Here is a 57,671-nt window from a genome sequence, read left to right as displayed (position 1 = left end):
CCTTGACGCTCTTGCATATTTACGGATATTTCATTAATGCGTAATTTTTTCTTTTTTAAATGAATAAGGACTTCTGGTTCTGGATAATCTTTTGGATAATTATGTGCAAAAATCTTAATTACTTCTCTATTGATAGCACGATACCCAGAAGTTGGATCCATAAAGGTTTGTTTTGTTAGTACTTTCAGTAGAGCAGTAAAATAAAAAATACCAATTCTTCTAGAAATACTACCTTTATAGGCTGTTTTCTCTGTAAAACGTGAACCTAGCACCATATCGCATTGGTCTTCAGCAATAGGTTTTATAATTTTGTACAAATCATCAGGATTATGTTGCCCATCAGCATCGAACTGAATCGCAATATCATATCCATTCTCATAAGCGTATTTATAACCAGTTTGTACAGCTGAGCCAATACCTAGGTTATATGGTAAGTTCACAAGGTGAACAGGAAAATCATTTACGATTTGAGCTGTTTTATCATGTGATCCATCATTAATAACGCAAATGCTTAATTCTGTAAAATGCTGTTTTAGTTTTAATAATCTTGTTAATGTATCTGCAATTGCTTCTTCCTCGTTATACGCAGGAATAATAATTAACGTTTTTGGTATTGAAATTGGTACCTCAATAGACATTATCGCACCATCCCTTATATACTTAATTATATTATAGTTATTTTTAAACGAACCTTATCTAATATACCATTAATAGTATAGCAAAATAAAGGAAAAACTGGTGGATTATTTTAGGAGACAAACAGTAAATAAAAGATAAGAGGTGGAATTTTTTACAATAAAAAATACATGCAAGGATGAAATAAACCTGTGCATGTATGAAGTGAGAGTATCGTATTATATATTCCATGGCTTACTTAAAGTTAAAACTTCAGCCATCTCTTTACTTTTTAAACGTCCCTTTTTTCGGTTTTCCGCGCGTTCTAAACCGGTTGTGTGTAACCAATGTTCTTCTTCAGTTTCAGGAAGTACTTGTGGTACGGATGAAGGTTTTCCATCTTTTATTGCCACAAATGTAATGAAGCAAGTAGCAGCAATTCTACGCTCGCCTGCTAATAAGTTTTCTGCGATTACTTTTACGAAAACTTCCATTGAAGATTTCCCTGTATAACATACAAATGCTTCATAACAAACAGAATCAGCTTGGTGAATTGGAGTTAAAAAATCAACTGAATCAATAGATGCTGTTACGCAATGTTTACGACTATGTCTTGCAGCCGCAATTGAAGCAATACTATCAATTTCTGCTAATAATTTCCCTCCAAAAAGTGTTTGGTGATTATTTAAATCGTTAGGAAAAACACGTGTTGTCTTAATTGCTTTAGATTCTCGCATGAATTTCTTTTCCATATATTCAGCCCCTATAGTCTGTTTTCAATCAGAATAATATGTGTAAGCAGATTACTCATATTAGATATTTAATGAAGTAAAGTGTATTCCAAAAGAGGATTATTTAAACTTCTGTATTTGTATTCATGTAACTGAAAGAAAATTTATTTTATCTAAAATGTAGTGTAAAAGAGGATTCGCTTACATTGCAAGTAAAAAGTAATGACTATGTATTTGTCATAGAAATTCCCTATCAGCCGTGTCCCCATTCATGATAGAATCGTTTTGTTATGAATGGAAATAGAGGTGCAATGGACATATGAATCATATACAAACAAATTTTTCATCTTTCTTCAATAAAATTACAATCGGTGCGATGCTCGCATTTTTTGTTTATAGTTGTTGGGCAGCATTTGAGACAAGTAAGCAATTTTTTGGAGGAAGTACAACAAGTGTAACAATCATATTAGCAATTTTCGTCATACTTATTTTGTTAGTGGCATCAATTCTACAATATCGTTTTACAGATAAACAATTTCTTATTTTTCTTATAAGTATATCTATAGTTGTGAGGGTTAGTATGCTGTTATTTGTAGATGCTCCAATAATTGGTGATATGAAAGTGATGTATGAGTCTGCAAAGCAGATTGCAATTGGTAATAATATAGGGACTGTAACTCATTTGCCTTTTATTATATATGAGTCGGTAATTATTCGTATATTTGGTGATTCATTATTCGCTTTACAACTATTTAATGTGCTATTTTGCACAGGAACAGCATTATTTATTTATCGTATTGCGGGAATGGTTTTTGGAGAAGAATGCGGTCGTATTGCTTCTATCTTTTATGCTCTGTATATTCCAAATATATTCATGAGTTCCGTATTAACTCCTGAATCACTTGCAATATTTTTATTTTATTTTGCTTGTTACATACTTTTATATAAAGGATTAGATCATCCTTATATGTGGGTGTTTTCAGCGATTTTATTTGCATTTAGTAATATGGTTTTCCCAATGGGATTATTTCTTCCTATTTTTATTACGGTATATGTATTATTAATCGAAGTATTTCAATCAGCAACGAAACAAAAGGTGTTACTAAAAATGATAGGGATACTTATTCTATTTTATAGTGCCCATTTTAGTGTGAATTATGGAATTAAGGCAATGGGATTGTCACAATATACGATTTCAAATGAGACGTATGTTCAATCTGTTTTAATTGGAAAGACGCAACATGAAGAAAAAATATCGAAAAATCAAAGTGTAACAGAGCATATTGATCAAAAGTTAAAAGAGATTGAGGGAGAAAGATTTAAACTTTTAGAGCCGATGATAAATCAGTTTTCAGATGAAGGGGTAAATTCTATTCTTTTCAAATGTGAAAAACTGATATATATAGCCGTAACATTGTTTATGACTATAGCTCTATTACACTTCCTTATTAAGAAACAACAAAATGAGGGATATATGTTGTTCTTATTTTTAATTAGTGGCTACGTATTGTTAAAGCTCTTTCAAGTAGATATGGCATATTACAATGTAATTATGCCGGCATTGTTCATTTTGCAGAGCTTTGGTGTTTATATGAGTTATGTGTATTGTCAAAAAATATTTTTCAGAAAATAAAAAGAATCCATTCTGGATTCTTTTTTTGATGGAAGATGAAATTTAGTAGTCAGTGCAGATGAAAAGTATGCCTGACTTGAATTTGATCCCGCTATTTTCCAGGCAGTAAGACCCCCACCTCAAAATCAGCGAAAGCAAAGAAGTTAGGTGGGGGGCGGGCTGCCCGTAAAAGCCCGATTGGTGAGGGCTGATAATCAACGGGGGATGAACAAAACCCCCGTTGATTAAAGTTTCACTTTATCTTATCGATTTAGTTCTAGTTGTAAATTATCGGCTGTTAGAGCCATTTGTGAGGAATCATCTTGAATTCCTTTCATTACTTGTGAAATAGCTTGTAGCTCGTGTTCAATTTTCTTATTCTGTTCTTTTGAGTTAGACATATCTTTTACAATTTCTTGGAAGTATCGATCTGTTGCTGACATACTATCCGTTCCTTCCGATACGAGAGAGCTAATTTGTTTCACGGAAGACGAGACACGGGTAATTTGTTCATTTGTTTTTTCAACGAGCTTTGTAACGTTAAATATAGATTCTTTCGTTTGCTCTGATAATTTTCGAATTTCACCAGCAACAACAGAAAACCCCTTCCCAAATTCTCCAGCACGTGCAGACTCGATAGCTGCATTTAGTGCGAGTAAATTGGTTTGCTCCGCAATCGATTTAACAATATCTATGATTTCATTAATTTTGTTAGAAATATTAAGGAGTTCATGAGTATCTGTAATAATCGTTTCCATATTCATTTGAATAGATCCCATTCGTTTGTTTTGCTGGTTTAATTGTTCTTTCCCTTTATTGGCTTTTTCTTCAGATGTTGTAGCTAATGATGTACCTGTTTTAGCAATCTCTACAATAGTTTCAGATTTGGCGGTTAGTTTTTGAATAGAAGAGCTTGTTTTTTCAGATACAGCAGCTAGTTCTGTTGCGATATGCGTAATTGTCATAGCAGTTAGTTCTTTTTCTTTCTCATGCTCTTTTTGCATTCTTTCATATTCAGATTCATAAGCTGCAAGAACAAGTTCTTGTTCAAGAGTAAATAATTTATTTATAACATTTATAGAATAGGAAAAATCATCGATTGTTGTTATTTTTGTTTGCAAAATCTTCATGATAGAGCGGAACAATTCTTGATAAGCAGCAGTATACCATTTTCGATGTAAACCAATTTGTACATGCCTTTTGGCAATCCTAACACGCTGTTCAATAAAATCTTCATGCATATTGCCGCTGAATAATTCTTTAATATGTGTTTTTAAAGTTTGTTTTAGTTTTGGAATAGAGCTGTAACGTTCAATAATAGTAATTAAATTAGGTTGTTTTGTAATGTTGGCATAGAATTTTTCAGTAATCCAATCAATTTCTGCATAAATAAAAGGCTGTAGTACTTTTACAACTTGTAAATCTTCTTTTGAAATATGTAGCATATCCATTTGAATTTTTAATTCAGAATTAGTAGGGACATTAAAAGTTATTTGTTGGTCCTTACTTAATTCGATTATACTGGCATTTGTTTTATTAATATTTTTTTTGAAAACCCCAAGCATCATTCTTCCCCCTGTATATAAAACGTTTTCAATTTTAAAACTAATATAGAGTAATTATATATGCTTATATATAATTACTCTATATTAGTTCGTTGAATAGTATATAAATTAAGAGAATTCTATCTAGAATTCTCTTAATGGCCTTTATTAATTTTAGCATGTGTTTTAAAGAAAACAGGGAAATGAACATTATATATTACAGTGACGACACGAATAATGAATGTTACTAATAAACAAACATAGAAAGCTAACACGTGCGCCCCCATAGCGTGTGTGATTAGGAAGCTAATTGCTCCTAAGATAGAAGCGATTGCGTAAATCTCTTTTCGGAATACGTAAGGGATATCTTGAGCACAAATGTCACGCAAAATACCGCCTCCAATACCTGTAATGACTCCCATTGAAACAACTAGAAATGAGGCGTCAACATGATGTGACATTGCCGCATTTGCACCAATAGCTGTAAAAACACCTAAGCCAACAGCATCAGAAAGCATAATAACGACTTGAAGTTTATTGATGCGCTCAAAAAACATACAAGTAAATAATGCTGATAATACACTTACGAAAAAGTAAATGGGTTTTACAAATGCGACAGGGGGCAGGTTACCAATCATGATATCACGAATAATACCGCCGCCGAGCGCAGTAGCTACAGCTAAACAAAGGACACCAAATAAATCTAAATCTTTTTTTAAACCAACTAATGTACCAGAAATGGCAGCGGCGATAATGCCAAGAAACGTAAATATATCGATTAATAACATGGCCTTAATCCCTTCCTCTTAAAGATGTTCCAGAGAAAAAATATACACTAAAGTATTGGAAATAACAATTACTTTTCGCTACATGTAGAAAAACGGATAAAATTCATAAAGAAAGCGTTTGAAAATGTTTGGAAAATAGCCATAAAGTAATTTGAAAAAGATATGAAAAGATTAATTTTACATTTTTTGATGTTGTTTATTTGGCAAAAAATTACAATTATAGGTAGGTTATTTATATTTGTATAAAATGATAAAAAAATATTTATATACTGACAAAAATAAGGGGGTGGTTGTTAGATAGATTTTATAAAAATAGGGGAGTATAGCTAAAGGACGATAATTTCTATTACTGATTAATACTTGTCCTGGCTAGTTTTAGCTGGAAAAATAGTTCTCGATTTGAATATGAGTTATGTTATAATTGCTAGGTGTGTTTGAATGATAAAAAATTATGATTAAAAGATAATGTTAAGATTTTGTATGGAGGTCTTGGAATGTTAGCAAATCAAGCTAGGGTTAGATTTGAGCATTTTTTGCTCTTTTTTATTATTTTACAGCCTGTTTTAGATTTATTAACGTCTCTTAGCATCACTTTATTAAAGTCAAATGCTACCGTTGGAATTTTAGTAAGATTCCTTATTATGGCTGTTGGTGGTATTTACATTTTAATTCAGGCAAAAGAGAAGGAAAATAGAAAGTTTTTAATTTATCTTATATTGTTAGCCGGAGTTTTAGGGATAGGATTTATTAATAACAAACTAGTTAAGGATCCTATTGTACTTAGTGAAGAGGTTAAATTCGTTGCGAAAGCATTATATATATATATCATGCTGGGATCATACATTTTAGCTTTAAAATCATTGAAAAAGACAGTTAATATTAGTGATAAGGTTCGAAATAGTATTGTATATTCTACATTAATCATTAACGCAATTATGGTTATTTCTATTTCAACATCTACTGACTTTGGTAGTTATGAATGGATGAAGGTTGGTTCTCGAGGTTGGTTCTATGCAGGGAATGAACTAGGTTCAATCTTAGCTATTATTTTCCCTATTGTAGTACTATATTCTATTCAAAAAACAAAAAGCTGGAAACACATTCTATATTGGATTCCATCACTTTTAATGATTTATTCGCTAATTCAAGTTGGTACAAAAGTAGGAATGGGCTCAATTGGTGCTACGCTAGCGGCAGCAATCGGGATTATTTTACTACAATTATTATTTGATAGAAAAAATCCGAACAAAAAATCCCTTGCACTTAATGCAGTAATTGCTATTGTCCTATTAGCTGGTGTAGTCGGAACGTTTAAACAAACGCCATTAGCACAAAATATGGGTATTCACAATAATTATTTATCAGAGCAAAATGTGGCACAGCAAGGTCAAAAAGAAAAAGAAATTAAAGAGAAGCTGAAAAAAGAGCAAGAACTTAAAGCAAAAGAAGAAAATCATCATAAAGTTGAAAAGCCAGAAGAAAAGGCGAAGATAGAAGAGGAAGTTAAGAAAGAGCTTGAGAAAGAGCAAAAGAAAGAAAATCAAGAAAATCTTATTTTCAGTGGACGTCAAGTATATGAAGAAAGACATAAGCAGTTCTTTAAAGAAGCGCCAATGTCACAAAAGTTATTAGGAATGGGTTATGCAGGTAACTTTAAATACAATGAACAAAAGCAGCCAGATCCAAAACTAATTGAAATGGACTTCCATGATTGGTTTTATGATTTTGGGATTATTGGCTTTGTATTACTAATGATTCCATTTATTTATTACGGGCTAAGAATTCTACTAGCATTTGCTACGAGATTTAAGGACATATTTAATATAAAATATGGAATGATTTCAGCAAGCTTATTGTTAGCGTTAGGTATTGCTTATATTGCAGGACATATTTTAACAGCACCAGGAGTTGGGATTTACTTTGTAGTGGTGTTAGCTTATCTAATAGTAGACCTAGAAATTGAATGATAAAAATAAAAGCTAACTTTTGTTAGCTTTTATTTTTTAGTACAGTAAAATAAAAATAGATGGAAACGTAGCGAGGATTTAAAGGAGGAAAAAATATGAAAATATTGCATATGAATGCAGGAGCAGAAGATGGGGGAGGGAAAACACATATTATTTCACTTCTCGATCAGTTTCCAACTGGTGAAGTAGAATTAGCAGTATTTGAAGATGGAATTGTTGCGAAGGAAGCAAGGGAGTTAGGGATAAAAGTCCATGTGTTTTCACAAAAATCGCGCTATGATTTATCCATTTTAAAGAATATAAGTGAATTTATTAATAAAGAAAAATTTGATGTAGTTCATACACATGGCCCTAGGGCTAATTTCTATGTTTCTTTAATGAAAAAGAGAATAAAGGCAAAATGGGTAACGACTATTCATAGTGATCCATTTCAAGACTTTACTAAACAGGGCTTAAAAGGTTGGATTTTTACGAAATTAAATTTGAAAGCCTTAAAAAATATAGACTTATTTTTCGTTGTAACAAATAGATTGAAAAAAAGCCTGGCAGCATTAGGTATTTCAAATGAAAAGATGCATGTTATTTATAATGGAATTGAATACGATAAGGAAAAAGCAGAAGGCTATAATAAAAAAGAAATGTTCAATATTGATGAAGATGTATTTACGGCAATCCAAGTAGCACGATTACATCCTGTCAAAGGACATGAAGTTTTATTCGATGCGTTACAACAAACAAAATTAGAGAAAATTAAAGTATTATTAGTTGGCGATGGCCCATTAGAAGAAAATCTAAAGTCATTAGCTACTGAAAAAGGGATTAACGATAAAGTAGAGTTTTTAGGACATCGTCAAGATGTAAAACAATTATTTGCGTCGTCACATGTAAATTTATTAACTTCCCATAGTGAAGGGTTCCCACTAGTTTTATTAGAAGCGGCAAATCAACGCGTACCATCAATTGTGACTAGGGCTGGAGAAATTGAACCATTAATCGTAGATGAAACTTACGGATGGATTGTGCCAACAGGTGATGGAAAGGCATTAGCATTAGCTTTAGAAGAAGCGTATGATAAGTGGAAAACTGGAGAGTTAGCAGCAATGGGTAAACATATTTATGAGCATGCTACTATGAACTTCTCACTTCAAAAACTATATGAAGATACAAAGGAAACATATAAGCAATTAATAGCGAAAAACTTGTAATGATAGAGAGGATAGTTAACTATGGCAGTACAAACAGTTGATATTCTAGGCGTTCCTTTTTCTACAATGACAATGGATGAAACGGTCCAATATTTAAAAGAACAACTAGAAGCGGAGCGAACTCATACGTTTCAGGTAGTAACAGCAAACCCTGAAATTGTTATGTGCGCAAAAAAGGATGAAAAGTTCTATCAAACATTATTGAATACAGATTTAATTACACCTGATGGTATTGGGGTTGTAAAGGCAAGCGGGATGCTTGGTACACCTTTAAAAGAACGTGTAGCAGGTTTTGATTTAATGTGTAATTTACTTGCGAAGTTATCAGAAGATAGTAAGCCGGTATCTGTTTTCTTATTAGGTGCAAAGCCGCACGTTGTACAAGCTGCAGCAGATCATTTAACAAAGACATATTCAGCTGTATCCATCGCCGGTATACAAGATGGTTATTTTAAACAAGAAGACGAAGAGAATATTATTTCTCGCATTCAAGAAGCAAAACCAGATTTATTACTTGTTGCACTTGGTTTCCCGAGACAAGAGAACTTTATACAAAACAATAAGCATCGTTTAGAAACGAAAATGGCTGTTGGAGTAGGTGGAAGTTTAGACGTATGGGCTGGAGAGGTAAAGCGTGCACCAAAATGGATTCAAACAATTCATTTAGAGTGGTTTTATAGATTATGCAGTAATCCAACACGCTGGCGTCGTCAGTTAGTATTAGCGGAATTTTTAAAAGAAGTAGTGCGTTCGAAAAAGTAGCGAAATATCGCTGCTTTTTTTATTTGTTCATTTTTAATAAATTGAAACTTTAATCAGTGAGGCATCCCCACAGATTATTAGCTCTCACCAATCGGGATAGACGTTTTACTTTTTGGGAATGATGAAGGAGAATTTTTTACACAAAAGTATTTTACTTATACAATTCACACATGTAAAATGATGTGTAAAGACACCTGTGTGAGGAGGACTTCTAGTGGGCAAGGTTAAAGAAATTTCGAAGCGCAAACTACTAGGTATAGCTGGGCTTGGATGGCTATTTGATGCAATGGATGTTGGAATGCTTTCATTTGTAATGGTAGCCTTGCAAAAGGATTGGGGATTAAGTACGCAAGAAATGGGCTGGATAGGCAGTATTAACTCAATCGGTATGGCAGTAGGAGCGCTTATTTTTGGGATACTATCAGATAAAATAGGGCGAAAATCAGTCTTTATTATTACATTATTATTATTTTCTATCGGTAGTGGTTTAACTGCATTAACAACAACACTTGCGATGTTTCTCGTTTTACGCTTTTTAATTGGTATGGGGCTTGGCGGAGAGCTTCCGGTTGCCTCTACACTAGTATCAGAGAGTGTTGAAGCGCATGAACGTGGGAAAATTGTTGTGTTATTAGAAAGTTTTTGGGCAGGTGGATGGCTAATTGCAGCTCTTATCTCGTATTTTGTTATTCCTAAATATGGTTGGGAAGTTGCGATGGTATTGAGTGCAGTTCCAGCATTATATGCTTTATATTTAAGATGGAATTTACCGGATTCCCCAAGGTTCCAAAAAGTTGAAAAAAGGCCATCTGTTATTGAAAATATAAAATCAGTTTGGTCTGGGGAATATCGTAAAGCAACAATTATGCTATGGATTCTATGGTTTTGTGTTGTTTTTTCCTATTATGGAATGTTCCTTTGGTTACCGAGTGTAATGGTGCTAAAAGGATTTAGTTTAATAAAAAGTTTCCAATACGTACTTATTATGACATTAGCTCAACTTCCAGGATATTTCACAGCTGCTTGGTTTATTGAACGTCTCGGTCGTAAATTTGTTTTGGTTACGTATTTAATCGGGACAGCTTGCAGTGCTTATTTGTTTGGGGTTGCGGATTCATTAACAGTATTAATCGTGGCAGGTATGTTACTATCCTTCTTTAACTTAGGTGCTTGGGGAGCATTATACGCCTATACACCTGAGCAGTATCCAACGGTTATTCGTGGTACAGGTGCAGGAATGGCAGCGGCATTTGGTCGTATTGGTGGTATTCTTGGGCCACTATTAGTGGGATATTTAGTTGCCTCAGAAGCTTCACTATCATTAATATTTACGATTTTTTGTGGATCAATTTTAATTGGTGTATTCGCTGTAATAATACTTGGACAGGAAACGAAGCAACGAGAATTAGTATAAAGTGAAAATTTGAACGTATCCCTGACCGTTTATTATCCTACACTACTCGGATCTTTATAGGCAGTTAGTGCGGGATAAAAGGGGAGAGGAAACCGAAGTGGTTTCCTTTTTTCTGTTTTTTTAGATAAATAATGGTATAGTAAGAAAAAGGGATTATTTCTTATAAAAGCGAATGTATACAACAGGACATATGGACAAAGAATTAGGTGGTTGAAGAAATGAAAATTTTACTGATTATGGAAGAGGCAGAAGAGAGAAGAGAGTTAGCTGAAAATTTCACTGAAAATATGAGAAATGTAGAATGTTTTGAAGCAAAGACAGGAACAGAATCTTTATTTATGATGAAAAAACATATACCAGACTTTGTTTTTTTAAGTTCCAAATTACTAGATGGTACTGGTTTTGAATATGCAAGTTTATTACGAGAAATAAATTGCTATACAAAATTTATTTTTGTAGGTGAAAACATAGAAGAATCTATTACAGCTTTTCGTTTCCAAGCATTTTATTATTTATTGCGACCATTTCGTGAAGAAGATTTACAATTTCTTTTATATAAAATAGGTAAAGAACAAGGTGAGAAAGCAAAGAGTTATTTGCGGAAACTACCGATAGAAAGTCAAGAGGGTATACGATATATTCTCCCAGAAGATATTGTATATGTAAGTAAAAATAAAGAAAATAAAACTGTTTCAATTTACACAACGAATAATCAGTATATTTCAACATATACACTTCAGGAATTAGAAAATAAGCTAAATGCATATGATTTTTTACGTGTACATAAAAGCTATTTAATTAATATGTCATATGTAAAAGAACTGAAACCTTATTATAATGGCACGTATAATTTGTATTTAGATAGGTATGATGAGCAACCGATTCCAGTCAGTCGTAATTATGTAAAACGCCTTCGAAATAACATTGAATTATAGTAGGTAATGAGAGTATTTTAACATGATAAACTGAAAATCCTTCATGATAGGGAGGATTCAAGTTAAATATTCAGAAAATTTAGTACAATCTCCACTAAGAAATAGTATTGGGGGAATTGTATGTGAAGACATTGAAATCGATCTTACTTTGGGGCATTATTACAGCAGTAGGAGCAGGTGCTTTTGGGGTAGTAGCTTTATCACAAGGTGAAACCATTAATGCTGTATGGCTCTTAGTAGCTGCCGTATGTGTATATGCAGTTGCTTATCGCTTTTATAGTAGATTTATAGCGAGAAAGGTTTTTAATTTAGATGATAATCGGCAAACACCAGCCCATACATTAAACGATGGGAAAGACTATGTTCCAACAAATAAGTGGGTATTGTTTGGACATCACTTTGCAGCGATTGCTGGGGCGGGACCTTTAGTAGGACCGATTTTAGCAGCACAAATGGGATATTTACCAGGAACCATTTGGATTATTGTTGGGGTAGTTGTTGCGGGGGCTGTCCAAGATTTTGTCATTTTATTTGCTTCGATGAGACGTAATGGTAAATCGTTAGGAGAAATGATTAAGGATGAGATTGGACCTGTTACAGGACTAATTGCAATGATAGGTATTTTAGGAATTATGATTATTTTATTAGCAGTATTAGCGTTAGTCGTAGTAAAGGCACTAATCGGAAGTCCTTGGGGAATGTTTACGATAGCAGCAACGATTCCTATCGCTATTTTAATGGGAGTTTATATGCGCTATATTAGGCCTGGTCGTGTTGGAGAAGGATCAGTAATTGGTATTATCCTACTTATTTTATCTCTTGTTGGAGGACAGTATGTAGCAGAAAATCCAACACTTGCAAGTATGTTCACATTTAGTGGTGAAACAATTGCTATTATGCTTATTGTATATGGATTTATCGCATCGGCATTACCAGTTTGGATGCTTTTAGCACCACGTGATTATTTAAGTACATTTTTAAAAGTCGGAACAATTGTAGGGTTAGCAATCGGTATCTTAATTGTAGCACCAGATTTACAAATGCCAGCAGTTTCGAAATTTATTGATGGAACTGGTCCTGTGTTTTCTGGAAACTTATTCCCGTTCTTATTTATTACTATTGCTTGTGGTGCAGTGTCTGGATTCCATGCTCTCGTTTCATCAGGTACGACGCCGAAGATGATCGAGCAAGAGGGACACGCACAGCCAATCGGTTATGGAGCAATGTTAATGGAGTCGTTTGTAGCAGCGATGGCGATGATTGCGGCTTGTGTATTAACACCGGGAACGTATTTTGCAATTAATAGTCCCGCAGCACTTATCGGTACAGATGTTTCGCAGGCAGCTCAAGTTATTTCCTCATGGGGATTTGCTATTACACCAAATGAACTAAAAGATCTCGCTGTAAATGTTGGAGAGCAAACAATTTTATCACGTACAGGTGGTGCGCCAACATTAGCGATAGGTATGGCATATATTTTCTCACAAGTAATAGGTGGAACGGCCATGATGGCATTTTGGTATCATTTTGCGATTCTCTTTGAAGCTCTATTCATTTTAACAACAATTGATGCCGGAACGCGTGTCGGCCGATTTATGATTCAAGATATTTTAGGGCATGTATATAAGCCATTTGGGAAAACGGATTCTACATTAGCGAATGTAATCGCTACAACATTATGTGTATTAGGGTGGGGATATTTCTTATACCAAGGGGTAATAGATCCGCTCGGTGGAATTAATACATTATGGCCACTTTTCGGTATTGCAAATCAAATGCTAGCAGGTATTGCATTATTACTTGGAACGACAATTTTGTTCAAAATGGGAAAAAAGGCGTACGTTTGGGTAACACTTATTCCAACTGTCGGGTTGCTGATTGTAACGATGACGGCGGGATATCAAAAGCTATTTCATGAAAATCCTAAAATTGGATTTCTATCGCATGCAAAGGTATTTCAGGGAGCATTAGATGAGGGAAAAGTGTTAGCGCCAGCAAAAAATGTTGCTCAAATGAAGCAAATTATTTTCAATGATTATATCGATGCAGCGCTTTGCGGAATTTTTATGATAGTTGTAATCGCTGTGTTAATTTCAGCACTTCGAATTTGGATCCAAGTATTAAGAAATAAGCCAATGCCGTTAAAAGAGGCACCATATATTCCTAGAGATGAAAGTGAGTCGAGGAACTATGCTTAAAAAGTTGTGGCAAGTATGGGGTGAAAGAAAACGCTTTATTAGTTTGCTCGTTGGGGTACCAAGTTATGAAGTATATGTGGAGCATATGAAAAAGCATCATCCTGAAGAAGAGGTTGTATGTCAAAAGCAATTTTTTGCTGAGGCACAAGAAGCAAGATTTAATGCAAAGGGTGGAAAAATATCACGCTGTTGTTAATGAAAAAGGGCGAGTTTTCGCCCTTTTTATTTTTTTGCTGTTTCACGTGGAACAGCAAAAATAAACAAAACATTTGGGAATTAAAGGTATTTCGTATACAATAAGGTGAGGAAGGGGATAGATGGAAAAGTAGGGAGATTATTTTATGTTAAGGGACTTATTTGTAAATACAACAATTATTCTTTCCTTTATTTTTATTGGAGGTCAGCTTTTAAGGGATAAGCCGTTAAAAGAAGGATTCTCTTTTGGGCAGAAATGTGTAGTAGGCATTTTTACTGGGATACTAGGTATAGTATTAATGTATTTCAGTGTTCGTGTTGGTACCATTCTATTGGATTTACGCTACTTAGCTGTTATTCTAGCTGTTATTATTGGAGGACCGATAGCGAGTACCATAACAATTGGTATGATTTTAGTAACTAGGCTGTTGTTTATGGATTATTCATTAGCTTCTCAAGTGGCTTTTTATACAATCATTGCGATAGGAATAGGGAGTATCTTTATTTCGCGCATGAAGCTTTCTTTAGGGGGAAAGTGGGTATGGTTACACACATATATTTTATCTATTCTAATCCCAGCGTTATATATATGGTTAATTAAAGAGATCCACATAGTGGGATTATATTTAATTTCTAGTATTATTACAGGTTACATAACATTCATAAGTGCAAATTATGTTTTACAATCCAATGAGTTATTTCAAAAGATGAAACAATACGCAACGATAGATGCATTGACAGGTTTAGGAAACGTAAGACAGTTTGATTTAGAGATGAATCGTCATATTAGTAATAAGAACATGAAAAATGATTCGTTTTGTTTACTACTTATAGATATTGACCACTTTAAGTATGTAAATGATACGTACGGGCATCCTGCAGGGGACGAAGTGCTAAAACAAGTAGGATGTATTTTACGAGAAACTTCACAATTTCCAGATTTGGCTTTTCGAAAGGGTGGAGAGGAGTTTGCGCTTTTGATACCGAATAAGGGATTAGCTTACGGAATTCTTACGGGCGAGCAAATTCGTACAGCTGTTGAAAGTCACTCATTTCAATTGTTAGATGAAACGAAAATAAAAATTACAGTTTCGGTGGGGGTTTCAGAATATGAAGGATCACCGGAGCAATTTATTCAAGCGGCAGATGATGCGTTATACTACTCGAAACGAAATGGTAGAAATAAGGTCAGCTCTGTATCTTAAAGATAAGATGACCAGAAGACATAAAGCTTATAAAAAACACTCACAGAGGCAATGTATGAACTTTGTGAGTGTTTTTTATTTATATATTAGACAAGTTCTTTTGATACAACAAATTTACGATATGCACCATGGTGAGTTGGACCTACGTATTCGTTAATTTTGAATGAGTAACGAATAGCAGCTGTGATGAATTCTTTAGCAGTTTTTACTGCTTCTTTCACAGGTTTTCCTTTTGCAAGTTCTGCTGTAATTGCAGCAGAATATGTGCAACCTGCGCCGTGTGTATTTGTCGTATCAATTTTTTCTGATTCTAGAAGGTCGAATGTTTCTCCATCATATAGGACGTCGATTGCAGTTTCCGTACCAAGTTTGCTACCGCCTTTAATTAGGACGTATTTCGCACCTAAAGCATGGATCTTTTTCGCTGCTTCTTTCATGTCTTCAAGAGAATTAATCTTTACGCCACTTAATTGGTAAGCTTCAAATAAGTTTGGTGTTACAACTAATGCCTTTGGAACAAGAACGTCACGTAAGCAATCATTCGTTTCAGGATGTAATGCTTCATCAGCACCTTTACATACCATAACAGGGTCAACTACTATATTTTTGAAATTGTGCTTTTCGATTGTTTCTGCAACCATTTCAATAATTTCTACTGATCCAAGCATACCTGTTTTTAAAGCGTCTACGCCAACACCTTCAATTGTTGTTTCTAATTGTGGTTTTAATGTAGAAGCTGGGATTGGAAATACGTTATGTGCCCAACCGTTATGTGGATCCATCGTTACGATTGTTGTAAGAGATGTCATTCCGTATACGCCCAGTTCTTGGAATGTTTTTAAATCTGCTTGTATACCAGCACCGCCACTTGTGTCAGAACCAGCGATAGTAAGTGCTTTATTTAATGTCATTATGAAAGCCCCCTCGAGTGATATAATGAAAACTATGTTCTCACCATTATATCAATGTTACGAATAAGTACAAAGTGAAAAGTAGATGATTTATTTTAAGAGCTATTTAAAATCTTGTATGCAGGAGACTGAGTATGTTTCGAGATAATCGTACAAATGAATTAGTTATATTAAAGGAAATTGCAGAAACATTAAATACATCAAATGATACATATCATGTATTGCAAGCTGTCCTAGAGAAATTACTAAGTGTAACAGGCTTAACGACAGGATGGATTTTTCTTGCGGATGAAAATGGGAAGTATACGAAGTTAATTGATTATCAATTACCAGAGGCACTTACATATGAAAATAAACGCCCGATGTGCGAAGGTGAATGTTGGTGTTTACGAGGTTTTGTAGATGGAAAATTAGAGAGAGCCGTTAATATTATTGAATGTAAAAGAATTAATAATGCAATTGAATATAATTGGGGGGATACGGAGGGCATTCTTCATCATGCTACGGTTCCTTTAAAAGCTGGGGGAGAAAAATTTGGGGTGTTAAATGTTGCAAGTCCGGGTAAAACACATTTTTCAGAAGAAGAATTAGTATTACTCCAATCGGTTGCCTTCCAAATTGGTACGGCTTTAAAGCGAACAAATTTATATGAAAATGAAAAGAGAAGAGCACATTATTATGTGAAATTAGAGCGTTTCATTCAAGATTTAAAAACGATTCATAAGTTTAATGTACTACCTGAAAAGGTGGTAAATCACGTAGGTGAAGTATTTCAATGGAATCAAGTAGCGCTTTTTATTAGGGAGGAAAAAGAATTATCTCTGCGAGCGTCTTACGTTCAGGAAGAGTTAAAAGAGGATATAAAAGAGGCGGCCAAGAAGGCGTTAGAACAAGATGAACCAGTTCTAATAAAACATCAAATAGGACATAATGTACATCTAAATCGAGCTGTTATTGCTACACCAATACATATTCAAAACCATATATTTGGTGTTTTATGTGTTAGCTTGAATAATGGAGAGTTGGATGCTAATACAATAGATGTAATTCAAGCATTATCGAACCATGTTTCGTTAATAATAGAGAATTTGAGGTTAAACGAGCAGCGCCGTGAATTTGTGCGAATGGAAGAAAGAAATCGGTTAGCAAGAGATTTACATGATTCTGTTTCGCAAAAATTATTTTCATTAACCTTCATGACAAAAGGCGCCGAGGCAGTTTTAAAAGGTAAAAATGAAAAGGTAGATCAATCTTTGCATGAGATGCGTGAACTTGCGCAAGGAGCTTTGAAAGAAATGAGGACATTAATTTGGCAGCTTCGTCCGGCGGGATTAGAAAAAGGATTATTGCCAGCTCTAAAGCAGTACGGTGAAAATTTGGGACTGAAAATTAGGGAGCAAGTTACGGGTGTTCGTGATTTACCTCGTGTAGTAGAAGAAGCTTTGTGGCGCATAGGCCAAGAAGCACTGAACAATGTAAGTAAGCATGCAGGTATAAAAGAAGCGACGATTTATTTTACAGTGAATGAGAAAAATGTATCATTAGAAATAGTTGATCAAGGAAAGGGATTTGTGGAAAAGAATATAAAAGAAAAGAAATCACTAGGTATGATTACGATGCGTGAAAGAGTAGAATTAGTTGGTGGAACAATTAAAATTGTAAGTAGTAATAAACGAACGAGCGTAAAAGTAAATGTACCATTATGATGTGAAAATGAGGGAAGTTTGTGAAAATAAAAGTATTGTTAGTTGATGATCATACAGTCGTTTTAAAAGGATTAGCATTTTTCTTAAGTACACAGGAAGATTTAGAGTTAGTTGGAGAAGCGAATAATGGGAAAGAAGCGTTAGTGAAAGTAGGAGAAACAACTCCCGATGTTATATTAATGGATTTATACATGCCTGAAATGGATGGTGTTGAGGCGACGGCATATATTAAAAAAGAGTATCCAAATGTGAAAGTAATTGTATTAACTAGCTTTTCTGATCAGGCGCATGTGTTACCTGCATTAAGGGCTGGAGCAAGTGGGTATATTTTAAAAGATGTAGAACCAGATCAGCTTGTTGAGGCTATTCGAAGCGCATATAAAGGTAATATTCAATTACATCCGGATATAGCAAATGCTCTTCTCTCTCAAACATTACCTGTAGAAGAAAAGGAAGAAGAACCTTCTATTCAAGTGGATGTGCTAACAGCGAGAGAAAATGAAGTATTGCAGCTATTAGCGAAAGGGATGAGCAATAAGGAAGTTGCATCTGTTTTAGTTATTACAGAAAAGACGGTTAAGGCGCATGTAAGTAGCATTTTGAGTAAGTTGAATTTATCTGATCGTACGCAAGCGGCATTATATGCAGTGAAAAATGGAATTGTATAAGACGAAAGTCGTAAGACCAAGTTCGCCTTTGGAAGGTGGACTTTTTTTATGGAAAAATACGTCTATGTGAGGACGAAATTGTCATTATATAAAGATAAAATATGTTTGTAAGCAACAAAACAACAATTACAAGGGATACCTTTTTTGAAAGCATATAACAACATAAGAGTGAGTACTAGGAGGAATAAATAATGGCAACAGTTTTATTCGTTAAAGCAAATAACCGTCCAGCGGAACAAGCAGTTAGTGTAAAATTATATGAGGCATTTTTAGCAAACTATAAAGAAGCACACCCAAATGATACAGTAGTAGAACTTGATTTATATAAAGAAGAATTACCATATGTAGGCGTAGATATGATTAATGGTACATTCAAGGTAGGTAAAGGATTTGATTTAACAGAAGAAGAGGCAAAAGCAGTAGCAGTTGCTGATAAGTATTTAAATCAATTCCTAGAAGCTGATAAAGTTGTTTTCGGCTTCCCATTATGGAACTTAACGATTCCAGCAGTATTGCACACATATATTGATTATTTAAACCGTGCTGGTAAAACGTTCAAATATACGCCAGAGGGTCCAGTTGGCCTAATCGGAGATAAGAAGATTGCATTATTAAATGCAAGAGGCGGCGTATATTCAGAAGGTCCAGCAGCTGAGGTAGAAATGGCTGTTAAATATGTAGCAAGTATGATGGGCTTCTTCGGCGCAACAAACATGGAAACAGTAGTTATTGAAGGGCATAACCAATTCCCAGATAAAGCAGAAGAAATCATTGCTGCAGGTCTTGAAGAAGCAGCTAAAGTAGCAAGTAAATTTTAATTAAAAGTATAATCGTCACTCGAAAAAACAGCATTAACATGTAAACGTTAATGCTGTTTTTTTATATTTTTAGTTCATCAGCAAGTTTTTCTAATGTATTTCGATCTTGTATATAATATGTTCGGCCTTCTTTTCTTAAATAATTTTGTTGGCAAAACTGATTTAATACATATAAAAGATGACGGTAGCTGACATTTAAATATTCCGAGGCCTCGGTATGCTTTTCTATATAACAATTATTTTGCTCTGTTAATAAAATAAAAGCAGCTAATCGATTTTCAAAAGGATAACTATAGTTTTTTGCGTAATTTTCAGTGCGAGTAATTGTCTTTTCTCCAATAAATTTACATAAGTGCTGTAAAAACGTTGCATCTTGTAATAAAAGTTGCTGACAATCTTTAAGAGGAAGTGCCAAACACACACAATCTTCTAGTACTTCAACGGACTTAGTAATATTTTCTACTCCTATTAATCCTAATTCCCCGATAAAAGATGGTGCTTGAATAAAATTAATTAATGAAACCTTCCCGTTTTTATGACTCATATATATTTTTGCCTTCCCAGAAATTAAGTAATAGAGATAAGGGAGAGTATTTCCTTCGCTACATATCATCTCTTTCGTTTGAAAAGAATGTAGCTCTACATATGGCAAGACATGAAATGAAAATAGGGTATGGAATTGATGGATTTGCATGTATTGATAAATTTCTTCCTTATTTTTGCTGATTTTCATATTTTCACCCCTATGTATAGTATGAGATATCTCCTATTATCTTTACAAGAAGGAATGATACGATTTATGTAAATTTGTTTTTGTAGAAAAGAGAGTGTGATGAGTTTATGAAAAAATATAAAACATTGCTATTTGATGTAGATGATACATTATTAGATTTCCAAAAGGCTGAAAAAGTGGCTTTACGGGTGCTTTTTGAAGAGAAGGGAATCCCTTTAACAGACGAGATAGAGGCTCGTTATAAAAAAATAAATAAAGGTCTTTGGGATGCTTTTGAAAAAGGTGAACTATCACGCAATGAAGTTGTAAATACACGATTCTCTCTGTTGTTTAAAGAGTATGGAGAAGAAGTAGACGGAATATTATTCGAAAATAATTACCGTAACTACTTAGAAGAAGGAAATCAACTCATGCAAGGTGCGTTTAAATTTATAAATCAAATTCAAGGGGAGTATGAGTTGTATATAGTGACAAATGGTGTTTCTAAGACGCAAGATAAACGTTTGCGTAATGCAGGGTTACATTCATTGTTTAAAGATGTTTTTGTTTCGGAAGATACAGGTTTTCAAAAGCCGATGAAAGAGTATTTTGATTATGTTTTTGAACGGATTCCTAACTTTGCACCTGAAGAAGGGCTGATTATTGGAGATTCATTAAGCGCGGATATTAAAGGTGGATATGTAGCGGGAATTGATACTTGTTGGTTTAATCCAGAAAGGAAATTAAATGATAGTGGGATTATACCGACATATGAAGTGCATAATTTTGAGGAGTTAGAAGCGTTATTAAAGCAGCATGTGTAATAAAAAAATAGGCAGTGGAGCTTTCATCCCCACTGCCTATTTTTATTAATTTTTATTTTCGTTATGTTTTGGCAGCGGAAAGGCATTCCCGATAGCAGCTGCACCAAGCATGGGCAATAGTAAATTAAGCGGGAAAAACATAAGTAATAGTAATGTTATAGCTATTGGCTTTCGTAACGCATAGCTTGAAATTGCTGTCGTTACGATGGCAACAGATGCTACTGGATCTATAGGAAGAATAGATGCTACAGCGTATCCGATACTTGACCCGGAAAATATAATTGGGAAGATATGTCCACCTCGCCACCCTGTGTTCAAACAAACGGCAGTAATGCACAACTTTAAAATCCCTGAAAGAAGTAGTATCCAAAAAGATAAATGGCTCCATTCAACAACTAATTCTTTTAATTGATGTTCCCCTGAAAATAATGTGTACGGAAGAAAAGTTCCCGCAATTCCTAATAAAATACCACCGATAATTCCGAGTGTCAGTTTGTATTCCCTAAAAGGGTGAATTAACTTCTCTAATGTGAATTCTAACTTGAAATAAAAGAAACCAACTATAGCACCGATACTAGCAAGTGGAAGAAATGCGATCCATTCATTGAAAGAAAGTGCACCTTCCCCGAAATCAACAATAAAGGATCCACGATTATCGAGTTTACTCAGTAGTAAATAAACAGAAAAACCTGCGAAAGTAGTAGCTAAGTATACAATCGCCTTTTTTCCTTTAGAAAAAGCAGCAATTTGTTCCCCCTCATTTTCATTTGGTGCTAAATAACCGAATAATGGTGCGTTAAAAATGACACTTAAAGTAGCTCCAATTCCGATCTCGGTTAGCTCATTCATACCCTTTAAGGCAAATTTAAAGCGATCCCCTACCCATGTGCACAGTCCGCCTATAATTCCAACTAGTGCGGCTTCTGGACCAAGACTAGCACCGAAAATTAAAACAATAATCGCTGTTAAAGTAGCCTGATGGACAAAGCGATATTCGATTCGACCAGTTTTTTTATATTCAGCCATCACTTCAGGCATAAGGCGCGGGTATGTACCGAAATGTTTTTGTGATAGACCAACAAGGACCCCGCCAATTATTGTTACGCAAAGGGTGTAATAAGAGGGAAAAGAGAGAACTTCAGGCAAGTATCCCCAAATAAAGTGGATTCCAATATTTATTGTGACTAAAAATAACCAGACTGTAGCTCCTACTATAGATCCTAGAAGAATGCCATATAGAGCAAGTATGTACTGCATATCTTTTTTATTTGTCATGTTATACCTCCGTTATGTAAATCTTAGTAGGTAAAAAAGTGAAATATACTAGTGAAAAATGGATTGAATATATATAGTATCTTTTTGAGAAGATGGCCTATTCAACATATAGGCTAACTTTAGGGGAATTTGAATTTATAGGTTAAATTACTTATTTAATTTTATAGACTGATTTGAGGTTTTTAAAGGTCTTTTTTGAAATAGACTAGAATATATTTCTTTTGTTGCTTTATATGAAACTGTTAACATTTATTTTAGAACATTCAGAAAAACTGTTTGACATTAGGAAATTATTGCTATAAAATCAACGGTAATTGCATAGTCTTATCAAGAAAAGGTGGAGGGACAGGCCCGATGAAACCTTGGCAACAGCCGTATAACGGAATTGTGCCAAATCCTGCAGGTAGTAATCCTGAGAGATAAGAAAGAGCCTTTAGAGCGTGTTTTCAAACTGCTCCTTTCTTGTTTTCAGGAAAGGGGCAGTTTTTTATTTTGTATAAAAGAAAGGAGAATGAGAGATGGGAGAATCATGGGGAAAAGGAACAATTTGTGTGCAAGGTGGCTATACGCCAAAAAATGGTGAACCACGTGTTTTACCACTTTATCAAAGTACAACATATAAATACGATACTTCAGATGATTTAGCAGCCCTATTTAACTTAGAGGCAGAAGGATATATTTATACACGTATTGGAAACCCTACTCTAGCCGCATTTGAGCAGAAGTTATCAGATTTAGAAGGCGGTGTAGGAGCTGTTGCAACGGCTTCTGGGCAAGCAGCTATTATGCTCGCAGTTTTAAATATTTGTAGTAGTGGGGATCATTTACTTTGTTCTTCAACGGTTTACGGGGGAACGTTTAATTTATTTGGAGTGAGTTTGCGTAAACTGGGCATTGATGTTACGTTCTTTAATCCAAATTTAACGGCAGATGAAATTACGGCGCTTGCTAATGACAAGACGAAACTTATCTATGCAGAATCGTTAGGAAATCCAGCGATGAATGTTTTAAATTTTAAAGAATTTTCAGCTGCTGCTAAAGAATTAGAGGTACCTTTTATCGTTGATAATACATTAGCAACTCCTTATTTATGCCAGGCGTTTGAACATGGGGCAAATATTATTGTTCATTCTACGACGAAGTATATCGATGGGCATGCGAGCTCCTTAGGCGGTATTGTAATTGACGGTGGAAACTTTGATTGGACAAATGGAAAGTATCCTGAACTTGTTGAACCAGATCCAAGTTATCACGGTGTAAGTTACGTTCAAAACTTTGGTGCAGCAGCGTATATTGTGAAAGCACGTGTTCAGCTATTAAGAGATTATGGAAATTGTATGAGCCCATTCAATGCATATATTAGCAATATTGGCTTAGAAACATTGCATTTACGAATGGAACGTCATAGTGAAAATGCTCTTGCAGTTGCTAAGTGGCTTGCTAATCATGAACGTATTGAATGGGTGAATTATCCGGGCTTAGATAGTAATGAAAATTACTCATTGGCACAACAGTACTTGAAAAAAGGTGCTAGTGGTGTTTTAACTTTCGGTATTAAAGGCGGATTAGAAGCAGCAAAAGAATTTATCGCAAATGTAAAACTAGCAACTCTTGTAACACACGTAGCTGATGCACGAACTTGCGTTATACATCCTGCTAGTACGACGCATAGACAATTAAATGCTGAAGATCAGCGTTTAGCTGGTGTTACATCTGATTTAATTCGTTTATCAGTTGGTATAGAAGATGTTTCTGATATTATTGCAGATTTGGAAGCAGCTCTAGTTGGGGGCAAAACACATGCCGATCATAATTGATAAAGATTTACCGGCTCGCAAAGTGTTACAAAAAGAAAATATTTTTGTAATGACGAAGGAGCGAGCGGAAACACAAGATATACGCGCTTTGAAAATTGCTATATTAAATTTAATGCCAACGAAGCAAGACACAGAGGCACAATTACTTCGCTTAATTGGAAACACACCGTTACAATTAGATGTTCATTTGCTTCATATGGAATCACATCTATCTCGTAATGTAACGCAAGAACATTTAACAAGCTTTTATAAAACGTTTCGTGATATTGAAAATGAAAAGTTTGATGGGCTCATTATTACAGGAGCGCCAGTGGAGACCCTTGCTTTTGAAGAGGTAGATTATTGGGAAGAGCTTAAACATATTATGGAGTATTCAAAAACGAATGTAACATCTACGCTCCATATTTGCTGGGGAGCACAGGCTGGCTTGTACTATCATTATGGTGTTCCAAAGTATCCCCTTAAGGAAAAAATGTTCGGTGTATTTGAACATGAAGTTTGCGAGCAACATGTGAAATTGTTACAAGGATTTGATGAATTGTTTTTTGCTCCGCATTCTCGTCATACAGAAGTACGAGAGAATGATATTAGAGGAGTGAAAGACTTAACATTGTTAGCAAACTCTGAAGAAGCAGGTGTTCACCTTGTTATTGGGCCAGAAGGAAGGCAAGTGTTTGCCCTTGGACATAGCGAATATAGTTGTGAGACGTTAAAACAAGAATACGAACGAGATCGTGACAAGGGATTAAATATTGATGTGCCAAAAAACTATTTTAAACATAATAATCCAGATGAAAAGCCGCTTGTTAGGTGGAGGAGTCATGGTAATTTATTGTTTTCTAATTGGTTGAATTATTACGTGTATCAAGAAACCCCTTATATATTGTAAAGAAAGATTGTGTAACACGTGGCAACGTTTTCCTTGTAAAGATTAACCTGTATTTTTCCGAATGTTCAAAATACATTGTTTTTCAGATTTTTTACTCATATAATTTCATCTAAACACAATTTTTGAGGGGTGGACAGTACTATGAAAGAAATTCAAGTTGGGTTATTAGGTCTTGGGACAGTTGGCAGTGGTGTGGTTCGTATTATTACGGATCATCAAGAACGACTCATACACCAAGTAGGTTGTCCAGTGAAGGTAACGAAAGTATTAGTGCAAAACATTGAGAAAGAGAGAGAGGTAGAGGTACCTTCTACTCTATTAACACAAGATGCAAATGAAATTTTAGATAATCCAAATATTGATGTTGTCATTGAAGTGATGGGTGGCATTGATGATGCAAAATCATATATTTTACAAGCTTTAAAAAGCGGAAAGCATGTTGTAACTGCAAATAAAGATTTAATGGCATTACATGGAGCTGAATTATTAGCGACAGCAAAAGATAATAAGGCTGATTTATTCTATGAGGCGAGTGTGGCAGGGGGAATTCCAATTTTACGCAGTATCGTAGAAGGACTTTCCTCAGATCTTATTACGAAAGTAATGGGAATTGTAAATGGAACGACAAATTTTATTTTGACGAAAATGTCAGACGAAGGGAGAGCATATAACGACGTGTTAAAAGAAGCCCAACAACTTGGATTTGCAGAAGCAGATCCAACATCAGATGTAGAAGGTTTAGATGCAGCAAGAAAAATGACGATTTTAGCTACTCTCGGTTTCTCTACAAATGTAGAGCTTGGAGACGTGAAAGTAAAAGGGATTACCTCTATTACAGAGGAAGATATTGAATATAGTAAGAGCTTAGGTTATACAATTAAATTAATCGGTCTTGCAAAACGAGATGGTGAAAAATTGGAGGTTACAGTTGAACCAACTTTACTTCCAAATACACATCCTCTTGCGGCAGTACAAAATGAATATAACGCTGTGTATGTGTACGGTGAAGCAGTTGGGGAAACGATGTTTTATGGACCAGGCGCAGGAAGTTTACCAACAGCGACAGCTGTTGTTTCGGATTTAGTTGCTGTAATGCAAAATATTAGATTAGGGGTAACAGGAAATAGTGCTGTAGTCCCACAATATCAAAAAGTATTAAAAGAGCCAGACGAAATTGTCGTGAAAAAGTTTTTAAGACTGCATGTAAAAGACGAAATTGGTGTATTTGCAAAAATTACTTCATTGTTCTCTGAGCGCGGAGTTAGCTTTGAGAAAATTATTCAAATGCCGCTTGAAGAGAAAGGAAAGGCTGAAATTGTAATTGTAACGCATCGTGCGTCTCTTGCTGATTATGATTATATTCTACATACGTTGCAAGGGTATGAAGAAATAGATTGTTTGAAAGCGAACTATCGAATTGAAGGGGATGCTAAGTAGTATCCTTACCATAAAACAGAAAGAGCCTATTAAGCAGCTTGCTTAATAGGCTCTTTTCTATTTAAAATCTGCGTACCAACTTGAATAAATGCTTGGATAATCCAGCCTGTTGTAAAGGATAAGATGATTGTTCCAAAATAGATAGGTCCGTCTAATAAAAAGCTTAACGTTAAAAATAAAAAGGCTAATGAAATCTCTGTTCTTCTAAACGTCCATTTTTTCTTCTCAGCAACCGTTAAAACGAAAGCTTCTTGAGGCGCTGCGCAAAGGTTTGTAGAGACGTAAAGACCAATTCCAGCTCCAACGAATAGATTTCCGCAAATAAGTGTTATATATTTTGGAAGAGAGCGGATAGCGTCCATAATAGTTGTAATGGAACCAATCCAATCAACAAAAAGAGAAATAAGAACCATCGTTACAATTGTACCGATTGTAATTTGTTTTTTATTCCAAAAGAGTACGATAAGTGTAAAAGCAAAGTTAATCATGAAAATCCAAAAACCAATACTTATGCCAAAATTTTGATATAGTGCAATAAAGAAGGAATCATAAGGGCTAAGTCCAAAGGAAGTAATTGTCGTCATCATATTAATACCGATGGCAAGAATGAGTAAACCGCCAATGAAAAATATATATTCTAATTTGAATCGAAGCATAGTTGTATATCCTTTCTAAATGTATTTGCTAGGAAAGGATATATTGTGGAAAGCTTACCAGGTCAAGGGAGAATTTTTGTGAGAAGGGGAAAATGAGATGACAAATATAAGAAAGATTGCTGAACTTGCTGGAGTATCTGTTTCAACTGTTTCACGTGTACTAAATAATCATCCGTACGTAAATGAACAGAAACGAAAAGAAATTTTAGCGATTATAGAAGAATTAAATTACACGCAAAATGTGAATGCAATTCATTTAGTGAAAGGAAAAACGAATGTAATTGGCGTTTTATTGCCACACGTAAATGATCAATATTATAGCGCTATTATCGAGGGGATATCAAAAGAGACAGCAAAGAATAATTATAATATGATGCTTTGCCAGACGAATTATAGCGAAGAAAGAGAACTAGAAATTTTAAATATGTTAAAAATGAAAAAGCTTGATGGGGTTATTATTTGTTCTCGGGCAAATAGTAAGGAGAAGCTTGAAGAATATACAAAATTCGGCCCGATTGTTATGTGTGAAGAAATAGATTCAAAATACATTTCAAGTGTCCATATCGATTACTACAAAGTATTTTCACTTGGGATGAAAAGCTTAATAGATGCCGGTCATACACATATTGGATATTGTATTGGAAGAAGTAATAGTGTTAATAGCCAAAGACGAAAGAAGGCATATGAAGATTCGCTTCAACAGAGTATCGTAACACCGTTAGAGACCTGGAAATTTGAGGGTTGTTTTACAGTGGAAGATGGACGCAATGTAATTAGAGAATGGGCTCATATGTCAGTAAAACCGACGGCGTTCCTTGTATCTTGTAACCATATTGCAGCGGGGATGGTTACAGAAGCAAAAAAACAAGGAATTCGTATTCCAGAGGATATTACGATTATCGGGTGTGATGATCAAGAGGTGGCAGATATATTGGGTATAACGACGATTTCGCATTCTAGTAAAAACGTTGGAGTAAAAGCGTTTGAATTATTATATGAAAAGATTAATGAAGAGAAATTAGATGTGAAGCATATAGAGTTATTACCAGATTTAGTAAATAGAGAAACGACGTAATTGAGAAGGTGTGAAAATCGCTTTTCAAAATTTCGTTTGGTATAATTATGGACAATCTATGAGGGCTAAAAGGGGTTTTGATATGAGATCAAAAGTAGTAAAAGTAATTCTACTCATTACAATTGCATCTTTCTGTTTATTTGCATATGGCTTTGTTTCAGGTGTAAATGATGTATTAAATCCGAAAGCTTCAAATTTAATTAAAAAGACCGATGTAGTGACAAAAGAGAAAAAGAAAACGGGAACGTTACAAATCGTTAGTTTAGGTGATTCATTAACGCGTGGCGTTGGTGATAAAGAAGGAATTGGCTATGTTGGGCGAATGAAAGAGGATTTACAAAAAGATTATAAGCAAAAAATTGCATTAACAAATTTAGCAGTTAGTGGTGCAAAAATGCCCGATTTATTAAAACAAATTGAAAGTAATGGCGCTCAATATTCAATTAAGCAAGCAGATGTAATCGTGTTAACGATTGGTGGGAATGATTTGTTCCCAGGCTGGGAATCGCTTGGGAAAATAGATTTAGAGACGTATCGTCCTGACACAGAAACGTTTCAAAATGAAGCAAAGAAAATTATAGAAGAAATTCGTAAATTAAATACAGATAGTCCGATTTTTTGGCTTGGTTTATACAATCCTTTTGAAGATGTAGAAGATTTAAAAGGGTCTTCAAACATTGTTGTGGACTGGAATGCATCTTTAGAGAAGTTAGCGCTAAACGATAAAAATGTATATATTACACCGACATTTGATTTATTCCAAAACCGTGGGAAAGATTTATTATACTCTGATCATTTTCATCCGAACGAAGTAGGTTATACGTATATGGCAGAACGTTTAGTTCAAAATGTTGTAAGTAAATTAAAACTAGAACAAGGAGGGGTAAAATGACGACGATACTTTCCGTACGAGATTTGAAGAAGGTAATTGGAAAGAAGACTCTTGTAGAGAATATTTCCTTTGATGTAAAGCAAGGAGAAGTGTTCGGGTTCTTAGGACCAAATGGTGCTGGAAAGACGACTACCATTCGAATGTTAGTCGGATTGATTAAGGCGACAGAAGGTACGATTTCTATCGGTGGTTATTCGATTAAGGAAAATTTCAGAGAAGCGATGCGTCAAATTGGGAGTATCGTTGAAAACCCAGAGTTGTATACATATTTAACGGGATGGGAAAATTTAAAGCAATTTGCTCGTATGTTAGGTGATATATCAGATGAACGTATTATTGAAATTGCTGAAATGGTTCATTTAGATGAAAGAATTCATGACAAGGTAAAAACGTACTCACTTGGTATGAAACAACGCCTTGGAATTGCGCAGGCGCTCCTTGGGAATCCAAAATTGCTCATATTAGATGAGCCAACGAATGGTTTAGATCCAGCAGGGATTAGAGAACTTAGGGAATTTATACATAAGCTTGTAAAAGAAGAAAATATGAGCGTGTTTATTTCAAGTCACTTGCTAAGTGAAGTGCAAATGATATGCGATCGCGTTGCTATTATTCATAAAGGAAAAATGATAACAGTTGCCAAGGTTGAAGAATTAATTAAAACAGCAAGTGATCGTGTAGAATGGATTGTTACACCAATTTCTAAGGCGAAAGATATGCTAGAAGCGGCCGAAGAAGTAAGGGAAGTGAGTGTAGAAGGCGATCGATTACTATGCCGCATGGATATTGCATCTATAAGTAGTTGGAATAAACACTTTGTCGAAAATGAAATAGATGTACATAGCGTTAAGGAGCTTGTATTTACGCTAGAAGATTTATTTATTGAACTCACAAGGGGTGAGCAGCATGCGTGAATTTGCGAATCTAGTTTTAAATGAATCAGAAAAGATTTACCGCAAGAAACGTATTTTTGTTGTCATGCTTATTTTAGCAATCTTGATCCCGCTTTTTGTGTATGCGCAGTATCGTGAAATAGAAACGACACAAAAAAGACTCGGTACAACTGATTGGAAGGTTTCATTGCAACAGCAAATTGTTGATTCTCAGAACCGGTTGAACAATTCTAGGTTGCCAGAAGAATGGCGTGATTGGTTAAAGGTAAGAGTTGAGCAACAACAATATTATTTAGATCATGATATTAATCCGATGGCACCGGGTGCACCGACTTTTGTCAGAGCATTTATTGAACAAGGAATTACATTATTTATTCCGCTTCTTGTAATGATTGTAGCCATTGATATCGTTTCAGGAGAACGAAGTGATGGGACGATGAAGATGTTACTTACGCGGCCAATTCGGCGTTGGAAAATACTCCTTAGTAAATACGTGACGATGTTATTTTTCATTTCGCTCATACTGTTTCTTGTAGGTTTGTTTGCTTACATATTATCAGGGCTTGTATTTGGATACTCGGGATGGAATTTACCTGTTTTAACAGGATTTGTTATTGATAAGGAAACGCTAAATACGAACTTTGTGCATCTTATTCCGCAGTGGCAATACATCTTAATGGCGTATGGACTAGCATGGTTTGTTGCTATCGTTGTCGGAACTATATCATTTATGGTCTCTGTTTTAATTCGTAATACACCAGCTGGTATGGGCGTTATGCTAGCTGCATTAATTGCAGGCGGTATTTTAAGCTCGTTCGCAACATCTTGGGAAGGCGCCAAATATATTTTTAGTGTGAATTTATCATTAACGGATTATTTATCAGGAAAATTACCTGCATTACAAGGTTTATCGATGGGATTTTCTTTGATGAATTTAACTGTTTGGGCAGTTGTTTCTCTTGTTATTTCGTTCGTAGTATTTACAAGACAGGATATGGTGAATTAATTAGACAGGAAGTGACAGTATGGAAAATGTTTTAAAGAATGATTGGGAGCCACTATTGGCACCAGAATTCGAGAAAGAGTATTATCTTACTCTATCCAGTTTTTTGACAGAAGAATACAGCACGCATGTTGTTTATCCGAAGGTAGAAGATATTTTTAACGCTCTTCAGTATACAAGTTATGAAAATACAAAGGTTGTTATTTTAGGACAAGATCCATATCATGGACCGAATCAAGCGCATGGTTTAAGCTTTTCTGTGCAACCTGGTGTTAAAACACCACCGTCATTGTTAAATATGTATAAAGAACTTCGAGATGAATATGGTTATGAAATCCCGAATAACGGTTATTTAGTAAAATGGGCGGAACAAGGAGTATTATTACTAAATACCGTATTAACAGTTCGGCAAGGCGAAGCAAATTCTCATAAGGGAAAAGGATGGGAGCACTTTACAGATCGTGTAATTGAACTGTTGAATGAACGTGAAAAGCCAGTTATTTTCATATTGTGGGGGCGCCATGCGCAGGCGAAGAAGAAGTTAATTACGAATCCGAATCATCATATTATCGAATCTGTACATCCAAGCCCATTATCGGCAAGACGTGGTTTCTTTGGTAGTAAGCCATATTCTAAAGTAAATACGATTTTAGCTAATATGGGCGAAAGAGAAATTGATTGGGAAATTCCAAATTTATAAATAGAAAAGGTAGTTAACAGTCGTTAACTACCTTTTTATTATTATTGTTGCTCGTTCTTTAATTTTGCATCTAGTACAAAAGTGCCAAATGGGATAACTGATGAAACAAATGCTCCAAGTGCCCATAAAATTGATTTACGGTGTACGATTGTTACTTGAATTACTGCAAAGATGAATAGAATAAATAGAACACCATGAGCCATGCCTGTAATTTTAACAGCTGTTGCAAATCCTGCGAAATATTTCAATGGCATTGCTACAAATAATAGTAATAGGAAAGAAATACCCTCAACTAGTCCAATTGCTCTTAATCGTCCGATTGGTGTAGATAACATAAAGTAGCCTCCTTTAACGTATGCTTGTATATAGTAAATTTGTATTCTTTTTCAAAATAAAATAGTCTATTTTGTTTCATTATATACAAAAAGAAAGTTTACACTACGAGAATAGTGCAAAGTTCAAAATATAGTCACAAAAGCATGAGAATTTAAATAAAAACCTATTTGAAGTATTTGACTTCAAATAGGTTTTGTGAATGAAAATATTAAACAAGTACATCCGTTTTTAAAACGAATTTCTCTACAACTTTTGCAACACCATCGTTCATGTTTGTATCTGTTACGTAGTTTGCAATTTCTTTAATATCATCAGGTGCATTGCCCATTGCAACGCCAAGACCAGCAAATTCAATCATCGCTTGGTCGTTATAGCTATCGCCCATTGCGATAACTTCTTCACGCTTAATGCCAAGCTTTTGGATCAGTTTGTTTAAGCTCGTTCCTTTTGTAACACCAGCTTCAGTAAATTCTAAGAAGAATGGTTTCGAACGCATCACGCTTAATTGGCCTTCTAGCTGTTTTTGTAGTTTCTTTTCAACTTCAACAAGGCGTTCAGCTTCTTTATTCATTAATACTTTTACTACGGGCTCTTTAACTGCAGCTTTAAAGTCATCTACTACAACAATTGGCATACCAGTAATATCGCCCTCAATTTCAGTATAAGGATTATTTTCTTCCGTTACGATATCATCGCCCATATAAGTATGAATCCATACATCTTCAGTTTGACTAATTTCAAATAGGTTGTGAACGATTTCAGGAGATAGTGTACTACTAAAGATTTCTTCGTTTGTTTTACAGTTAATAATTTTTGCACCATTAAAAGATAAAATGAAACTGCCGTATTCTTCTAAACGAAGTTCTTTCGCTACATTGCGCATACCGAACGTTGGACGTCCAGAAGCAAGTACAACCTTTACGCCTTGCTCTTGTGCAGTCATTAACGCTTCTTTCGTACGAGGTGAAATAGTATGGTCATCACGTAATAAAGTATCATCTAAATCTAAAACAATCATTTTATAAGTCATATAGAAAATTCCTTTCTTTAATTGAAATCAAAATACATGTTCATGAAGAGATTGAGGAATAATAGTAAGACATCAAACCTCTTTGAAAAGAAGTAGATAAATTATTATGAGTGTGTTGCTCATAATATTGGTTAATAATCATTGGGGATGAATAAAACCCCAATGATTAAAGTTTGATTTTATCGTAACAACTCTAAAGGTAGAGTGCAATAATGGAAGTTTTCCAATTTAAGATATTTGTTTTGCTGTGGAACGAGAAAATAGTATTTCTAGCAAGATTGCCATTACAGATCCAAGAACGAGACCATTACTTAAAAACGATGCTAGAAATGGTGGAAGTGTGGAATATGCTCCTGCTGGAACAAACATAACTCCGACTCCCGTAAAGATTGAAAGACCGGCTACTTTAAATAATCGTTCTTTATCCTGGACAGTTTCGTATTCTCGAAAGGCGAGGCCAATCATGCTTGCGAATACAGGATAAATAGCGGCATAACCAACTGCAACAGGGATTGCTGCAAAGAATGAAGTAATCTTTGGAAATATACTAACGACAATAATAAAGCTTGACCCTAATATAAACGGGAGACGTTTATAAATATTAGTCGTTGCAATAAAACCTGCTGATCCAGAAATAGCGACAGGCCCAATAGCTGAAAATAGGCCGCCTAGCAATTGGTTGATTCCTGTTATAATGCCAGCTTGTTTAAAACGATCTGATGCAGCGTTTTCTTCATATTTAGAGACAACCTTTTGTACAACGCGAATACTTGCTAACATATTTGTTAGAAGTAAGAGCGTAACGAAAATGACCGTAATTACCATGTTCCATTCAACACGAGGCATTCCGAAAACAAATAAGGATGGAAAACGGATTATGTCTGTCACTGGTGTTATTGGATTAGATAATCCGAAGCATGCGAATAATATCCAGCCGCATACGATACTGAAAAGAACGGAATATTGTCCAATAATAGGTAGCTTCATGATGAAAAAGGATAGTAAAATAACAATGAGTGAAAGAATAAATACGTTAGGTTGTACTTCTGTATGTTTTCCATCAAGGCCAAACATTCCCTTTAAGAAGGAGCCACTAAGCTGCGCGACAAGAAGAAATAAATACGTTCCAATGACTGTCGGTGTAAAATAGCGAACGAGTTTATCAATAAGTCCAAAAACGCTAAGAATAATACAAATAATACCACTTAATAAGAAAGCATATTGAAGAACTTTAAGTGTCTCATTATTTGATCCAAATAGTACGACGCCTAAACTTGCGTAAAGGGAGAAAATTCCCCACCAAAGGCCAGCAGGACCTTCTTGAATAGGAAGTTTATGCCCAAATATAGCTTGCAAGAGACCAGCAAAACCTAGAACAAATAATGTTCTTTGTACAAATGCGATGGCTTCAGCGCCATTAAGACCATAACTAGTTGCGACACTAATTGGTACAATAAGGCTTCCAGCTAAAATAAATAGTGCCCATTGTAAGGCGGAAAGAAATGTCTTCATTATATCAACCTCTTTCATAGATTCCGTATCTAGTATATACGTATTTTATTTCCACTGGCAAAGATTGTAGATAGAGAAAAGAGTTGAAACACAGTATGAATGCACGTAAGCAATTATGGATAGCAGTTATATGTATGACTTTTGTTGTAATTCTAGGAACGATAGGATTTATGACGATTGAAGAGATTAGTTTGTTTCAAGCATTTTGGATGACAATGATTACTGTATTGACTGTTGGATACGGAGATGCCGTTCCTGTAACGCAAACGGGGAAAGTATTTGCGCTTCTTATTATTCCTGTTGGCGTAGGTATTGTTACGTATGCAATTGGGGTAGTGGCAGCTATGATTATTGAAGGGAATTTATTTCATGCAGTACGGAGGAAGAAGATGGATAAACAAATAGCGCAGTTGAAAAATCATATTATAGTATGTGGTTGCGGTAGAGTGGGGCTTCAAGTTGTACATGAATTGCAAGAAAAGAATATTCCATTTGTCGTTGTTGATAAAGATGAAAGTATATTGGAGCAGGAAAAGCTTTTATTTGTACATGGAGATGCAACGGAAGATCAAGTATTACATAATGCCGGAATTTTAAAAGCAGCTGGTTTAGTTGCTATTGTTGCAAATGATGCTGAAAATGTATTTATTACATTAACAGCAAGAGGGTTAAACGATACGATTAAAATTGTGGCGAGATCTGAAAAGCCAGAAACTGAAGAGAAATTAAGGCGTGCTGGTGCAAATAAGGTTATTAATCCATCTAGTATGGCGGGTATTCATATCGCAAAAGGTATTGCAAATCCATTAACCGTTCATTATATTGATACAGTGTTGTATGGAGTAGAACAGTCATTTGTCATTGAAGAAATTCTAGTTGGAAAAGATTCAATATTAGTTGGTAAATCGTTACTAGAGAGTAATGTAAGGAATCAGTTTGATGTAACAATATTAGCGATTTCAAGAAATGGGAATATTATACATAATCCGGCAGGGCAGGAAAAATTGAAAGAACGTGATATGATAATAGTATTTGGTTCAGTAGAAAAATTGGGACAATTCGAGAAAGAATTACAAAGTACGAGGTGATAAGGAATGCAAATATCTAGCGACAAGATTTTAAATAAAATGGCGAATGAAATTGCGAAGGCAAAAAGTAGTGAAGGACAAAAGTCAAAAGAACATTTATTAGTTGTGCGTGCTTTATGTGACTTATTATTAGATGAACAAGTTGAAACATCTACATATAGAGAACCGAAAATTCAATCGCAAGTAATTGGATCACAACCAGTAACAACTATGCAACCAATTGCACCTGTTTCTGGGGAGCCAGTATATATAAAAGAAAGTGATGCAAACGGTAATTCTTTATTTGATTTTTAGAAGATAAATCGTTTGGCTTATATGCAAAAATTGCTTATGATAAAGGTAAAAAAGGGGAATTAAGATGAAAATTTTCTTTTTACTAGGTTGTATTGCAGCGGGGCTATCTGTTGCGTTAGGGGCCTTTGGAGCACACGGTTTAGAAAATAAAATTTCTGCAAAAATGTTAGAAGTTTGGAAAACAGGCGTTACATATCAAATGTTTCATGCAGGTGGACTATTCGTAGTTGCTTTATTGATGGATAAGGTTCAATCATCACTTTTAACTACTGCTGGTTGGCTAATGGTAGCTGGAATTATTATGTTCTCAGGTAGTTTGTATGCATTAAGTACGACAGGCATTAAGTTCTTTGGTCCAATTACACCTCTTGGTGGTGTAGCGTTTATTGTGGCGTGGATTCTAGTAGGGACTGCAGTTGTAAAAGGATTATAAAAAAACAAAAGCTGGCATTTGCCAGCTTTTTTTATGGTCTTGGAGTATAAGTTGCTTGTTGACTAGGTAAATACGTAATTTCTTCTGGAAACTCTACGTAATCTAAGTAGATCATTAGTAGTAAATAGCGTTTTCCTGATTGCGGTTCACTAATAACAATATGGTCACGGCCAGCTGCTTCAATAATACCTGTATAAGATTGTGTACCAAGGGAACTGCCACGTTCATAAGTCATTACAACCGTAGCTTGCTTACCTTTGTTTAAACGAAGGATATTTTCAATATAGGATTGCTCTAGAGGTAACATGCCTTGAGAAATTGCATATTGAGCTTGCGCAGCTTGAGCTGTTTGTTGTTGCATCGCTTGCTGCTGTTGTTGAGTCATTTGTTGCGGTTGTACATAAGTTCCAGATGGTTGATAAAAACCTGTTCCATAGTACGGATTTTGTTGCTGTGCCATTCAAAAATCCCTCCTCATTTTTATTCCTTAATATACGCTAGGGCAGTCTCCAGCAGATGGCTGGAAGAAGCAGTGCTTTTTAAAGCGACCAGAGTTTTGTTGGTTATACCAAGTCGGTGGACATGCCCCTTCAGGTCTAAAGAACCATAAGGCAAAGTTGGCAGGCCAAAAACGTTGCCCTTGAATGGTCCGTCTTGCTAGGGCAATATCTTGTTCACGTGCCCGTTGATAAAAGTATCCTTTTTGCGTTGCTTCAAAACCGCCGGGGTTTTGATAAACCATTTGACGTAAATTACGAATGCTTTTAAAGTCTAAACAATTTCCGCGGACACGATTTACCCCAACGTTTCCGACCATTAACATTCCTTGTTGTCCTTCTCCTTCGGCTTCAGCACGCATCAGTCTAGCTAACAACTTTACATCTTCTTCGTTATAAGCAATAACTCCCATTATGTGTCACCTCTCTTTTTGGAATACCTTTTGGAAAGAGGTTTATCTCTAGATGAAGTGTGTAACAATTACTAGTTCATACGTATGAGGAAAAGGGCTCAGATATGACAACCAAACGAAGTTTTACATTGAGAGCGGAAAATAAAAAAAGCTAGCGTGAGCCAGCTTTTTTATTAAAAAACTTTAGACCATAAGTTTGAGAAGAAATCACCAATAGAGCGCATTGTTAACACAAACCAATTTGCTTTTTCAACTTCCTCTGTCGTTTTTGCAGTAACTTTCATACTTTTACTACCGTCTAAGAAACCATATTTATCAGTTGATTCTAAAGTAATTGAGCCTACTTTGGCATCTTTCTTAATAGGAGCAACTAAATGTCCATCTTCAGCAAGAGATTTATCTAATTCAGTCCCAATTTTATAAGGTTCTTTGCTACCTTTTTTCGCAATTACTGTTATTTCTTTTTCGGGTGCAACAGTTACTTGGTCTTCTTTCCCTTTTACTACAGAGATTGTATTGTTCTTATTAACTTTTAGTTTTTGTTTTTCAAAGTTATTAAATCCATATTCGATTAATTCACGAGATTCTGTGAAACGTTCATCCATTGATTTTGTTTTAATAATAACCGAGATAAGACGTACATCACCACGTTTAGCAGTAATAGTAAATCCGTATCCAGCTGTATCAGAACTTCCAGTTTTTAAACCATCAGTACCTTCATAAGCGAAAGCAGCTCCTGGTAACATCCAATTCCAGTTTTCCATACGAATTGGTTTTGGGTGATTGTCTGGGAAGTTTCTAAATCTTTGTTTTGTATCCTCTAGCATTTCTGGATACTTTGTAATCATTGCTTTTGAAAGCATACCCATATCACGAGCTGACATAGAGTTTTCTGCATTTGGATCAGTACCCTCAGGATGTTTTCCTTTTAAGTCAGCGTTATTTAAGCCCGTAGCGTTTACAAATTTATATTTCTTTAATCCTAGCTTTTTAGCATGTTCATTTGCAAGATTTAAGAAGTTTTTCTCACTTCCTGCAAGAAGTTCTGCTAAAGCGATACTAGATCCATTTGCAGAGAATATAACAATAGAATGATATAATTCTTTTACAGTATATTGACGTCCTTTTTCGAACGGTACATTAGAGAATTCATTATTACGAGAGACTTCATAAGCGTAATCAGAAATATTTACTTTCGTATCCCATGTGATTTTTCCTTCTTTAATTGCTTCTAAAACAGCGTAAACAACAATTAATTTCGACATACTAGCAATAGCTAGCAATTCATCGGGATTTTGCTCGTGAAGTATTTTTCCTGTATCTGCATCAAATAAAAGTGCAGCGGCTGCCTCAATATGTATTTTTTCTTCCGCATGGGATGTTGTTACTCCTAAGGAAGAAATTGACAATACAAGCAATAGTAAAATAGACAAAATTTTTTTCATATAGATTATCACCTTCGCATCGTTATTTAGCATATAGCTCGTATCATTTTAGCATATCTTTACATATAAAAAGGTTACAATTTTACAATAAATTTGAAAAAATGTCGGTTTTTCTTCAAAAGTGCAGAAAAAAGGGGATTTTTGAGGATAAATATAGAGAAGAATAAAAAAAGGAACGAATTTCGTTCCTTTTCACCATTTATATGTGTAAAAATTTCTCTACTTTTTCGTCTGGTAAAATGTTTCCAACGAAGAATGTTCCAAATTCACCATAACGAGCACTTACTTCATCGAAGCGCATTTCATATATAAGTTTTTTAAATTGAAGAACATCGTCAGCGAATAATGTTACGCCCCATTCGAAATCGTCGAATCCAACAGATCCTGAAATCACTTGGCGTACTTTACCTGCGTATTGACGGCCAATTTTACTATGACTGTACATCATTTTTTTACGCTCTTCCATAGGAAGCATGTACCAGTTGTCATCACCTTGGCGACGCTTATCCATTGGATAGAAGCAAATATGATTTGCTTTCGGCAATTCAGGATATAAGCGAGCTAAAATTTGCGGGTTTTGGTATGGATCCTCATCAGCTGGAAGATAGTTGCTTAATTCAACAACAGATACGTAAGAATATGCAGGAACCATATATTCAGCTAAAGTTGTTTTATTCAATTCTGTCTCAATTTCATTTAACTCTTCCATTGTTGGACGTAAAATCATAAGCATAATATCAGCTTTTTGGCCAACAACTGTATACATTGCGTGACTACCTTTTTTCGCAGTAGCTACTTCGTTCCATTTTTCAACGACATTTAAAAATTCAGACACTGCTTGTCCGCGTTCGTCGCTAGATAATGTTTTCCATGCAGCCCAATCAATAGAACGTAAATCATGTAAACAATACCAGCCATCTAACGTTGTTGTTGCTTCACTCATTCTATTCACCTCAGTTAATGATAGTTTTACACGTTAACTATAGCATATATAGTTTTAAAATCATCTATATAAAACCTTGGCGCATAAAATTGTCACATTTAAGTGTTTAAGCAAGGTGAATTTAACGGCTGAATTTTATGAAAATATAATCATTTTTATTTTATCTATTTTTTGGGAGCTATAAGTTTAAAATATAGAAGAAAAGCAGTATTCTTAAAGATAGAGTTTTTTTAACATATGTAGGAGGGTTTATTCGTGAGCAACTTATTTACAACAGTAAAAGAAAAAGTTCAAGGAAAAGGCATTTCTATCGTACTTCCTGAAGGAACTGATGAAAGAATTTTAGGCGCTGCAGAGCGTTTAGCAAAAGAAGAGTTAGTAAAACCAATCTTAGTTGGTAATAGAGAAGAAATTAGCGCAAAAGCTGCTAGCATGAATTTAACATTAGCAGGCGTTGATATTTACGACCCAGCTACATACGAAGAAATGGATGCAATGGTAGCATCTTTCGTTGAACGCCGTAAAGGTAAAGCAACTGAAGAAGACGCTCGCAAAATCCTTAAAGACGAAAACTACTTCGGTACAATGCTTGTATACATGGGCAAAGCACACGGTCTAGTAAGTGGTGCAGCTCACTCTACAGCTGATACAGTTCGTCCAGCACTTCAAATTATTAAAACAAAACCAGGCGTTACAAAAACTTCTGGCGTATTCATCATGGTACGTGAAGAAGAGAAATATGTATTCGCTGATTGCGCAATTAACATTGCACCAAACAGCCAAGATTTAGCTGAAATCGGTATCGAAAGTGCGAAAACTGCTGAGTTATTCGGCATTGATCCACGCGTTGCTATGTTAAGCTTCTCTACAAAAGGTTCTGCGAAATCTCCAGAAACAGAAAAAGTTGTAGAAGCAACTCGCATTGCAAAAGAAATGGCTCCTGAGTTAACTTTAGATGGAGAATTCCAATTCGATGCTGCATTCGTACCATCTGTAGCTGAGAAAAAAGCTCCAGGTTCTACAATTAAAGGTGATGCTAACGTATTCGTATTCCCAAGCTTAGAAGCTGGTAATATCGGCTACAAAATCGCTCAACGTTTAGGTAACTTCGAAGCAGTAGGACCAATCTTACAAGGCTTAAACATGCCTGTAAATGACCTATCTCGTGGATGTAACGAAGAAGAAGTGTACAAGTTAGCTTTAATTACAGCAGCTCAAGCACTTTAATTCTATAATGAATTGAAATAAAGACCGTCGCTATTATAGCGACGGTCTTTATTTTTGTAAACCAAGTGCTTTATTATTACGATCAATAATACGTTGTAAATTCGTCTCATATAAAGGAATCTCATCTATTGTTAATTGAGATGGTGTTAACTTTGGAGCGAATTGCTGCAATGTTTTTAAAAGACGCATCATTAAATCTTGTACTGTAATGGTTTCACCAAGTAATTCTGAGAGTGAGGCCATCGTACTTGGTACAATTTCAGGGTACGTAAAGCGTGTTTCTTCCCCTTGAATTGCTAGGTTGTAGAAATCACGAACGAGTGCGGCACGCTCAGAGCCACTTCCGGTAGCGCAGAGATAGATTTGGACAGCGACACCTCCGCGAATACGACGTTGTGAAATACCAGCGAATTTTTGATCGCGAATACTTAAGTCATAACTACCAGGACAGTAAGAGCCGACAATTTCTTTTGCCTCGATAGTAACGTCGTAATCCTTTAACATCTCCTTAATCAAATGCCACATTGTATCGTATCCAAGGTCAATATCGATACCTTTTTCTGTTTCTTGGAATAAAAGTGATACGTTTAAAACACCTTCATCAAGCACGACCGCAAGCCCGCCAGAATTACGGACAATAACATTGAAGTTGTTTTGTTTTAAAAAAGAAATACCTTCTTCTAAATGCGGAAGGCGTGAATCTTGAATGCCAAGGACAATTGTATTGTGATGAACCCAAGAACGCATTGTTGCGGCTGACTTGCCATTTCCAATGCTTGTGCATAATGTGTCATCCATTGCGAATGACTGAAGTGCATGGAATGTTGGTCCCAAACTAGATTGATCTACAATGCGCCACTCTGGCTGAGATAAAATGGAACGGGAATTGCTCATATAACTAACCCCTTATCTTTAAAATGACAATCTCTATTATAGCAAAAAATGAAGAATGGAGTTTTCTCACATATAAAGGGGGAGCTTAGAGGTGAAATAATAAAAAGGATGCATTACATGCATCCTTTTTATTCTGCAATTTTTTCTAAATTACCGTTTCGGTCCATTCGGAAAGATGTTTGAGAACGCTCTTCGTCATCCATGACTGCCAATTTACGAGCTCGGTTCATAATGTTCATAAGTGTTTCGTAATCTTCTTGTACAGTATGAGATTGCTTTTCTAATTTTTCTAGTTTCTTTTCTAGTTCCTCATTCCGAAGGATTTGTGCTTTAATTTCTTGTTTCAATCTCGTATTCTCGTTTTCAAGAGCTGTCACTTTTATATTTGAAGATCCGACTGTTTGTAAAAAATAAATAACATCTTGCATTGTCATAGAGCTTCTTGCAGCAGGAGCAGTAGATTCTTGATATGGAATAGCTTCTTTATATTGTACGATTGATTCTTCTTGTACTAATTCTTCATAATCAGTTATCGAATCTGAAGCTGGTGGTGTATAAAGTAAACGTTTTTTCGCTTGTTCACCGCTTGCAGCACGCATTTTATCTTTACGATGTTTTTTTGCTAGTTGAAGAGCTTGTTCATAGCTATAGCGAACAACAGCATTCCAGCGGAAACCACAAGCAGCAGATGTACGATTTAACTGATCCCCTACTTCCTCAAATGCATTTAATTGCGTACTTCCTTCTCTAACATGACGAAGTACCGTTTCAGCAAGTAATAAATCATCCTCATCTGTCCAAGCATCTTGTCTTACTTTCATAGATTCAACTCCCTTTCTTTTTATGAACTTCCTATTTTTATAATGGGCAAAAAAATAAACTTTTATACAAAGCTTTTAAAAATATGGTAGATTTCGATGAAAGGTAAAAATTTTCCCATGAATGGTGAGCGCTTCTGTAGGAGAGCATATAAAATATGTAGCATTATGTAGAGAATAGGCTTTGTAGGGAAACTTGCAACGAGCTTCAAAGAGCGGTAAAATACCATTTAGTGTTTATTTTTAAACGTACTTGAGAAAAGTTTAAAATAGAGGAAGTGTTATATAATGGGAAACGAGTTTCGCGTGTGCGATGACTGTCAGGCAACGAACGTTAAAACGTTAGTTCCGAAGTTAAAAAAAGTAGATTCATGTGCAACGATTGAAGTTGGATGTCAGTCTTACTGTGGTCCTGGTCGTAAAAAATCATTCGCATTTGTAAATAACCGTCCAGTTGCGGCTCCAACAGAAGATGAGTTAATCGCAAAAATTGAAGCAAAGTTAAATAAGTAAGAAAAAGAAGAGTGAAAAGATTACTCTTCTTTTTTATGCCCATAAGAGGAATAATTTATTCTGCGAAAGTACTCTTGTATGGACGAACGTTTTCTAAAGGATAGACACAACTTTTGTATTAAAATTCCAATTTGTATAAATTTATATTTCAAAATAATGGTTGACAGTCTTTTAAAGCGATAGGTAGAATAGAAGTGTCTGATTCTGAGAATCATTATCAGGAAAATAACAATTCACCTAATTTTTTTATTACTATTTGAGAATAAATTTCATTTCAATAAATATATGTTGTTAGTTAGGATGGTTGAGGGATGGAAGCGAGCGCAAGCAGTATAGAACAGCAAGAAGAGAATGTTAAAGAGATTAAGAGCAGACCGCTTATCGCTTCTATTATTTTAGTAGCGGGTACAGTTTTGTTAGCTTTAAGCATGGCAGTTTCTATTTCTTTTGGGGCTGCAGATATTAGTTTAAAGACTGTATGGCAAGCTGTATTTCAGTTTGATGGATCTATTACACATCATAATGTAATTCAAGAGCTTCGCATGCCTAGAGCAATAGGGGGCGTAGTTGCAGGTGCCTTTTTAGCGGTATCAGGAGCAATTATGCAAGGTATGACGCGAAATCCACTTGCTTCGCCATCGTTAATGGGGATTACAGATGGGGCTGTATTTGGAATTGCAATTATGTATGCATTTTTTCCTAATTCACCTTATTTAATGTTTGTTATCGCATCTTTTATTGGAGCTGCGTTTGGTGCAAGCATTGTATATGGAATTGGGTCTTCTTCACCAGGTGGATTAACACCTGTGAAATTAGCTTTAGCAGGTGCAGCTATTAGTGCTTTATTAGGGGCGATTTCATCTGGAATCGCATTGTATTTCAATCTTGCCCAAGAGGTAAGCATGTGGAATGCAGGCGGAGTTGCTGGAGTGAAATGGCAAAGTATTAATATGTTAGTGCCAATTGGCCTTGTTTGTCTTTTTATCGCAATTATGATGTCGAGATATATTACAATTTTGAGCTTCGGTGAAGAAATTGCAATTGGACTTGGTCAAAATACGACATTAATTAAATTTATCGGAACAGTACTTGTTCTTGTTTTAACGGGTTCCGCAGTTTCCATGGCAGGATCAGTTGGATTTGTTGGTCTTGTAATTCCACATATGACTCGTTTTCTTGTAGGCTCGGACTATAGATGGGTTATTCCATGTTCTGCGGTCTTAGGCGGGCTGTTAATTGAATGTGCAGATATGTTATCTCGCGTTATTAACCCGCCATTTGAAACGCCAATTGGAGCAATTACAGCGCTAATTGGGGTTCCATTCTTCCTCTACTTAGCACGTAATGAAGGGAGAGGAAAGATGTGAGGACGAGTGTCTTAACAAAAAAGAACATTTCTATATTAACGATTTTAGTAGGACTAATCGTTTCTATATTTCTTATTAGTTTAAATACAGGAACTTTTAAAATCCCGCCAATGGACGTATTAAAGTCATTGGTTGGACTAGGGGCTGAAGATCAGTCTGTTATTTTATTTGAATTCCGTATGCCGCGTATGGTAATTGCTATACTAGTCGGATCTGCTTTAGCTATGTCAGGTGCGATTTTGCAAGGTTTATCACGAAATCCGCTTGCTGATCCAGGTATTATAGGCATTAATGCTGGAGCGGGATTAACAGTTGTTATATTCGTCTACTTCTTCTTCGGGAAAGTAGGGACTGGTACATTTTTATCTGTATTCATTCTTCCATTCTTCGCACTAGTTGGAGCGATATTAGCAGCGGTAATTATTTATTTACTAGCATGGAAAGACGGCGTTTCATCGACTCGATTAATACTTGTCGGTATTGCCGTTGCAGCTGGATTTGGAGCTGTTAGTTTAATTTTCTCTATGAAGATGACATCTAACGATTTTCGTTTTGCTACGATTTGGCTGGCGGGAAGTCTATGGGGCACAGATTGGAAATTCGTATTAAGTGTACTTCCATGGATGGTTATTTTCTTACCGCTTGCTATAAGTAAAGCACACATATTAAATGTAATGAACCTAGGCGATTCTACAGCAGTTGGCCTTGGTGTAAACGTAGAAAAAGAAAGACGTAAATTATTATTTATTGCAGTTTGTTTAGCAGGTGCATCTGTTGCTGTTGCGGGCGGAATTGGCTTTATCGGTTTAATGGCCCCGCATTTAGCAAGGCGCCTTGTTGGTGGTAAACATCAAATTATGTTGCCCACCGCTGCGCTAATAGGAACGTTTTTACTTTTATTCGCAGACGTAATTTCAAGAAGTGTATTAACAACTTCAGAAATACCAGTCGGTCTTGTTATTTCTGTAATTGGTGCACCATATTTCATTTATTTACTTATGAGGACAAAATAAAGGGAGGCTTTTCGTATGGCAACTTTAGCGGTGGATGCGGTATCTGTTGGCTATAATGAAGGTTTAATTATTGACGGGTTAACAGTTGAAATTCCGGAAGGGAAAATTACAACAATTATTGGACCAAATGGTTGTGGGAAGTCCACATTATTAAAAACGGCGTCTCGTATTTTGAAGGCAAAGCAAGGTACTGTTTATCTCGACGGAAAAGCAATTGAGAAACAGCCAACGAAAGAAATTGCAAAGAAAATGGCGATTTTACCACAAACTGCAGAAGTGCCAACGGGTCTTACTGTATTTGAGCTTGTGTCATATGGAAGATTCCCTCATCAAAAAGGGTTTGGCACGTTGAAAGAAGAGGATTATCGCTACATTAACTGGGCACTTGAAGTGACAGGAATGAAAGAATTTGCGAATCGTCCAGCAGAAGCGCTATCAGGTGGCCAACGTCAACGTGTTTGGATCGCAATGGCTCTTGCACAAGGAACAGAATTACTTGTATTGGATGAACCAACAACGTACTTAGATATGGCTCATCAATTAGAAGTATTAAACTTATTGAAAAAGTTAAATGAAGAAGAAGGTAGAACGATTGTTATGGTTATCCATGACTTAAACCACGCTTCTCGTTTCTCTGATCATATGATTGCATTAAAAGCAGGTAAGTTAATGAAACAAGGAACGCCAGATGAAGTTATGACAAGTGAAACACTTCGTAACGTATTTGAGATTGAAGCTCAAATCGTTCCATGTCCAGTAAACTGTAAGCCAATTTGTTTAACATATGATTTAGCGATGATTAGTAATCAATTGCGTAAAAAAGCATAAGTAGAACCCCCTCGTAAAGAGGGGGGCTTCTAATGGACGTTGAGCTTCTTATATATGAATGGGAAGTTGAACGCCCGTTAGAATGGGTTATTAACAACAGTTAATAAATATATATTAATTAATTGTTATCTTTGTTTCTTATAGTTCATTGTAACTTATAAGATAAATACAGCTAGAAGGAGTGGGAACATGAAGAATTTTAAAATGGCACTATTAGCAATGGTACTAGTTGTGACTTCTGTACTATTTGCAGCTTGTTCTAACAAAGAAGAAGAAAAGAAAGCAGATGCAAAGACTGAAGAGCGCACTGTAAAACATGCAAAAGGGGAAATTAAAATTCCTGCAAACCCAAAGAAAATTGCTGACCTTAGTGGTTCAACAGAAGAATTATTAATTTTCGGTATGAAACCGGTTATTACTGCTAATACATCTCAAGAAAAAATTGATGCACATATTGAAAAGAAACTAAAAGACGTTAAACCAGTTGGTTCTGCTTGGGGCGATAAAATTAACATTGAAGCAGTAGCTGCTGCAAAACCAGATTTAATTCTTGTAAATAATCGTCAAGAAAAGATTTATGATCAATTATCTAAAATTGCACCAACAGTTATGTTAAACACTCCATTAGATCAATGGCGTCCAAAATTCGAAGAAGTAGGTCAAATCTTCGGTAAAGAAAAAGAAACAAAAGAATGGTTCAAAAAGTATGATGAAAAAGCAAGCAAATTACATGACAAAATCGTCGCTAAAACTGGTGAAGCAACATTTATGAAAATGGCTGCATATCCAAATGCTTTCCGCGTATATGGTGATTACGGTTACGGTAGCGTAATCTTTAATGATTTAAAACTACCAGCAGTTAAAGGTACACCAACTGATAAACCGTTAGTACAAGTACAAAAAGAAGCTTTAATCGATTACAACCCAGATTACTTATTCGTATTTACAACTGGTGACGGTTCTCAGCGCTTAAAAGAATTCCAAGAAGAATCAATTTGGAAAAACATGAACGCTGTTAAAAATAACCACGTATTTACAATTAAAAATGAAGACTTAAACAAAGGTTACTTCCCACTAGGGAAAGATATGATCTTAGACGAAGTTGCTGAATTCGTTTTAGGTAAATAATGTATAAAGGAAATCACTTTTACTTCGGTAAAGGTGATTTTTTCTTTTTATAAAGGGAATTAATACAGTCTTTCATTTCTTTCTGTTTCTCATTTCGTTTATAATATAAAGTAAGAATGTAGTAAAGAAAGGGGGATGTCGGAAAGTGGTATATTTAAACGACAAACTCAGCGAAACAAAAGTGTTTAAAGACCCAGTACATAAATATGTGCACGTGCGTGATCGTGTTATTTGGGATTTAATCGGAACGAAAGAATTTCAACGCTTGCGCCGTATTAAGCAGCTTGGAACGACATTTTTTACATTTCACGGTGCAGAGCATAGTCGCTTTACTCATTCGTTAGGTGTATACGAAATTATTCGTCGTATGATTGATGATGTGTTTGATGGCAGACCAAATTGGAATGCTGAAGATAGATTGTTATGTTTATGTGCGGCATTACTTCATGATGTCGGTCACGGCCCATTTTCTCACTCGTTTGAAAAAGTATTTTCATTAGATCATGAGAAATTTACGCAAAAGATTATCGTAGGCGATACGGAGATTAATGATGTATTAAGTCGTGTTGATAAGGAGTTTCCACAAAAGGTAGCAGATGTAATTGCAAAAACATCTACTAATAAATTAGCGATTAGTATGATTTCGAGCCAAATTGATGCGGATCGTATGGATTATTTATTAAGAGATGCTTATTTTACAGGCGTAAAGTACGGAAACTTCGATATGGAACGTATACTGCGTGTAATGCGTCCGTATGGGAATCAAGTAGTCATTAAAAATAGTGGTATGCATGCTGTTGAGCATTACATTATGAGTCGTTATCAAATGTATTGGCAAGTATATTTCCACCCGGTAACGCGAAGTGCAGAAGTTATTTTAACGAAGATTTTACACCGTGCGAAATCACTGCACGAGAAGTATTATACATTTAAAAATCATCCTGTTCATTTCTATTCTTTATTTGAAGAAGAAGTAACAGTAGAGGATTATTTAAAGTTAGACGAGAACGTTATGTATTACTACTTCCAAGTATGGCAGGAAGAAGAAGATTCAATTTTAAGCGATTTATGCCGCCGTTTTATGAATCGAAATCTATTTAAATATGTAGAGTTTACAGATAAACACGGTTTAGATAATTGGATGGAATTAAGTAGTTTATTTAAAAAGATTGGACTTGATCCGGAGTATTATTTAGTAGTTGATTCAACATCAGACTTACCGTATGACTTTTATCGTGCAGGAGAAGAAGAAGAGCGTCTACCAATCCTACTTCTTATGCCAAACGGAGAGCTTAGAGAGCTTTCACGTGAGTCGGATATTGTTGAGGCGATTACAGGTAAGAAAAGAACGGATCAAAAGCTATTCTATCCACATGATTTAATCTATGAAGATGGAAGAAAAGGAAAATATAAAGAGAGAATTATTGAGTTGTTAGAAGGAAAGAAATAAGAAGCAGCTAATGGCTGCTTCTTATGAAAAAACTTGAAATTATTTGTCACTTAAGCGTTTTCCGCCAACTGCATAATGGTTTTTAGACATTTCTTCGATGAAAACAACGATGTTTTCTTCAGGAGCACCAGTTGTTTCGCTTACTGCTGCTGTTACTTTTTCAGCAAGAGCTTTCTTTTGTTCTTCTGTGCGTCCTTCTAGCATTTTCACTGTTACGTATGGCATGTACAATCGCTCCTTTTATGTAAGTTACACTCTTATTATAGCGGATTATGGGGAAGAACAATCGAAAAAACAAATAATTTCTTTTTTTGACATATGGAAGAGGAGATGAAGCATGGATCAGTTATTTAGATACCCGTTGCACCAAATTCCCTTGGTAGCAATGGCCATTATTATCGCATTATCAGTTCATGAATTTGCACATGCATATGTAGCATATAAATTTGGAGACGATACAGCAAAGAGACAAGGCCGTTTAACGTTATCACCGATGGCACACTTAGATCCTATAGGTTTGATTGCAGTATTAATTCTTGGATTCGGTTGGGCAAGACCGGTTCCTGTTAACCCATATAACTTTAAAAGACCGCGTCTTGCAGGTATATTAGTTTCAATTGCAGGGCCGATTAGTAACTTAATTTTAAGCGCAATTGGTTTAATTATTTGGTATAGCTTAGTAAAATTTGGTGTATTATACTCAATTCCATCTGCAGTAGCAGATACGTTAGCTCAATTTTTCCAGATTTTTATTATGCTGAATATCGTTTTACTTGTATTTAACTTATTACCGATCCCGCCACTTGATGGGTATCGAGTTGTGGAAGATTTAGCGCCAGCAAATATTCGCGCGAAAATGACACAGTATGAAAAATACGGGGCAATTGCGTTATTAATTCTCGTTATTACACCGCTTAGTAATTACACAATTCAACCTATTTTCCAGGTAGTTATTCCGCATGTATTTGTATTTTTAGATAGCATCATTGCGCCTATTTTTGGCCTTTTATAATTTTTAAGTGAGGAGGATTTTACATATGACAGAGAAAAAGAAAAAAATCGGTTTTAATATCGTGAAAAATGATTCAACAGATGGACATGGTGGATTTGGTGTTGGGGCATTAAGCTTAGAAAACATTTCACCTGTATTTGTTGATGTACTAGAGAAAACTGCATTCGTTGATATTGGTGCGATGCACGCGCGTAGTACAGTAGAAAAAGGTATTAAGTTTTTAACAAATAAAGATGAAGTTCCAAACGGAAAACCATTTTGGCTTGTTTGGGTAACGATTGAAAGAACTGCGACAGGTGCGTATTATGCAGGTGTAACAGCTTGTGAAATGACAGTAGACCGTGAAATTCGCCGCGGATATAAATCACTTCCAGAGCACGTAAATAAAATGGATAAATCATTGAAGCGTCACATTATGGTTGACCATATGGATGAATCATCTAAAAAGGTACTTGGTACGTTCTTGAAAGAACATAATGAAGCGATTTGGAACGAATCTAGTGAAGAATTGCGCCGTGCATTATTAAGTGAATAAAAAATAGCTGACGGATGCCCGTCAGCTATTTTTTTACCAAGGAAGATATTTTTTCCACCAACTTGTTTTTTTCTTTTCTTCAGTCGTTTTTTCAAATTCTTCTTTATCATCGACGTGATCCATACAATATTCAGTCGGTTCGGTACCTTTAGCGAAATACATTTTCACAGAAATAGGACAATTTTTTGTAGCAATTTTACCGTTCTCTGGATTGATATTAACCGCTACGACGTCACTTGGTTGTTTAAATTCTTTTTTAGGCTGTCCATCTAAGCCCTTCTCCATCGTATCAGTCCATATTTTCTTCGCATACCCTTGTTCTGCTACGTTTGAAATAGATTTAGGTTGATCATATCCGACCCATACACCTGTTACGATTTGCGGAGTAAATCCGATCATCCAACTATCCGTTTCAGTAGAACCGGATTTTCCTGCATATGTTCTTGATAATTTTGATAACATCGATTGGCCAGTTACAGCAGCATAACTGCTTAGTTTCTTATTAAACATACCAGTCATCATTTCTTCCATTACAAACGCTTTGCTCTTGTCGAGAACTTGTTTACTCTCTAAATGAGCATCGTATAATATATTTCCTTCATGATCCATAATGCGGCGAATGAAAGTAGGTTTTACTTCTTTTCCACCGTTTGCGAACATGCTATAAGCGTTAACCATTTCAATTGGTTTTACTGGTGACGTACCGAGAGCTAGAGAAGGCACATCTTTTAATGCACTTTTAATTCCAAATTGTTTCGCTGTTTTTGCAAGCGCGTCATCTCCTAAAAACAAATTCGTTTTCACAGCATATATGTTATCAGAGACTGCGAGAGCTTGTGCCATCGTTACGAAATCATCTGCATAATAATCTTTATAGTTCTTCGGTTTATACTTTGAAACTCCGTCACCTAAGGTGAATACAGTATATTCGCTTTTTAAGCGCGTAGCAGGCGTGAATCCTCGTTCTAATGCCGCATAATATAGAAATGGCTTAAATGTAGAACCAGGCTGACGAACGGCTTGTGTAGCCCTGTTAAATTGACTCATATTATAATCAGTCCCACCAACAAGAGCAGCCACTTCACCTGTCGTTGGATTCATAGAGACGAGAGCAGTTTGTATGTTTGTTGTATCAGGTATGTGATCTTTTACAGCTTGTTCTGCTACAGCTTGTAGTTTAGGGTCTAGCGTTGTATAAATTCGCAAGCCACCCCGTTGTAAAGCTTGTTCGTCTAATCCAACATCACGAAGGAGCGAAGCTTGTACAGCATCTTGGAAATATGGTGCGACCTCTGCTACTTTTTTCGTATCCAATGAGGCAAAAGTTAGTGGCTCTTTCTTCGCTAAGGCTGCTTGTTGTTTCGTAATATATCCTTGTTCTACCATTTCATCTAATATGAGAGCTTGTCGTCCTTTCGCACGATCCTCTTTCAAAAAGGGAGAATAGACACTTGGCCCTTTCGGGATACCTGCGAGCATACTAGCTTCTGCTAATGTTAACTCTTTTGCCGTTTTATCGAAATATAGACGGGACGCAGCTTCGATGCCATAAGCGCCATGTCCGTAATAAATTGTGTTTAAATATCCTTCTAAAATATGATTTTTATTATAGTTTACTTCAAGGCGGACAGTGTACATTGCCTCTAATAATTTACGTTTCCACGTTTTATCATGATCTAAATACAGATTACGCGCGTATTGTTGTGTAATTGTACTAGCTCCTTGTACTTTTGCCATCGCTTTTAAATCAGCAACAATTGCACCCGCAATCCGTTTCATATCGAAGCCGTGATGTTTATAAAATCTTTGATCTTCAATAGAAAGGGTCGCTTCTTTTACATAAGGTGAAATTTCATTAAGAGATACATTGTAACGTTTTTGCATTTCATTACTTTGTCCTATAACAGTGTCATCATTTGCGTAAAAGACGCTTGTTTGCGGGACCGCAACAGGAGGAGGTCCCATAATTTTTGCAACTATAATAATAATAAAAAAAGAAAAAACGAAGAAAAGGACGCAAGAAAACATTGCGGTGAAGAAAAGACGTTTATATTTTTTAAGTTTTGGATTCATAGTTTGATCCATCTTTTTTCAGCCCCTCATTAATACAAGCGTTATTGTATTAGTATTGAGGGTTTTCGTTTATTTTAAACAATGAAATTTCGAAAATAAAAAAGCCCCTTCCATTAAGAAAGGAGCTCAAAGGCACGTGCTGGCCAATCGGTAATGATGACATCTACACCATAATCAATCATAGTTTGTAAATCTTTGTATTCATTAATTGTATATGGACGGAAAACATACCCTTGCTCTTGTGCTAACTGCACAAATTCTTTCGTTAATAACTGGAAGTTTGGATGTAATCCATTTGCTTCTCTATGTTTTGCTTCGGCAATTGGATCAGAAAGTGGTGTATCATATAAAATTGCTCTTGGGATTTCAGGAGCAATTTCTGCTAATAATGAAACAGAGTCATGGTTAAATGATGAAAATACAATTTGATTAGAAAGATGATATTCACGCACAAGTGCAACAGCTTTTTCCTCAATATTTGGGTAATGAATAACATCTGTCTTTAATTCAATATTTAGTTGTAAGTTCGTTGTGGAAAGCCAAATGAAAACCTCACGCAACGTTGGGATTTTTGCTTCATGGAAAGAAGGGTCTTTATAGCTACCAGCGTCCAATGATTGTAGTTCCTCTACCGTTTTTTCCGAAACAAGTCCAACGCCATTTGTTGTACGATCGACGGTTTCATCGTGAATTACGACAAGTTCACCATCTTTTGATAAGTGGACATCGAGTTCAATTCCGTGAGCGCCAATGCGTTCTGCTTCTTGGAAGGCAATCATCGTATTTTCGGGATGTGTTCCTTTTACTCCGCGGTGAGCGAAAATAAGTGGTTTACTCATGTGAAATTCTCCTTATTATCTCTTTTCTTTCATTATGAAACTGCTTTAGGGAAAATACAATTGAATATGACAAACATTTACAAAAGTCTAACAGTTGCACAAAAGTTAACGTTAACGTAAAATGTAATAATCGAGTGAAGGGAGGAATAAACATGTATAAAATTGATGAAGTAACAAAGCAAGTTGGTTTGACAAAACGTACACTTCGTTATTATGAGGAAATTGGTTTAATTCATCCCCCTGAACGTAGTGAGGGGAACATTCGCCTATATACAGACGGGGATATCGCCAGAATTAAAAAAATTGTGGAAGCGAAAGAAGTGTTAGGAATTACGCTTCAAGAGATGCAGCATTTTTTATCGTTAAAAGAAAGAATGGAGCAAAGAAGAAATAGCGAAAACCCTCGTGATCGTGAAGTGATTCAAGAAATTAAAGATATGCTTGAAAAACAAGTGGAAACGCTAGACGAAAAAATGGAGCAAATGCAACGTGTAAAGGCAGAACTAGAAGATAGTTTACATCGTGCAGTAACATTTTTAGAGAACACAAAAGGAGAGTAATCAAAATGGAGAGCAAACAAAAACTAGGGAGATTGATTACAGTGGTGGCTACCTTCCTTGCCTTTTCGGGTATAGGGGTAGTTGACCCAATTTTGCCAATTATTGCTGAGAAAATTGGTGCAACGCATTGGCAAGTTGAAATGTTATTTACCGCTTATATTTTAACGATGGCAATCATGATGTTACCAGCTGGTATATTTGCATCGAGATTTGGTGATAAACGGATGATGACAATCGGTCTTGCGATTGTGACTGTATTTGCGTTTATATGCGGTATATCGCAAACGATTGCTCAATTATCTCTTTTCCGCGCTGGATGGGGATTAGGAAATGCGATGTTTTTTGCTACAGCAATGACGCTATTAATAGCATTAAGTAAAGAAGTTCATGAAGCAGTAGGATTATACGAAGCAGCTATCGGTTTAGGCATGGCTGGCGGACCATTATTAGGCGGGATATTAGGTGGTTATTCTTGGCGTTATCCGTTTTTCGCGACAAGTATTTTAATTTTCTTAGCATTTATTTTAGTATTCTTTTTTGTAAAAGAACCGGAGCGAAAAGTGAAGCGTAAGGCTGCTGGGGTAGGAGAATTACTTAACCTGGTGAAGTATAAACCGTTTATGCAAGGTGCGATTTCAGGAATGTTATACTACTACGGATTTTTCGTTGTGTTAGCATATTCACCACTTATTATGCATTTATCAGCTATTCAATTAGGCTTTGTATTTTGCGGATGGGGGCTCGCGTTAGCTTACGGTTCTGCAATTTTAGCACATAAGCTAGAAGGGAAATATGAACCAAAAACATTATTAAAGGGTAGTTTACTCGTATTTGCGATTTTCTTAATTGCACTATTCTTTGTGAAAATTATGTGGTTACAAATTACTCTTATCGTTTTATCAGGATTGGCATCTGGCTTAAACAATGCATTATATACAAGTTATGTAATGGATATTTCACCTTATGAAAGATCTGTTACGTCAGGTGTTTATAACTTTGTTCGTTGGTTAGGTGGTGCGATTGCTCCAATTTTATCAGGAATTATCGGTCATACTGTTTCACCACAAAGTCCGTTTTTAGTAGGTGGAATTGTTGTGTTAGTTGGTTGTATTATGATCCTAATTCCAATTCGTAAACCAGTAGAAATAGAGACAAAAGCCCTTTCTTAAGAAAGGGTTTTCTTTCCTTTTGCGGTGCAAACCCTTTCCGCACATATGTTAGAACCCTCTGACTAAAATATATTTTCGGTATTTTTGTACTTTTAACTATACATTTTGGATGTTTTGTTTTATTTTTGTTAGGGGACATTAATGATGTCCCTATTATAAATTTGCATTGAAAGGCGTGATTGTACGATGGAACTATGGTTCACTGAAAAACAAACAAAACATTTTGGGATTACGGCGCGTATTAACCGCACATTACATACGGAGCAAACAGAATTCCAAAAACTTGATATGGTCGAAACGGAAGAGTTCGGAAACATGCTTATTTTAGATGGCATGGTTATGACAACAGAAAAAGATGAGTTCGTTTATCACGAAATGGTAGCACACGTACCTTTATTTACACATCCAAACCCTGAAAACGTATTAGTTGTTGGTGGCGGTGATGGTGGTGTTATTCGTGAAGTGTTAAAACACCCAAGTGTAAAGAAAGCAACTCTTGTTGAAATCGATGGAAAAGTAATTGAGTACTCTAAACAATACTTACCATCAATTGCAGGCGCATTAGATAATGAGCGTGTAGAAGTAAAAGTAGGAGACGGTTTCCTACATATCGCAGAAAGCGAAAATGAATACGATGTAATTATGGTAGATTCTACTGAGCCAGTAGGACCAGCAGTAAACCTATTTACAAAAGGCTTCTACGCTGGAATTTCAAAAGCGTTAAAAGAAGATGGTATTTTCGTTGCACAAACGGACAACCCTTGGTTTACACCAGAACTAATTACAACTGTGTTTAAAGACGTAAAAGAGATCTTCCCAATTACTCGTTTATACACAGCAAACATTCCAACTTACCCAAGTGGTCTTTGGACGTTCACAATTGGATCTAAAAAACATGATCCATTAGAAGTAAGTGAAGAGCGTTTCCACGAAATCGAAACGAAATACTACACAAAAGAATTACACAATGCAGCATTCGCATTACCGAAATTTGTTGGGGATTTAATTAAGTAAGAGAATTGTATCAAACAAATAAAGTGTAAGTAGCTCATTTAAGGTGTTTGTCCAGAAGACTTGAACATGCTAGCTACTTACACTTCTGTAGAGAAAATCGTCTTCTTGTTGTTAAAAAGAAGACCCGGTAAATCGAGAAAGAGGAGCAATTCGCTCCAAATTTGAGAAATAGTGAAAGGTTGGGATACCTTAAGTTCCACATAAGGAGGAAAAGAATATGCGTTTTGATGAAGCTTATTCAGGTAAAGTATTTATTAAAAGTCATCCAAGTTTTGAAGAGTCAAAGGTAGTTATTTATGGGATGCCTATGGATTGGACAGTAAGTTACCGTCCGGGATCTCGTTTTGGCCCTGCACGTATTCGTGAAGTATCAATCGGTCTTGAAGAATATAGCCCGTATTTAGATCGTGAACTAGAAGAGGTAAAATATTTTGATGCGGGTGATATCCCATTACCATTCGGAAACGCACAACGCAGCTTAGACATGATTGAAGAGTATGTATCAAAACTTTTAGATGCCGATAAGTTTCCACTAGGTCTCGGCGGTGAGCACCTAGTGTCTTGGCCAATTTTTAAGGCAATGGCAAAAAAATATCCGGATTTAGCAATCATCCACATGGATGCTCATACTGATTTACGTGAATCGTATGAAGGGGAGCCTTTATCCCACTCTACACCAATTCGTAAAGTGTGTGATTTAATTGGTCCGGAAAACGTATATTCTTTCGGAATTCGTTCTGGAATGAAGGAAGAATTTGAATGGGCGAAAGAAGTAGGTATGAACTTATACAAATTTGACGTATTAGAACCGTTAAAAGAAGTATTACCGAAACTTGCTGGCCGCCCAGTCTATGTCACAATCGACATTGATGTATTAGACCCAGCTCACGCTCCAGGAACAGGAACGTTAGAAGCTGGCGGTATCACATCTAAAGAATTATTAGATTCCATCGTAGCAATTGCAAATTCAAATATAAATGTAGTTGGAGCAGACTTAGTAGAAGTAGCTCCAGTCTACGACCATAGTGATCAAACACCAGTCGCAGCAAGCAAATTCGTGCGGGAAATGCTGCTCGGTTGGGTGAAATAAAAGCGGAAGCGGCTCGCTCAGAATGTGAGGGGGATGGAGTTTCAGACGTAGAGGCGCTTTTTGCCTCGAAGGAAGAAGCGAAGCCACCGATCATTCTAGCCACTGCAGCTAGATAAAGTAAAAGTGAAGCCGACTGTTCAGACCCGGTGACTAAGGTTCTTTCCTTCAAAAGGTGCTTTTTACCTTTTGGCAGGGAAGGTTCTTAGACGCAAGGGTCTAGGAGGCGTAACTGGATAGTAATAAAAGCGGAGGCAGCTCGCTCAGAATCGCAGGTCATTGGAACGCTCGACCGAGAGTGTGAAATGGCTGGAGATTCTAGCCGCTGCAGCTAGATAAAATAAGAGCCCTCTATATGATTAGAGGGCTCTTATTTTGTCGTTATGTGTCGGTAAGTCGATATATTAAAAAAATCGCTGATATAATTCGAGTTGCGCCGATATATTAAAAAAATCGCCGATATAATTCGAGTTGCGCTGATATATTTAAAAAACCGCCGGTATAATTTCATTTACCGTTACGCAACACAAAAAAAAGCTATTCTCAAACGATGGGAATAGCTCTTTTTCTTATGCAACCTTCTCTTCCGGAGTAACTCCGCGAATTTCATCAGCAGAGCGGATTGGATATTTACGGAACACAATAGATCCAATGTATCCGACAATAGTGGTAACGATTCCACATAGTACGGCAGCGATCGTTACTT

General features: G+C 35.7%; 58 protein-coding genes, 1 pseudogene and 1 riboswitch (2 of these 60 running past the window's edge). Of the genes and pseudogenes, 37 read left to right on the top strand and 22 right to left on the bottom strand.

Annotated elements, in window-relative coordinates; all coding sequences use genetic code 11:
* A protein-coding gene (locus tag ES895_RS16490; RefSeq protein ID WP_000021476.1) for a glycosyltransferase family 2 protein crosses the window boundary here: on the bottom strand, window positions 1-638 show its 5' portion. Its footprint begins 91 nt before the window's first position; only the first 638 of its 729 coding nucleotides appear in the window; the start codon lies at window positions 636-638; its stop codon lies beyond the left edge, outside the window.
* A 216-nt stretch (window positions 639-854) separates the two neighbouring features.
* The gene (locus tag ES895_RS16485; RefSeq protein ID WP_000412120.1) at window positions 855-1,367 is read right to left on the bottom strand and encodes an acyl-CoA thioesterase; all 513 of its coding nucleotides are present in this window, start codon (window positions 1,365-1,367) and stop codon (window positions 855-857) included.
* Window positions 1,368-1,665: 298 nt separating this feature from the next.
* Here ES895_RS16485 and ES895_RS16480 point away from each other — a divergent pair, with 298 nt between their 5' ends.
* On the top strand, window positions 1,666-2,979 hold the full coding sequence (locus ES895_RS16480; protein ID WP_061655694.1) for an ArnT family glycosyltransferase: 1,314 nt from the start codon (window positions 1,666-1,668) through the stop codon (window positions 2,977-2,979).
* 242 nt (window positions 2,980-3,221) lie between these two features.
* Here ES895_RS16480 and ES895_RS30225 read toward each other — a convergent pair whose 3' ends face one another.
* From ES895_RS30225 to ES895_RS16470, 3 genes and pseudogenes are all read right to left on the bottom strand, one after another.
* Window positions 3,222-3,923, bottom strand: a complete 702-nt coding sequence (locus tag ES895_RS30225; RefSeq protein ID WP_370658441.1) for a methyl-accepting chemotaxis protein — start codon at window positions 3,921-3,923, stop codon at window positions 3,222-3,224.
* Between the two features lie 54 nt (window positions 3,924-3,977).
* Window positions 3,978-4,523: pseudogene (locus tag ES895_RS30220) on the bottom strand (protoglobin family protein); the annotation flags it as partial.
* Window positions 4,524-4,657: 134 nt separating this feature from the next.
* Window positions 4,658-5,290: a trimeric intracellular cation channel family protein gene (locus tag ES895_RS16470; RefSeq protein WP_000924369.1), complete on the bottom strand. Its 633-nt coding sequence runs from the start codon at window positions 5,288-5,290 to the stop codon at window positions 4,658-4,660.
* Window positions 5,291-5,784: 494 nt separating this feature from the next.
* Between ES895_RS16470 and ES895_RS16465 the strand changes: the two genes are divergently transcribed.
* From ES895_RS16465 to ES895_RS16425, 8 genes are all read left to right on the top strand, one after another.
* Window positions 5,785-7,257: an O-antigen ligase family protein gene (locus ES895_RS16465; protein ID WP_000880749.1), complete on the top strand. Its 1,473-nt coding sequence runs from the start codon at window positions 5,785-5,787 to the stop codon at window positions 7,255-7,257.
* 95 nt (window positions 7,258-7,352) lie between these two features.
* Window positions 7,353-8,462, top strand: coding sequence for a glycosyltransferase family 4 protein (locus ES895_RS16460; protein ID WP_000697464.1), 1,110 nt, complete (start codon window positions 7,353-7,355; stop codon window positions 8,460-8,462).
* Window positions 8,463-8,483: 21 nt separating this feature from the next.
* Window positions 8,484-9,224 (top strand): WecB/TagA/CpsF family glycosyltransferase, encoded by a 741-nt coding sequence (locus tag ES895_RS16455; RefSeq protein WP_135238486.1) that lies wholly within the window; start codon window positions 8,484-8,486, stop codon window positions 9,222-9,224.
* A 214-nt stretch (window positions 9,225-9,438) separates the two neighbouring features.
* A complete protein-coding gene (locus tag ES895_RS16445; protein ID WP_000521077.1) occupies window positions 9,439-10,638 on the top strand; it encodes an MFS transporter in 1,200 nt (399 codons plus the stop codon).
* A gap of 218 nt (window positions 10,639-10,856) precedes the next feature.
* Entirely contained in the window at window positions 10,857-11,573 is a 717-nt protein-coding gene (locus ES895_RS16440) for a LytR/AlgR family response regulator transcription factor (RefSeq protein ID WP_000698256.1), read from the top strand.
* Between the two features lie 122 nt (window positions 11,574-11,695).
* Window positions 11,696-13,771, top strand: a complete 2,076-nt coding sequence (cstA, locus tag ES895_RS16435) for a carbon starvation protein CstA (protein WP_000854295.1) — start codon at window positions 11,696-11,698, stop codon at window positions 13,769-13,771.
* Window positions 13,764-13,967 (top strand): YbdD/YjiX family protein, encoded by a 204-nt coding sequence (locus tag ES895_RS16430; protein ID WP_000914504.1) that lies wholly within the window; start codon window positions 13,764-13,766, stop codon window positions 13,965-13,967. The genes cstA and ES895_RS16430 overlap by 8 nt, the downstream gene beginning before the upstream one ends.
* A 145-nt stretch (window positions 13,968-14,112) precedes the next feature.
* Window positions 14,113-15,171, top strand: a complete 1,059-nt coding sequence (locus tag ES895_RS16425) for a GGDEF domain-containing protein (RefSeq protein WP_000942901.1) — start codon at window positions 14,113-14,115, stop codon at window positions 15,169-15,171.
* Window positions 15,172-15,257: 86 nt separating this feature from the next.
* Here ES895_RS16425 and pdxK read toward each other — a convergent pair whose 3' ends face one another.
* On the bottom strand, window positions 15,258-16,082 hold the full coding sequence (pdxK, locus tag ES895_RS16420; protein ID WP_086392776.1) for a pyridoxine/pyridoxal/pyridoxamine kinase: 825 nt from the start codon (window positions 16,080-16,082) through the stop codon (window positions 15,258-15,260).
* Window positions 16,083-16,216: 134 nt separating this feature from the next.
* Between pdxK and ES895_RS16415 the strand changes: the two genes are divergently transcribed.
* The 3 genes from ES895_RS16415 to ES895_RS16405 all read left to right on the top strand — a co-directional run bounded on the left by ES895_RS16415 (window position 16,217) and on the right by ES895_RS16405 (window position 19,274).
* Window positions 16,217-17,788 (top strand): GAF domain-containing sensor histidine kinase, encoded by a 1,572-nt coding sequence (locus ES895_RS16415; RefSeq protein ID WP_135238485.1) that lies wholly within the window; start codon window positions 16,217-16,219, stop codon window positions 17,786-17,788.
* A 20-nt stretch (window positions 17,789-17,808) separates the two neighbouring features.
* Window positions 17,809-18,456: a response regulator gene (locus tag ES895_RS16410; protein ID WP_000695813.1), complete on the top strand. Its 648-nt coding sequence runs from the start codon at window positions 17,809-17,811 to the stop codon at window positions 18,454-18,456.
* Window positions 18,457-18,647: 191 nt separating this feature from the next.
* Window positions 18,648-19,274: an FMN-dependent NADH-azoreductase gene (locus ES895_RS16405; protein ID WP_000246735.1), complete on the top strand. Its 627-nt coding sequence runs from the start codon at window positions 18,648-18,650 to the stop codon at window positions 19,272-19,274.
* Window positions 19,275-19,335: 61 nt separating this feature from the next.
* On the opposite strand, the gene ES895_RS16400 is transcribed toward ES895_RS16405, so the two are convergent.
* The gene (locus ES895_RS16400; RefSeq protein ID WP_000703332.1) at window positions 19,336-20,007 is read right to left on the bottom strand and encodes a transcriptional regulator YeiL; all 672 of its coding nucleotides are present in this window, start codon (window positions 20,005-20,007) and stop codon (window positions 19,336-19,338) included.
* Window positions 20,008-20,114: 107 nt separating this feature from the next.
* On the opposite strand from ES895_RS16400, the gene ES895_RS16395 reads away from it, so the two are divergent.
* The gene (locus tag ES895_RS16395) at window positions 20,115-20,810 is read left to right on the top strand and encodes a YjjG family noncanonical pyrimidine nucleotidase (RefSeq protein ID WP_000760189.1); all 696 of its coding nucleotides are present in this window, start codon (window positions 20,115-20,117) and stop codon (window positions 20,808-20,810) included.
* Between the two features lie 45 nt (window positions 20,811-20,855).
* Here ES895_RS16395 and ES895_RS16390 read toward each other — a convergent pair whose 3' ends face one another.
* Complete coding sequence (locus tag ES895_RS16390) at window positions 20,856-22,085, bottom strand: chloride channel protein (protein ID WP_000182464.1); 1,230 nt, start codon at window positions 22,083-22,085, stop codon at window positions 20,856-20,858.
* Between the two features lie 321 nt (window positions 22,086-22,406).
* A riboswitch (SAM riboswitch) is annotated at window positions 22,407-22,511 on the top strand.
* A gap of 92 nt (window positions 22,512-22,603) precedes the next feature.
* On the opposite strand from ES895_RS16390, the gene ES895_RS16385 reads away from it, so the two are divergent.
* The 3 genes from ES895_RS16385 to ES895_RS16375 all read left to right on the top strand — a co-directional run bounded on the left by ES895_RS16385 (window position 22,604) and on the right by ES895_RS16375 (window position 26,228).
* Window positions 22,604-23,902: a bifunctional O-acetylhomoserine aminocarboxypropyltransferase/cysteine synthase gene (locus tag ES895_RS16385; RefSeq protein ID WP_000504780.1), complete on the top strand. Its 1,299-nt coding sequence runs from the start codon at window positions 22,604-22,606 to the stop codon at window positions 23,900-23,902.
* Window positions 23,886-24,791, top strand: coding sequence for a homoserine O-acetyltransferase MetA (gene metA, locus ES895_RS16380; protein WP_001121538.1), 906 nt, complete (start codon window positions 23,886-23,888; stop codon window positions 24,789-24,791). The genes ES895_RS16385 and metA overlap by 17 nt, the downstream gene beginning before the upstream one ends.
* 141 nt (window positions 24,792-24,932) lie before the next feature.
* Entirely contained in the window at window positions 24,933-26,228 is a 1,296-nt protein-coding gene (locus tag ES895_RS16375) for a homoserine dehydrogenase (protein WP_000659109.1), read from the top strand.
* Window positions 26,229-26,257: 29 nt separating this feature from the next.
* Here ES895_RS16375 and ES895_RS16370 read toward each other — a convergent pair whose 3' ends face one another.
* On the bottom strand, window positions 26,258-26,884 hold the full coding sequence (locus tag ES895_RS16370; RefSeq protein WP_000943411.1) for a YczE/YyaS/YitT family protein: 627 nt from the start codon (window positions 26,882-26,884) through the stop codon (window positions 26,258-26,260).
* A 97-nt stretch (window positions 26,885-26,981) separates the two neighbouring features.
* On the opposite strand from ES895_RS16370, the gene ES895_RS16365 reads away from it, so the two are divergent.
* The 5 genes from ES895_RS16365 to ES895_RS16345 are packed head-to-tail and all read left to right on the top strand — an operon-like array spanning window position 26,982 to window position 31,447.
* Window positions 26,982-27,959 (top strand): LacI family DNA-binding transcriptional regulator, encoded by a 978-nt coding sequence (locus ES895_RS16365; protein WP_135238484.1) that lies wholly within the window; start codon window positions 26,982-26,984, stop codon window positions 27,957-27,959.
* Window positions 27,960-27,969: 10 nt separating this feature from the next.
* Entirely contained in the window at window positions 27,970-28,851 is an 882-nt protein-coding gene (locus ES895_RS16360; protein ID WP_002097903.1) for an SGNH/GDSL hydrolase family protein, read from the top strand.
* On the top strand, window positions 28,848-29,765 hold the full coding sequence (locus tag ES895_RS16355) for an ABC transporter ATP-binding protein (RefSeq protein WP_000207719.1): 918 nt from the start codon (window positions 28,848-28,850) through the stop codon (window positions 29,763-29,765). Before ES895_RS16360 ends, ES895_RS16355 begins: the two co-directional genes overlap by 4 nt.
* Entirely contained in the window at window positions 29,758-30,750 is a 993-nt protein-coding gene (locus ES895_RS16350) for an ABC transporter permease subunit (protein WP_001206477.1), read from the top strand. The genes ES895_RS16355 and ES895_RS16350 overlap by 8 nt, the downstream gene beginning before the upstream one ends.
* A gap of 19 nt (window positions 30,751-30,769) precedes the next feature.
* Window positions 30,770-31,447: a uracil-DNA glycosylase gene (locus ES895_RS16345; protein WP_000432520.1), complete on the top strand. Its 678-nt coding sequence runs from the start codon at window positions 30,770-30,772 to the stop codon at window positions 31,445-31,447.
* A 41-nt stretch (window positions 31,448-31,488) separates the two neighbouring features.
* Here the strand turns inward: ES895_RS16345 and ES895_RS16340 are convergent, their stop codons facing one another.
* The 3 genes from ES895_RS16340 to ES895_RS16330 form a co-directional block, all read right to left on the bottom strand.
* Window positions 31,489-31,782 carry a DUF3817 domain-containing protein gene (locus tag ES895_RS16340; RefSeq protein WP_000953396.1) on the bottom strand — a complete coding sequence of 98 codons (294 nt, stop codon included), beginning with the start codon at window positions 31,780-31,782 and terminating at the stop codon, window positions 31,489-31,491.
* Between the two features lie 209 nt (window positions 31,783-31,991).
* Window positions 31,992-32,813 (bottom strand): Cof-type HAD-IIB family hydrolase, encoded by an 822-nt coding sequence (locus tag ES895_RS16335; protein WP_000221395.1) that lies wholly within the window; start codon window positions 32,811-32,813, stop codon window positions 31,992-31,994.
* Between the two features lie 228 nt (window positions 32,814-33,041).
* Complete coding sequence (locus ES895_RS16330) at window positions 33,042-34,325, bottom strand: purine/pyrimidine permease (RefSeq protein ID WP_000847044.1); 1,284 nt, start codon at window positions 34,323-34,325, stop codon at window positions 33,042-33,044.
* A gap of 95 nt (window positions 34,326-34,420) precedes the next feature.
* On the opposite strand from ES895_RS16330, the gene ES895_RS16325 reads away from it, so the two are divergent.
* From ES895_RS16325 to ES895_RS16315, 3 genes are all read left to right on the top strand, one after another.
* Entirely contained in the window at window positions 34,421-35,413 is a 993-nt protein-coding gene (locus tag ES895_RS16325; protein ID WP_000993988.1) for a potassium channel family protein, read from the top strand.
* 6 nt (window positions 35,414-35,419) lie between these two features.
* Complete coding sequence (locus ES895_RS16320; protein WP_001167349.1) at window positions 35,420-35,707, top strand: YwdI family protein; 288 nt, start codon at window positions 35,420-35,422, stop codon at window positions 35,705-35,707.
* Between the two features lie 64 nt (window positions 35,708-35,771).
* A complete protein-coding gene (locus tag ES895_RS16315; protein WP_000688315.1) occupies window positions 35,772-36,140 on the top strand; it encodes a DUF423 domain-containing protein in 369 nt (122 codons plus the stop codon).
* A 31-nt stretch (window positions 36,141-36,171) separates the two neighbouring features.
* On the opposite strand, the gene gerQ is transcribed toward ES895_RS16315, so the two are convergent.
* The 4 genes from gerQ to hemQ all read right to left on the bottom strand — a co-directional run bounded on the left by gerQ (window position 36,172) and on the right by hemQ (window position 39,438).
* Window positions 36,172-36,600, bottom strand: coding sequence for a spore coat protein GerQ (gerQ, locus tag ES895_RS16310; RefSeq protein WP_000068652.1), 429 nt, complete (start codon window positions 36,598-36,600; stop codon window positions 36,172-36,174).
* Between the two features lie 27 nt (window positions 36,601-36,627).
* Complete coding sequence (gene cwlJ / locus ES895_RS16305; protein ID WP_000538167.1) at window positions 36,628-37,050, bottom strand: cell wall hydrolase CwlJ; 423 nt, start codon at window positions 37,048-37,050, stop codon at window positions 36,628-36,630.
* 173 nt (window positions 37,051-37,223) lie between these two features.
* Window positions 37,224-38,495: a serine hydrolase gene (locus ES895_RS16300; RefSeq protein ID WP_000722867.1), complete on the bottom strand. Its 1,272-nt coding sequence runs from the start codon at window positions 38,493-38,495 to the stop codon at window positions 37,224-37,226.
* A 199-nt stretch (window positions 38,496-38,694) separates the two neighbouring features.
* Window positions 38,695-39,438, bottom strand: coding sequence for a hydrogen peroxide-dependent heme synthase (gene hemQ, locus ES895_RS16295; RefSeq protein WP_001287595.1), 744 nt, complete (start codon window positions 39,436-39,438; stop codon window positions 38,695-38,697).
* A 255-nt stretch (window positions 39,439-39,693) separates the two neighbouring features.
* Here hemQ and pta point away from each other — a divergent pair, with 255 nt between their 5' ends.
* On the top strand, window positions 39,694-40,665 hold the full coding sequence (pta, locus tag ES895_RS16290) for a phosphate acetyltransferase (RefSeq protein ID WP_000067225.1): 972 nt from the start codon (window positions 39,694-39,696) through the stop codon (window positions 40,663-40,665).
* Window positions 40,666-40,713: 48 nt separating this feature from the next.
* Here the strand turns inward: pta and lipL are convergent, their stop codons facing one another.
* Both lipL and ES895_RS16280 read right to left on the bottom strand, forming a co-directional pair.
* Window positions 40,714-41,559, bottom strand: a complete 846-nt coding sequence (lipL, locus tag ES895_RS16285) for an octanoyl-[GcvH]:protein N-octanoyltransferase (RefSeq protein WP_097998545.1) — start codon at window positions 41,557-41,559, stop codon at window positions 40,714-40,716.
* A gap of 128 nt (window positions 41,560-41,687) precedes the next feature.
* Complete coding sequence (locus tag ES895_RS16280) at window positions 41,688-42,380, bottom strand: RsfA family transcriptional regulator (protein ID WP_000868358.1); 693 nt, start codon at window positions 42,378-42,380, stop codon at window positions 41,688-41,690.
* A 285-nt stretch (window positions 42,381-42,665) separates the two neighbouring features.
* On the opposite strand from ES895_RS16280, the gene ES895_RS16275 reads away from it, so the two are divergent.
* The 6 genes from ES895_RS16275 to ES895_RS16250 all read left to right on the top strand — a co-directional run bounded on the left by ES895_RS16275 (window position 42,666) and on the right by ES895_RS16250 (window position 48,676).
* Window positions 42,666-42,890, top strand: a complete 225-nt coding sequence (locus tag ES895_RS16275) for a YuzB family protein (protein ID WP_000526078.1) — start codon at window positions 42,666-42,668, stop codon at window positions 42,888-42,890.
* A 311-nt stretch (window positions 42,891-43,201) separates the two neighbouring features.
* Complete coding sequence (locus ES895_RS16270; RefSeq protein ID WP_000388296.1) at window positions 43,202-44,257, top strand: FecCD family ABC transporter permease; 1,056 nt, start codon at window positions 43,202-43,204, stop codon at window positions 44,255-44,257.
* Window positions 44,254-45,270: a FecCD family ABC transporter permease gene (locus tag ES895_RS16265; RefSeq protein ID WP_001260757.1), complete on the top strand. Its 1,017-nt coding sequence runs from the start codon at window positions 44,254-44,256 to the stop codon at window positions 45,268-45,270. The genes ES895_RS16270 and ES895_RS16265 overlap by 4 nt, the downstream gene beginning before the upstream one ends.
* Before the next feature lie 15 nt (window positions 45,271-45,285).
* On the top strand, window positions 45,286-46,098 hold the full coding sequence (locus tag ES895_RS16260; protein ID WP_000212068.1) for an ABC transporter ATP-binding protein: 813 nt from the start codon (window positions 45,286-45,288) through the stop codon (window positions 46,096-46,098).
* A gap of 189 nt (window positions 46,099-46,287) precedes the next feature.
* Window positions 46,288-47,226, top strand: coding sequence for an ABC transporter substrate-binding protein (locus ES895_RS16255; RefSeq protein ID WP_000787724.1), 939 nt, complete (start codon window positions 46,288-46,290; stop codon window positions 47,224-47,226).
* Between the two features lie 145 nt (window positions 47,227-47,371).
* Window positions 47,372-48,676 carry an HD domain-containing protein gene (locus ES895_RS16250; protein ID WP_000262731.1) on the top strand — a complete coding sequence of 435 codons (1,305 nt, stop codon included), beginning with the start codon at window positions 47,372-47,374 and terminating at the stop codon, window positions 48,674-48,676.
* Window positions 48,677-48,715: 39 nt separating this feature from the next.
* Here the strand turns inward: ES895_RS16250 and ES895_RS16245 are convergent, their stop codons facing one another.
* Complete coding sequence (locus ES895_RS16245) at window positions 48,716-48,901, bottom strand: 2-hydroxymuconate tautomerase (RefSeq protein ID WP_001147171.1); 186 nt, start codon at window positions 48,899-48,901, stop codon at window positions 48,716-48,718.
* Window positions 48,902-49,013: 112 nt separating this feature from the next.
* On the opposite strand from ES895_RS16245, the gene ES895_RS16240 reads away from it, so the two are divergent.
* Both ES895_RS16240 and ES895_RS16235 read left to right on the top strand, forming a co-directional pair.
* Window positions 49,014-49,688 carry a site-2 protease family protein gene (locus ES895_RS16240; protein WP_000372455.1) on the top strand — a complete coding sequence of 225 codons (675 nt, stop codon included), beginning with the start codon at window positions 49,014-49,016 and terminating at the stop codon, window positions 49,686-49,688.
* Window positions 49,689-49,713: 25 nt separating this feature from the next.
* On the top strand, window positions 49,714-50,223 hold the full coding sequence (locus tag ES895_RS16235) for a YwhD family protein (RefSeq protein ID WP_000136678.1): 510 nt from the start codon (window positions 49,714-49,716) through the stop codon (window positions 50,221-50,223).
* 33 nt (window positions 50,224-50,256) lie between these two features.
* On the opposite strand, the gene ES895_RS16230 is transcribed toward ES895_RS16235, so the two are convergent.
* Window positions 50,257-52,308 carry a transglycosylase domain-containing protein gene (locus ES895_RS16230; RefSeq protein ID WP_000372949.1) on the bottom strand — a complete coding sequence of 684 codons (2,052 nt, stop codon included), beginning with the start codon at window positions 52,306-52,308 and terminating at the stop codon, window positions 50,257-50,259.
* 101 nt (window positions 52,309-52,409) lie between these two features.
* Entirely contained in the window at window positions 52,410-53,135 is a 726-nt protein-coding gene (locus tag ES895_RS16225) for a glycerophosphodiester phosphodiesterase (RefSeq protein WP_000042788.1), read from the bottom strand.
* A gap of 152 nt (window positions 53,136-53,287) precedes the next feature.
* Here ES895_RS16225 and ES895_RS16220 point away from each other — a divergent pair, with 152 nt between their 5' ends.
* The 4 genes from ES895_RS16220 (at window position 53,288) to speB (ending at window position 56,968) form a co-directional block, all read left to right on the top strand.
* Window positions 53,288-53,695 (top strand): MerR family transcriptional regulator, encoded by a 408-nt coding sequence (locus ES895_RS16220; protein ID WP_000276578.1) that lies wholly within the window; start codon window positions 53,288-53,290, stop codon window positions 53,693-53,695.
* 5 nt (window positions 53,696-53,700) lie between these two features.
* On the top strand, window positions 53,701-54,864 hold the full coding sequence (locus tag ES895_RS16215) for an MFS transporter (RefSeq protein WP_000444239.1): 1,164 nt from the start codon (window positions 53,701-53,703) through the stop codon (window positions 54,862-54,864).
* A 186-nt stretch (window positions 54,865-55,050) separates the two neighbouring features.
* Window positions 55,051-55,878, top strand: a complete 828-nt coding sequence (gene speE, locus ES895_RS16210; RefSeq protein WP_000424696.1) for a polyamine aminopropyltransferase — start codon at window positions 55,051-55,053, stop codon at window positions 55,876-55,878.
* A 217-nt stretch (window positions 55,879-56,095) separates the two neighbouring features.
* On the top strand, window positions 56,096-56,968 hold the full coding sequence (speB, locus tag ES895_RS16205; protein WP_001209831.1) for an agmatinase: 873 nt from the start codon (window positions 56,096-56,098) through the stop codon (window positions 56,966-56,968).
* Between the two features lie 566 nt (window positions 56,969-57,534).
* On the opposite strand, the gene ES895_RS16200 is transcribed toward speB, so the two are convergent.
* Window positions 57,535-57,671, bottom strand: the final stretch of a protein-coding gene (locus ES895_RS16200) for a PTS sugar transporter subunit IIC (protein ID WP_098005335.1). Its footprint extends 901 nt past the window's final position; the window shows 137 of its 1,038 coding nt (coding positions 902-1,038); its start codon lies off the right edge, out of view — the gene reads right to left on this strand; its stop codon occupies window positions 57,535-57,537.

Source organism: Bacillus sp. 007/AIA-02/001 (assembly GCF_004634455.1).
Classification (GTDB): domain Bacteria; phylum Bacillota; class Bacilli; order Bacillales; family Bacillaceae_G; genus Bacillus_A; species Bacillus_A cereus.
The sequence above is the reverse complement of the archived record's forward strand: the minus strand, read 5'-3'. Positions and strand labels throughout refer to the sequence as shown.

What these genes read in the sequence shown, in the direction of transcription:
- ES895_RS16485 (WP_000412120.1), bottom strand. Translation starts at nt 1,367, where the DNA reads ATGGAAAAGAAATTCATGCGAGAATCTAAAGCAATTAAGACAACACGT.
- ES895_RS16480 (WP_061655694.1), top strand. Translation starts at nt 1,666, where the DNA reads ATGAATCATATACAAACAAATTTTTCATCTTTCTTCAATAAAATTACA.
- ES895_RS30225 (WP_370658441.1), bottom strand. Translation starts at nt 3,923, where the DNA reads ATGACAATTACGCATATCGCAACAGAACTAGCTGCTGTATCTGAAAAA.
- ES895_RS16470 (WP_000924369.1), bottom strand. Translation starts at nt 5,290, where the DNA reads ATGTTATTAATCGATATATTTACGTTTCTTGGCATTATCGCCGCTGCC.
- ES895_RS16465 (WP_000880749.1), top strand. Translation starts at nt 5,785, where the DNA reads ATGTTAGCAAATCAAGCTAGGGTTAGATTTGAGCATTTTTTGCTCTTT.
- ES895_RS16460 (WP_000697464.1), top strand. Translation starts at nt 7,353, where the DNA reads ATGAAAATATTGCATATGAATGCAGGAGCAGAAGATGGGGGAGGGAAA.
- ES895_RS16455 (WP_135238486.1), top strand. Translation starts at nt 8,484, where the DNA reads ATGGCAGTACAAACAGTTGATATTCTAGGCGTTCCTTTTTCTACAATG.
- ES895_RS16440 (WP_000698256.1), top strand. Translation starts at nt 10,857, where the DNA reads ATGAAAATTTTACTGATTATGGAAGAGGCAGAAGAGAGAAGAGAGTTA.
- ES895_RS16430 (WP_000914504.1), top strand. Translation starts at nt 13,764, where the DNA reads ATGCTTAAAAAGTTGTGGCAAGTATGGGGTGAAAGAAAACGCTTTATT.
- ES895_RS16425 (WP_000942901.1), top strand. Translation starts at nt 14,113, where the DNA reads ATGTTAAGGGACTTATTTGTAAATACAACAATTATTCTTTCCTTTATT.
- pdxK (WP_086392776.1), bottom strand. Translation starts at nt 16,082, where the DNA reads ATGACATTAAATAAAGCACTTACTATCGCTGGTTCTGACACAAGTGGC.
- ES895_RS16415 (WP_135238485.1), top strand. Translation starts at nt 16,217, where the DNA reads ATGTTTCGAGATAATCGTACAAATGAATTAGTTATATTAAAGGAAATT.
- ES895_RS16405 (WP_000246735.1), top strand. Translation starts at nt 18,648, where the DNA reads ATGGCAACAGTTTTATTCGTTAAAGCAAATAACCGTCCAGCGGAACAA.
- ES895_RS16400 (WP_000703332.1), bottom strand. Translation starts at nt 20,007, where the DNA reads ATGAAAATCAGCAAAAATAAGGAAGAAATTTATCAATACATGCAAATC.
- ES895_RS16395 (WP_000760189.1), top strand. Translation starts at nt 20,115, where the DNA reads ATGAAAAAATATAAAACATTGCTATTTGATGTAGATGATACATTATTA.
- ES895_RS16390 (WP_000182464.1), bottom strand. Translation starts at nt 22,085, where the DNA reads ATGACAAATAAAAAAGATATGCAGTACATACTTGCTCTATATGGCATT.
- ES895_RS16385 (WP_000504780.1), top strand. Translation starts at nt 22,604, where the DNA reads ATGGGAGAATCATGGGGAAAAGGAACAATTTGTGTGCAAGGTGGCTAT.
- metA (WP_001121538.1), top strand. Translation starts at nt 23,886, where the DNA reads ATGCCGATCATAATTGATAAAGATTTACCGGCTCGCAAAGTGTTACAA.
- ES895_RS16375 (WP_000659109.1), top strand. Translation starts at nt 24,933, where the DNA reads ATGAAAGAAATTCAAGTTGGGTTATTAGGTCTTGGGACAGTTGGCAGT.
- ES895_RS16370 (WP_000943411.1), bottom strand. Translation starts at nt 26,884, where the DNA reads ATGCTTCGATTCAAATTAGAATATATATTTTTCATTGGCGGTTTACTC.
- ES895_RS16365 (WP_135238484.1), top strand. Translation starts at nt 26,982, where the DNA reads ATGACAAATATAAGAAAGATTGCTGAACTTGCTGGAGTATCTGTTTCA.
- ES895_RS16355 (WP_000207719.1), top strand. Translation starts at nt 28,848, where the DNA reads ATGACGACGATACTTTCCGTACGAGATTTGAAGAAGGTAATTGGAAAG.
- ES895_RS16350 (WP_001206477.1), top strand. Translation starts at nt 29,758, where the DNA reads ATGCGTGAATTTGCGAATCTAGTTTTAAATGAATCAGAAAAGATTTAC.
- ES895_RS16345 (WP_000432520.1), top strand. Translation starts at nt 30,770, where the DNA reads ATGGAAAATGTTTTAAAGAATGATTGGGAGCCACTATTGGCACCAGAA.
- ES895_RS16340 (WP_000953396.1), bottom strand. Translation starts at nt 31,782, where the DNA reads ATGTTATCTACACCAATCGGACGATTAAGAGCAATTGGACTAGTTGAG.
- ES895_RS16335 (WP_000221395.1), bottom strand. Translation starts at nt 32,813, where the DNA reads ATGACTTATAAAATGATTGTTTTAGATTTAGATGATACTTTATTACGT.
- ES895_RS16330 (WP_000847044.1), bottom strand. Translation starts at nt 34,325, where the DNA reads ATGAAGACATTTCTTTCCGCCTTACAATGGGCACTATTTATTTTAGCT.
- ES895_RS16325 (WP_000993988.1), top strand. Translation starts at nt 34,421, where the DNA reads ATGAATGCACGTAAGCAATTATGGATAGCAGTTATATGTATGACTTTT.
- ES895_RS16320 (WP_001167349.1), top strand. Translation starts at nt 35,420, where the DNA reads ATGCAAATATCTAGCGACAAGATTTTAAATAAAATGGCGAATGAAATT.
- ES895_RS16315 (WP_000688315.1), top strand. Translation starts at nt 35,772, where the DNA reads ATGAAAATTTTCTTTTTACTAGGTTGTATTGCAGCGGGGCTATCTGTT.
- gerQ (WP_000068652.1), bottom strand. Translation starts at nt 36,600, where the DNA reads ATGGCACAGCAACAAAATCCGTACTATGGAACAGGTTTTTATCAACCA.
- cwlJ (WP_000538167.1), bottom strand. Translation starts at nt 37,050, where the DNA reads ATGGGAGTTATTGCTTATAACGAAGAAGATGTAAAGTTGTTAGCTAGA.
- ES895_RS16300 (WP_000722867.1), bottom strand. Translation starts at nt 38,495, where the DNA reads ATGAAAAAAATTTTGTCTATTTTACTATTGCTTGTATTGTCAATTTCT.
- hemQ (WP_001287595.1), bottom strand. Translation starts at nt 39,438, where the DNA reads ATGAGTGAAGCAACAACAACGTTAGATGGCTGGTATTGTTTACATGAT.
- lipL (WP_097998545.1), bottom strand. Translation starts at nt 41,559, where the DNA reads ATGAGCAATTCCCGTTCCATTTTATCTCAGCCAGAGTGGCGCATTGTA.
- ES895_RS16280 (WP_000868358.1), bottom strand. Translation starts at nt 42,380, where the DNA reads ATGAAAGTAAGACAAGATGCTTGGACAGATGAGGATGATTTATTACTT.
- ES895_RS16275 (WP_000526078.1), top strand. Translation starts at nt 42,666, where the DNA reads ATGGGAAACGAGTTTCGCGTGTGCGATGACTGTCAGGCAACGAACGTT.
- ES895_RS16270 (WP_000388296.1), top strand. Translation starts at nt 43,202, where the DNA reads ATGGAAGCGAGCGCAAGCAGTATAGAACAGCAAGAAGAGAATGTTAAA.
- ES895_RS16260 (WP_000212068.1), top strand. Translation starts at nt 45,286, where the DNA reads ATGGCAACTTTAGCGGTGGATGCGGTATCTGTTGGCTATAATGAAGGT.
- ES895_RS16255 (WP_000787724.1), top strand. Translation starts at nt 46,288, where the DNA reads ATGAAGAATTTTAAAATGGCACTATTAGCAATGGTACTAGTTGTGACT.
- ES895_RS16245 (WP_001147171.1), bottom strand. Translation starts at nt 48,901, where the DNA reads ATGCCATACGTAACAGTGAAAATGCTAGAAGGACGCACAGAAGAACAA.
- ES895_RS16240 (WP_000372455.1), top strand. Translation starts at nt 49,014, where the DNA reads ATGGATCAGTTATTTAGATACCCGTTGCACCAAATTCCCTTGGTAGCA.
- ES895_RS16235 (WP_000136678.1), top strand. Translation starts at nt 49,714, where the DNA reads ATGACAGAGAAAAAGAAAAAAATCGGTTTTAATATCGTGAAAAATGAT.
- ES895_RS16230 (WP_000372949.1), bottom strand. Translation starts at nt 52,308, where the DNA reads ATGGATCAAACTATGAATCCAAAACTTAAAAAATATAAACGTCTTTTC.
- ES895_RS16225 (WP_000042788.1), bottom strand. Translation starts at nt 53,135, where the DNA reads ATGAGTAAACCACTTATTTTCGCTCACCGCGGAGTAAAAGGAACACAT.
- ES895_RS16220 (WP_000276578.1), top strand. Translation starts at nt 53,288, where the DNA reads ATGTATAAAATTGATGAAGTAACAAAGCAAGTTGGTTTGACAAAACGT.
- ES895_RS16215 (WP_000444239.1), top strand. Translation starts at nt 53,701, where the DNA reads ATGGAGAGCAAACAAAAACTAGGGAGATTGATTACAGTGGTGGCTACC.
- speE (WP_000424696.1), top strand. Translation starts at nt 55,051, where the DNA reads ATGGAACTATGGTTCACTGAAAAACAAACAAAACATTTTGGGATTACG.
- speB (WP_001209831.1), top strand. Translation starts at nt 56,096, where the DNA reads ATGCGTTTTGATGAAGCTTATTCAGGTAAAGTATTTATTAAAAGTCAT.